Below are 55455 nucleotides of genomic sequence, written 5' to 3' on the forward strand. Positions count from 1 at the left end.
CCATTCGGGCTGGATCATCTCTCAATTCCTTGACCTTTGACTTAAAAGCCTGTGGGATCGGCTCTTCGGGAACTAGAAAATCCAAGTCAAGAAACGCATCTATTACCTCATCAGTAGCTATACGGACGATCTTTTCAGTACGCTCATCAAACTCTTGTAAATCTTCTGGTGTTCCCTTCATTTTGTTCCTATTAAGAATCCCGAAAGAAAGTTTACCCTCACTCCAAGCCTTTAAGCCCCACATAACAGATAGAAAGTCGCGAATACCTTTGAGTATCTGCTTTTGCGCGCCTTGGATTATCGCTTTGTAATCTGACTGGATTTGTTCGTATTTTGGAACTATCTCATTCAAAGCTTTTTCTACTAAATCGTAATCCTTTGCCAATGGTAATAACTTATCATTTTTAGCCTGAAGCATTACGTTATCAGATTGCAGGTCATTATTTTTTGTTGTAAGGGTTTGCTTTTCACTCCGAAGCTTTGGAAGATCCTCGTTCAATACACGGGTTTCCTCCTGCGCATCGGTAAATTCCTTCCTTGCAGATTCAAGAGCTTGATTTGCTTTTGTTAACCTCTCGTTGATTGTCTTTTCCTCTTCAAGAGCCTTAGAAGCATTATTTTTAGCAAGCTCGTATTCTTCCGTGAAGCGTAGGGTTTCAGCATTATAGAAACTAAACTCTCTTTCAATCTTGGGCTTTTTAGCATCTTCTTCAATCAGACGCATACGAGCATTGTTTTCTTCTGTCTTTTCAAGCTTCTTCGCTTCGACATTGTATTTTTCTAACATTTTATTAGAATGTTGATAAAACAAGGTTTGGAAATATTGAGCTTGGAGTTTCTTATTAAAATAATCATTCTCATCTCGTAGAAACTCTAATGGCTTGGCATTAGGATATTCTTCTTTGATTTTTTCAATGTTGTCGTTAACGAATTTCTTTTGAGCCACAAGCAGATCATACTTTCCAGTACGCTTGTTTTTTGCATCTACAAAGATATGGGGATGGTCGCCTTTCTCATCACCGTGAAAGATTATGAGCTTGATAGGATAGTCCGGGAAATTATTATTGTAGAACGATTGAATGTTCGATAAGAAATCGCCGGATGAGATATTTAAGTCGTCCCCTTCGGCATCCTTACGTTTTGGAAATTTAAAAAATGCTTCTTGTATAAAGACGTGATTTCTAGAAATTTCAGATTTATTTTCTATAACATTATTATGCAACTCAAAATATTTTTTTACCGTTTCAGTCTTCTGATTTTTACGAGCGAACTCAAATTGGGATAACTCATCGATCTCTTTTTCTACGTCAAAATATTTCGTTTCAGCAAGAATTTTTGAAAGGTAAAACTTTAGTGGATCGTCCTGACCAATGATCGAATTGAACCATTTATTTATTTTGGCTTTGTACTTGCTCAACGTTTCAAGGTTGTCAGTTTTTTGATCCTTGACAGCTTGTTCCAGTTTAATTTTTTCAACTAAGCTTTTCTGAATTTTTATTTTTTCTTCTTCAGTTAACGTATCCAGCTTAACAAGCTTATGACCAAGGCTTGGGCAATAAATCAAATTTTTATGAGTAAGGGTTTCGTCCCACTCCTGTTTTTTGGTCCACTTAATTTTATTTTCTTTGGTTGGTAATATTCTCAAAGAGTGCGCAACACTCTTCATCAGTTTGGCTGGACCATGCCCGCCACTTTTGAAATTTATTTGTCTGTAAAGCATCGTTATTGTTTTTTTTGAAGCCATTTATTTTCACCGTTTTTTGATTGTATGTTTTCCTTTTTTGATTGGGTTTGAAAAAAATGGTGAGCGATGAAGCGATATTTTTTGCAAAGCCATTCTTAGAGCCTGATTAAAAAACAATGAGCATTGCGATATTTTTTTATCAGGATCGTGTGATGATTTGCTTTTGCTGTGCTTTTGACTTTGCTTCTGCCTCCGGCTAGGACGAGTGAAACTTGGAACCTCATCTTTTGCGTAGCAAAAGTGTGGTGGAAAGTGTAGCGAGTTACTTAATACATCACATAATTAGAATACCATATTAAAATGGCTTAACCGTGCGTTAGCGAATATTAGATATCCGACCTGCCGACCACAAATTTATAACCGACAGCCTTCAATGATCTTTGGATAGATTCGAAGCTGTCATCAAGATTGAGATCAATGCTTTTGAGTCTTGCGATAGCCCTGATGCACTCCATTAGGGTTTCTTGAGTTCCATCTTCGATGACGATGTTCAAGAGTGCTTGAATGTCGGAATCATCGTTTAGATAATCTTCGATTTGAAATTTCTTCACAGACCGATCTCCAATAAGGTTTAGTCCTCTGAAAACAGAATTTTAAATTCTGGTTTTAGAGGACTGGGCGAAAAATCCATCGCTATTTTAAATGTGCGTTAATGCGTGCCGTGTAATTTTCTTTTTCAACATCAATCGTATCTATATAATTTTCGCCGTGAAAAATTTCTAGCGAAAAATATTTTTTCTTTACAGGCGTTATGATAAGCCTGACCTTTTGAGCGTGAAGAAAATTATTAATTCTGATCCGACCTTTCTCGGTTACCAGCAATCGGTAAATCTCAATTACCTTTAAATCAGATTTGCTCGCAATGTGCAGAGAATTAATTTTTACGCTCAGTTTATGTTCTTCTGATTTGAGCTTGTCGAGTTCAAGACTGACCTCATCAATTCGACTCATAATATATTTTTGAGCACTCTCCGAGGATTTTTCAAGTATCGAAAAATTATTTGCAAGAGCTTTTTCTTTGAGAATAATTTGCCCCAAAACTTCTTTATGCTCTTTTTCGAGAGCTTTTACATCGTCAGATTTAATGATGATTTTATGAAACGGTATTTGAGCGTGAAAAATTAAAAAAAGTTGTTCGACAAGTGCGTACCTGTGCCTAACGCCTTTGCCTAATTTAGCAAATTCACATTTTCCAATCATCGATGCGGAACAAACCAAATCAACGTATTGACTTTTTTGAGCGTGATAGCGAAACGTTGATCCGCATTTACAGAAAACCAAGCCGCGCAAAATATTCTTAAATTCTTCTGCCTTACGACCGGCAAGCCGAGGATCAAGACGTTCTTTGAGTTTTGCACTGATACGATGAAATTCCGCTTCACTAATAAGAGGTGGATAATAATTTTTTATCTCTTTGTTGAAGACAGTACGGTTTTCATTTTCGTCCAATTTCAACGATAAAAATGAACCATATAAAGCGTGGCTATGCAAAAACTTGCTTACGCTACTAGCACTGTATCTTTTCGGGTGATTCTCTTTGTTCAGTTCTTGCGCAATGAGTTGAAATCCAACATCAAAGCAAAGCTCTGTAGCTTTTTTAACTGCCGTAGCATTTTCATTCAAAACGAATTTGCCATCAACAAATGAGATCCAGAACGGGCAACGCTTGGTTATTATCCCGCCATTTTGACCTTTTTCAAGATTTCGGGCTTTGGCGTCTGTAATACGTTCTGATTTAGCCCTACTTTCATCATTAGCTCTTTCAAGGATATTTTGGATAAGACTAATATCTACGCTACTATCTTTTTTTCGTTTCGAGTAAAGACGATTGTCGAAAAGGGTATAAATAGCACAATCAGCTTGGATGATTGAGATAATTAGCTCTAATGCGTCATATCCGCCCATCCTGCTGATTCGATCGAATGATTCAACCAAGAGCAAGGCATTAGGTAAAATCTCTTTTGATTTGATACGTTCAACGAATTTCGCTAATTGCCCGGATTTGAGGTTTTTGCCTTTGAACGCTGATACGCCAAGGTCTTCGTACCTTTCAACCTGTCGAGCCTGTGGGTACTGGTCAAAAAATCGGTTGAGTTGTTCAAGCTGTCGGATCTCTCCAAAACCCAGTTTTTGGGCTTTCGACGAAAAACGTATGTAGCTGTACACGTTGATCGTTTCATCGCTCTGGAACACGTCAGAGAACGCCCTAGGCAATGGATTTGTGATGGTCATAGATACGCTCAAAGCCCCGTAGATGCTGGATTGTAGCTTTTCTACGAAAAAGACACATCATTGCCGTGATCGGCATGCTGGAGTTGACCCTCAAGCGGGCTGACCAGGGCCATCTCGACCGCCCGGCGATAGAAGTGGCCTACAACTCGGCCAAAGACCTGCTGGAATTGATCGGCGATATTCTGGACATCGCGCGCATCGAGTCCGGCCGTTTGAGCCTGGCGCCGGAACGCGTGAACCTGCGGGAAGTCATCGAATCGGTAGTGCGCGTGTTCGACGGCCTGGCACGGCAGAAAACCCTCAGCCTGCTGCTGGAGTTCAAGCCCGAGCAGGATGACACCGAGGTGCTGATCGACCCGTTACGCTTCAAACAGGTGCTGTCCAACCTGGTGAGCAATGCGATCAAGTTCACCGAGCGCGGGCGGGTGCACATCAAGGTGGACGTGCAACCCACCGATCAACCGCAGCAGGTCGAAATGAAACTGGTGGTCGAGGACACCGGCATCGGTATCAGTCGCGACGACCAACTGCGCCTGTTCGAGCCGTTTGCCCAGGCCGACAACTCCGGGCACCTGGCCAGAAGCGGCGCCGGCCTGGGGCTGGTGATCTGCCGAAGCCTGTGCGCGATGATGGGCGGGCAACTGAGCCTGAGCAGTGTGCCGATGGTGGGCACCCAAGTGCATGTCAACTTGACAATGCCGCGCCTGCAGCCGGTCCAGCCCGTGGGAGAACTCAAACCCGCGCCCCCGGCGCTTGCGCCGGTGCTCAACGTATTGGTGGTGGATGACCATCCCGCGAACCGCCTGCTGATGTGCCAGCAACTGGGTTACCTGGGGCATCAGTTCACCGCAGCCCAGCACGGTGCCGCCGGCTTCAAGGCATGGCGTCAGGAACGCTTCGACCTGGTCATCGCCGACTGCAACATGCCGATCATGAACGGCTACGAATTGACCCGTTCGATCCGTGAGTATGAACAGCGCGAACAGCTGCCGGCCTGCGTCGTGCTGGGCTTCACCGCCAATGCTCAGCCGGAAGAAAAACTGCGCTGCGCGCAAGCGGGCATGAACGACTGCCTGTTCAAGCCAATCAGCCTGACGGTGCTGGAGCGGCAACTGGCGCAGATCGGCCAGCAACCCGGCGGTGTGAGGCTCGACCTCAGCAGCCTGGAAGCGCTGACGGGCGGCGACCCACAGCTGAGTCGCCGCCTGCTCGAGGAATTGCTTAACAGCAGCCGTCATGACCGTCAGGAACTGACCGCCATGTTGGCGCAACAGGCATCGCCCCAGGCCATCATTGACCAGGCCCACAAGATCAAGGGAGCTGCGCGCATCGTGCAGGCCGCTGCGCTGGCCAACGAATGTGAAGCGCTGGAGCACGCCTGCGCGCAAGGTGAAGATCGGCCGAGGATCGAAACCGGCATCAAGACCCTGGAAAAATGCATGCTTGAATTGGAGAGGATGCTGCAGATGCGCCTTAATGAACTGGACGCCTTGCAATAGGCAGGGCGAGTGTTTTGCACTCTCCCTGCCGCCACCGGTCAGCAGTCGGTCAGACGCAGGAAGATCGCTGCCAGCTGTTCGATGCCCGCCTGGTCCTGCGCGGTAAAACGCGAGAGCGACGGGCTGTCCAGATCAAGGACGCCAATCAGTTGGCCGTCCTTGATCAGGGGCACCACCAGTTCGCTGTTGGAAGCGCTGTCACAGGCGATATGCCCAGGGAACGCGTGAACGTCCTCCACCCGCTGGGTTTGCCGCGATGCCGCCGCCGCGCCGCACACCCCACGACCGAACGGAATGCGCACGCAGGCAATCTGGCCCTGGAACGGGCCAAGCACCAGCTCTTCGTTGCGGTTGAGGTAGAAGCCGGCCCAGTTCAGGTCATCCAGCTGGTTGAACAGAAACGCAGAGAACTGCGCGCTGTTGGCGATGAAGTCGCGTTCATCGGCCAACAGCGACTCCAGTTGCGCACCCAGCATTGCATAGCCATCCAGGCCCGTGCCGGCCTGTTGCAAATCGATCATGGTTGACGCTCCAACAACTTGAGACCCACCCAGTAACGGGCGAATTGATACGCGCACCGGCCATTGCGGTTACCGCGCCCGGTGGCCCAACGTACGGCCAAAATATCCAGCGCTTCATCGCGCTGCCATTGCAAACCGGCCTTGCTGGCCAGTTCGCCAATCCAGTGCTCGACCACGTTCAGGAAATGCTCCTGAGAGAACGGGTAGAACGACAACCACAGGCCGAACCGGTCGGACAAGGCGATTTTATCTTCAACGGCCTCGCTGGGGTGCAGCTCGCCGTCCACGCGTTTCCAGTTGTCATTGTCGCTCTGATTTTCCGGCACCAGGTGACGACGGTTGGACGTGGCATACAACAGCACGTTTTCCGGCGCCTGCTCCAGCGAGCCGTCCAGCACACTCTTGAGCACGCGGTAGTCGCCCTCGCCGGCCTCGAACGACAAGTCGTCGCAGAACAGGATGAACCGCTGCGGCAGCTTGAGCAGTTGCTCGACCACGCGCGGCAAGTCGGCCAGGTGATCGCGCTCGATTTCAATCAGGCGCAAGCCGGCCTTGGCGTGCTGGGCGAGCAAGGCGCGCACCATTGACGATTTACCCGTGCCGCGCGAACCCCACAGCAGCGCGTGGTTGGCGGGCAGGCCTTCGAGAAACTGCTGGGTGTTGCGAGCCAGTTGTTCGCGTTGCTTGTCCACACCGATCAGGTCGCTAAGGCGCATGTCCAGGCTGACTTCCAGGGGCAGCAAAAAGCCGCTGCGGCCTTCGCGCTGCCAACGGGCGGCGAGGCACTGGTCCCAGTCGATGGCTTGGCGGGGCGCCGGCAACAACGGTTCCAGGCGTGCAAGTACCGCATCGGCACGCTCAAGAAAGGCATTCAATCGATTATCCACGACTATTCCTCTGGCAAGTTCTTGCAAAAGATGGCGTATTGGCAACCCTGCGGCACACCGCGACAGGGCTGCACCTGTAAAAAAATCAACGATTATGCCGAGCAAGCCAAAGCCGGTGGATGTTCAGCTATGCTTGCCGGGCGAAGGGAAACGTGAAGTGGTTCAACACCCGATGGATATCAAGTTCGCCCACCGCTTGTCTTATAAACAAGCTCGATTGACTGTGCTGGTCGGTTTCGTCTTGGGAACCTTGCTCAGTCTGATCCAAATCGGCATTGATTATGCCAGCGAAGACGCATCCATCAACCGTGAAATACGCTCGCTGATCGAAATCAGCCATAACCCCGCCTCCCGTATCGCCTACAACATCGACGCCGAACTCGCCCAGGAACTGACGCTGGGCCTGCTGCACTCACCGGCGATCACCCGTGCGCAATTGGTCGACAACAATGGCGTGGTGCTGGCCGACGTCGATCGCCCGCGTAAGGAAAGCACCTACCGGCCCATCAGCGATTTTCTGTTTGGCGCCAACCGCCAGTTTGAGGACCGGTTATTCCTGAGCCACATGCCTAATGATTCCTTGGGCGTGTTGCGCCTGGACGTCGACACTTACGCCTTCGGCAGCCGCTTCCTGCACCGCGCCGAGATCACACTGCTTAACGGTTTTGCCCGCAGCCTGCTGCTGACCGGCATCCTGTTGGGCCTGTTTTACGTGATGCTGACCCAACCGCTGGTGCGCATTATTCGCGCGCTGAGCACCAGCAAGCAGGCACATCTGGATTGCCCGCCAGGGCACGAAAACGACGAAATCGGCGTGCTGGTCAGTGTCGCCAACCAGCAATTCGAAAACATGGAGACCGAAATCCAGCAGCGCCGCCACGCCGAGGACCGACTCACCGAGTACCTGGGCCAGCTGGAAGATATCGTCTCCGCACGCACACTGGAGCTCAAGGCCAGCAACCAACGCCTGAGCCAGTCCAATGATGAGTTGGAGGCTGCGAAGATGACGGCGCTGGGCATGGCCCAGGCACGGGCGGCGTTCCTGGCCAACATGAGCCACGAGATTCGCACGCCGCTCAACGGCCTGCTGGGCATGATCGCCCTCTCGCTGGACAGCCCGTTGAATGCCGAGCAGCGTCAGCAACTGTCGATTGCCCATGACTCCGGCAAAGTGCTGGTGGAGTTGCTCAACGATATCCTCGACCTGTCCAAGTTTGATGCCGGCCAGCTGGAGCTGGAGCGTATCCCGTTCGATCTCAGCTCGCTGGTGGAAGACACCGCCAACCTGCTGTCGCAAAACGCAGCACCGAGCGTTGAACTGACCTGCTTGATCGACCCGCTGTTTCCCGCCCAAGTGATTGGCGACCCGACACGCGTGCGGCAAATCGTCAGCAACTTGCTCTCCAACGCCTTGAAGTTCACGCGCTTTGGCCGCGTCGACGTGCGCCTGAGCGCCAGTGAGGGCCGGGTGAAGATTGAAGTGTGCGATACCGGTATCGGCATCGCTCAGGATGCGCAGGTGAAGATATTCCAGCCGTTTACCCAGGCCGGCGCAGGCATCACCCGCCAGTTTGGTGGCACGGGGCTGGGGCTGGCGTTGACGCACAATCTGTGTGAAGCGATGAAGGGCCGGCTGAGCATCAGCTCGGAAGTCGGGTTTGGCAGCCAGTTCTGCGCCGACCTGCCACTGCCCACGCATTTGCCCGCCACTCGTTACGTGCCACTGGCAGGCGAAGTCATCGCCATCACCAGCGCGGGTAGCGGCCTGACAGAATTGCTCAGCACCCTGTTGCCTCACTGGGGGCTGGCGCCGCGCGTTTATTCTCAAGACGACGACCTGAGCGGGCAACACCCTGACCTGTTGATCACCGATTGCCCGGAGTGCCTGTTCCGCCTGCGCCCAGCCATCAAGGCGCCCATTCTGCTGGTCACCGCCTACGGCAACTTTATGCCCAGTGAGGAAGTGGCAGCCCTGGCGCCGCTGCAGCAACAGGCGCGCCCTTTGAGCCGCAACGCGCTGTATCAGATCCTGCAACGCAATTTGCGCAGCGACGCGCCACTGATCCTCGACCCGATCCAGATGGAAGCCGCGCCGTTTACGCACCGGGCGCGCATCCTGCTGGTGGAGGACAACCCGGTCAATCAACTGGTGGCCAAAGGCATGCTCAGCAAGCTCGGCTGCGAAGTGGTGGTGGCCGCGCACGGTGGCGAAGCGCTCAAGTTCCTTGAAGAACAGCGCTTTGACATGGTGCTGATGGACTGCAACATGCCGGTAATGAATGGCTACGAGGCCAGCCGGCAGATTCGCCGCAGCGGGCGCTGGCCCGATTTGCCCATTGTCGCCTTGACGGCCAACGCCCTCTCGGAAGAGCGCGAGCGTTGCCGGGCCGCGGGCATGGATGACTACCTGGCCAAACCGTTCCGCCGCGAAGAACTCAAGGCTCTGTTGGACCTGTGGGTGCCGCAGACGACAAGCCTTTGATCTGCGCCAGCAACTGGTCCAGGCCTTCGCGCAAAGCGTCGGCCTGGTTCAAGTCAATGCCGCTGTCACACAGTAAGCGGGTTTTCAGGCGGTGAGTCTGGTCGCGTAACTGCACACCGGTATGAGTCAGACCCAGGTGCACTTCCCGCTCATCCCGTGCGCTGCGTTGGCGGCTCACCAGGTCGAGCTGCTCAAGACGCTTGAGCAGCGGCGTCAATGTGCCCGAATCGAGCATCAGCCGCTCGCCCAACGCCTTGACGGTCGGCTGCGGCGCAGTTGCCTCGTGCCATTCCCACAGCACCAGCATGACCACGTACTGCGGATAGGTCAGGCCCAACTGGTCAAGCATCGGTTTATAGGCACGCGTCACCGCCCGTGAGGCAGCGTAGAGCTTGAAACACAGTTGGTCGTCCAGTGCCAGGGACACGGCGGATACATCGATCATTTGAGCAGGGCTTCAATCTCTTGGGTCAGGTCCTGGGGCTTGGTGGTCGGGGCAAAACGCTTGACCACCTGACCGTCACGACCGATCAGGAACTTGGTGAAATTCCACTTGATGCCCTTGGACCCCAGCAAGCCCGGCGCTTGTTTTTTAAGCTGCACGAACAGTGGGTGGGCCTCGCTGCCGTTGACGTCGATCTTCTTGAACAGCGGGAAACTGACACCGAAATTCAATTCGCAGAACTCGGAAATCGCGCCTTCGTTGCCGGGCTCCTGCTTGCCGAATTGGTTGCAGGGGAACCCCAGCACCACCAGGCCCTGGTCCTTGTACTGCTGCCAGAGTTGCTCGAGGCCTTTGTACTGCGGGGTGAAACCACATTTGCTGGCGGTGTTGACCACCAAAATGGCCTTGCCGGCGAAGTCGGCCAAGGTCTTTTGCTCACCTTTGATGGTGGTGCACGGGATGCTCAGCAGGTTGGTGCTCATGGCAGTGCCTCAAACGGGGGGAAGACCTGGAAAGATAGTAGGCAATTCAATTGTGTGCAATTTAATTGACCGCATTGATGAGGCCCTATTTGCTCACATCAATCCCGTCATCCACGCTCGATACAACAGTGGGAGCGGGCTTGCTCGCGAATGCGGTGTGTCAGCCAGCTCATTGGTCACTGACACACTGCATTCGCGAGCAAGCCCGCTCCCACATGTGGAGGGTGCTGCCTGCCCTAGCGCGGGACGAGATCCAGGCACACTGAGTTGATGCAGTACCGCAAACCCGTCGGCGGCGGACCATCCGGGAACACATGCCCCAGGTGCGCATCGCACTTGGCGCAGGTGACTTCGGTGCGGACCATGCCGTGGCTGACGTCGCGGATCTCGATCATCGCGCTGTCGGCAATCGGCGCATAGAAGCTCGGCCAGCCGCAACCGGAATCAAACTTGGTGCTGGAATCGAACAGCGGCTCATTGCAACAGATGCAGTGATACACACCGTCGGTCTTGGTTTCGTTGTATTTGCCGCTGAAAGGGCGCTCGGTGCCCTTGAGACGACACACCTGATACTGCGCGGGGTCGAGCATGTCCCGCCACTCATCCAGGGTTTTCTGCAACTTATCCATCAATCCACCTCTGCAACTGAAAAAGCCTGATCTGTATCTTTTCCACGGAACAGGCGGCACGTATGATTGCGCCTCTTCAAAACGCCAGTCTGGCACCCGCGCTACCGGCATTCAAACGTATTTATGGGTGCAGGCCTCGCAGGATTCGCAGTACGGTAGTGTCCACGCCGTCTGGATCGTTCATTTTCAGGATCACATCGCCATGCAGGTCAGCAAATCGAACAAGCTCGCCAACGTCTGCTACGACATTCGCGGCCCAGTGCTCAAGCACGCCAAACGCCTGGAAGAGGAAGGCCATCGCATCCTCAAGCTGAACATTGGCAACCCGGCGCCGTTTGGTTTCGAAGCGCCGGACGAAATCCTTCAGGACGTGATCCGCAACCTGCCGACCGCCCAGGGCTACAGCGATTCGAAAGGCTTGTTCAGCGCGCGTAAAGCCGTGATGCAGTACTACCAGCAGAAGCAGGTGGAAGGTGTCGGCATCGAAGACATCTACCTGGGCAACGGCGTGTCCGAGCTGATCGTGATGTCCATGCAGGCCTTGCTCAACAACGGCGACGAAGTGCTGGTGCCGGCGCCCGACTACCCGCTGTGGACCGCTGCCGTGACCCTGGCTGGCGGCCACCCGGTGCACTACCTGTGCGATGAAGGCGCCGACTGGTTCCCGGACCTGGCCGACATCAAGGCCAAGATCACGCCGAACACCAAGGCCCTGGTGATCATCAACCCGAACAACCCGACCGGCGCCGTGTACTCCAAGGAAGTGTTGCTGGGCATGCTCGAGCTGGCACGCCAGCACAACCTGGTGGTGTTCTCCGACGAGATCTACGACAAGATCCTCTACGACGACGCCGTGCACATCTGCACCGGCTCCCTGGCGCCGGACCTGCTGTGCCTGACCTTCAATGGCCTGTCCAAATCCTACCGCGTGGCGGGTTTCCGCTCCGGCTGGATCGCCATCTCCGGGCCCAAGCACAACGCCCAGAGCTACATCGAAGGCATCGACATGCTGGCCAATATGCGCCTGTGTGCCAACGTGCCGAGCCAGCATGCAATCCAGACCGCCCTCGGCGGCTACCAGAGTATCAACGACCTGGTGCTGCCCCAGGGCCGCCTGCTGGAGCAGCGCAACCGCACCTGGGAGCTGCTCAACGCGATCCCCGGCGTCAGCTGCGTGAAACCCATGGGCGCGCTGTATGCGTTCCCGCGGATCGACCCGAAAGTCTGCCCGATCCTCAATGACGAGAAATTCGTGCTCGACCTGCTGCTGTCGGAAAAGCTGCTGGTGGTACAGGGAACGGCGTTCAACTGGCCGTGGCCGGATCACTTCCGCGTGGTGACATTGCCGCGAGTGGATGACCTGGACATGGCCATTGGTCGCATCGGCAACTTCCTCAAGTCTTATCGCCAATAACGCACATGCCGCCGTACGACCGACATTCGGTCGTACGGCGAGTATCTGGCAACACTTCTCTACGCTGCGCGCCCTCCTCCCAGCCGCTGCACGCCACGGACCGGTCAGCCTCCTATAATTACGGGGTGCGAAGGCTTGAATGGGGTGATCGCGGTGAGCTTTTCGGCTCGGAAAATCCTTTCAAGGCTCTACATTCAGGCTGTAGGACACAGTTTGAAATAGTCGCTCGGTTGAATCGCCCCAGGCCGCACCTTATATACCCCGCAGTACGCGACATATTAAGCATGAGGAGAATTCTACAACCATGATGCGCATCCTGCTGTTCTTGGCCACTAACCTGGCGGTCGTGCTGATTGCCAGCATCACCCTGAGCCTATTCGGCTTCAACGGGTTCATGGCGGCCAACGGGGTTGATCTGAACCTCAATCAGCTGCTGGTCTTCTGTGCAGTCTTTGGTTTTGCCGGCTCGATCTTCTCGCTGTTCATCTCCAAATGGATGGCGAAGATGAGCACCAGCACCCAGGTCATCACCCAGCCACGCACCCGCCATGAGCAATGGTTGCTGCAGACCGTTGAGCAGTTGTCCCGCGAGGCTGGCATCAAGATGCCTGAAGTCGGGATCTTCCCGGCGTATGAGGCCAACGCCTTTGCCACCGGCTGGAACAAGAACGACGCCCTTGTTGCGGTGAGCCAGGGCATGCTCGAACGCTTCTCCTACGACGAAGTGAAGGCGGTACTGGCTCACGAGATCGGCCACGTGGCCAACGGCGACATGGTCACCCTGGCGCTGGTACAAGGCGTGGTGAACACCTTCGTGATGTTCTTCGCGCGAATCATCGGCAACTTCGTCGACAAGGTGATCTTCAAGAACGAAGAAGGCCGCGGCATTGCCTACTTCGTGGCGACCATCTTTGCCGAGGTGGTGCTGGGCTTCCTGGCCAGCGCGATCACCATGTGGTTCTCGCGCAAACGCGAGTTCCGCGCGGACGAAGCCGGTGCCCGCCTGGCCGGTACCGGGGCGATGATTGCAGCACTGCAACACTTGCGCTCCGAACAAGGCCTGCCAGTGCACATGCCGGACAGCCTGACGGCGTTTGGTATCAACGGTGGCATCAAGCAAGGTTTTGCACGCATGTTCATGAGCCACCCGCCGCTGGAAGAGCGGATCGACGCACTGCGTCGCCGGGGCTGATAGCTGCGCGGTAATACATAAAGGGGCGATCTGATCGCCCCTTTTTTTGTGGGTGCGTGCTGGGTACAGAGAAGATGGGCGCCGCTCTTACAGCGGGTCACTTCGCAAAAGCACCAAAGAAGCTGAACTTACCCACTGTGGGAGCGGGCTTGCTCGCGAAGGCGGTGGGTCAGTCAACTCATGTGTAGCTGACCCACCGCCTTCGCGAGCAAGCCCGTTCCCACATTGGGTTCTCAGTGCATCAGGTAGAAGTGCGTTGCTGTGCTGTTGATCTGCTTTTGCTTCCACCACTCAGGTCGGCTACCACGCCGCCGTGCTCTGCTTTTGACTTTGAGCTGACAGGCCCCGTCAACCACGCTGGCCGAACGCAGGCTTGAAACCGCGGCTAACCCGCCAGGACGCCGGGTTAGCCGTGTTGGGCCAGGGACGGCCCATCCCGGCGGCCCAATGATTCAAACGGAGCGAGGCACCAAGTGGTGGGGCGAAGACCTTTTGGTTACTTTTGGCTGGGCCGGCATTCCGGGCGTTTGCCAAAAGTGACCCGCCGTAAGAGCGCAACCGCCAGCGGCCGTGACCGCACCAACGGATATGCACTCAATCACCCGAAAGAAACCAGCCAGCGCAACAATCAACCCTTTGTAACCCGATAAATCCGCTCTTCCAGCCGCGTGACCCCGTCCTGCACAAACTTCCAACTCTCGCCCAGGATGTCCTGCTCTTCCAGCACCTGCACAGACCAATGCCCCCCCAGCAACAGCTTCACCTCTTCATCAGCGACGGCAAACGGCGGCCCGGCCTTTTGTGTCTGATCGTAGTCGAGGGTGATCAGCAAACCCTGACAGCCCGGACGCAACAAGGCGTTCAGATGCTCGGCGTACTGCGCCCGCATCAACGGCGGCAACGCGATCAGTGCTGCGCGATCGTAAAGCGCGGAGCAATCGGCCAGCGCTTCGGCGTCCAAGGCAAAGAAATCGCCGCACCACACCTCGATCAAGTCTGCCCGGTACACCTTGAACACGCCACGCTGACTGATCCTGGGCAACAGCCCTTGCTCACTGAAAAACGCCTCCACCGCCTGCTCGGACAGCTCCACACCCAACACGCGATACCCCAAGCTTGCCAGCCACATCAGATCCAGGCTTTTGCCGCACAACGGCACCAACACCTTTGCCCCTTCAGCCAAGGCCAGTTTTGGCCAGTGGCGCTGCAGGTAGGGGTTGACCTCGGGCAGATGAAAACCAATCTGGTTGCGTGCCCAACGCTCTTGCCAAAACTTAGGCTCCATGGAATCACCCTGAAAATTCGATCAAAAGGCGCTAAAACTTATATTAGATTTAGATCAATGATCTGATTGAAGATGGTCCCATATTAACGCTCAGGACCCCTTTTATGTTCCCCAGCCTGTTTATCTCCCACGGTTCGCCCATGCTCGCCCTGCAACCCGGTGCCAGCGGCCCGGCACTCAAGCGCCTGGCGGCCGAACTGCCACGGCCAACAGCCATTGTGGTGGTCTCGGCGCACTGGGAAAGCCAGGGCCTGCTCGTTACTGGCAGCGCCGCGCCCGAGACTTGGCACGATTTCGGCGGCTTCCCACGGGAATTGTTCGCCGTGCAGTACCCCGCACCCGGTGACCCGCAATTGGCAGCCCTGATAATCGAACTGCTCAAGGCTGATGGCCTGGAGGCGTGCATCGATGATCAGCGCCCGTTCGACCATGGCACCTGGGTGCCCCTGTCACTGATGTACCCGGCAGCCGATATCCCGGCGGTGCAGGTGTCGTTGCCCAGCCGCATGGGCCCTGCCCTGCAGACCCGAGTCGGGCATGCGCTGGCCGGCCTGCGCGAACAAGGTGTGCTATTGATCGGCTCTGGCAGCATCACCCATAACCTGGGCGAGCTGAACTGGCAGGCCGGGCCTGAGAGCATTGAGCCTTGGGCGCGCGATTTCCGCGACTGGGTAGTGGACAAACTCGCTGCCAACGACGAGGCGGCCTTGCACGACTATCGCCGCCAGGCGCCGCAAGCCGTGCGCAGCCATCCGAGTGAAGAGCACCTGTTGCCGCTGTATTTTGCGCGGGGCGCGGGTGGCGCATTCAGCGTGGCGCACCAGGGGTTCACCATGGGTGCGCTCGGGATGGACATCTACCGCTTCGGCTAACACAGATCTAAAGGTGGGAGCGGGCTTGCTCGCGAATGCAGGGTGTCAGTCACCGGGAATATTGACTGATCCACCGCATTCGCGAGCAAGCCCGCTTGTGACTTGATCGAGTACTGGTCCAAACCTGAAATCTAGGCAAAAAAAATCCCCGAACCAGTCGGGGATTTTTTTTGTGCGATCAATCAGCCCAAAGGCGGATCAATCTTCGCGGTAGCGACGCAGCTTCAGCTGCTTACCGGCAACGCGTGTGTCTTTGAGCTTGGCCAGCAGTTTTTCCAGACCGTCTTCCGGCAGCTCCACCAGGGAGAAGCTGTCACGCACCTGGATACGACCGATCGCTTCACGTGCCAGGCCACCCTCGTTGAGGATAGCGCCCAGCAGGTTCTTGGCCGCGATGCCATCACGCGCGCCCAGCGCGGTACGGCAGCGAGCACGGCCTTCAGCCAATGGAACCGGAGCACGACGCTCACGATCACCACGGTCTGGACGGTCGCCAGTACGCTCTGGACGATCACCGCGCGGAGCGTTGTTCGGCACCAGTGGACGTTCTTTTTCGATCGCAGCCAGGGTCAGGGCCTGACCGTTGGTAGCCTTGCGCAGCAGGGCTGCAGCCAGGGCACGCGGGGTGCAACCGATATCGGCGGTCAGGCGGTCCAGCAGATCGCCGTGGGTCGATTCAGCGTCAGCCACCAGCGGCGACAGGCTGTTGGTCAGTTTCTTGATGCGAGCATCGAGAACGGCCTGGGCATCCGGCAGGCGGACTTCGGCAACTTTCTGACCGGTTACACGCTCGATCACTTGCAGCATGCGGCGCTCACGCGGAGTCACCAGCAGCAGTGCACGACCTTCGCGACCGGCACGGCCGGTACGGCCGATACGGTGGACGTAGGACTCTGGGTCGTACGGCATGTCAACGTTGAACACGTGGGTGATACGTGGAACGTCGAGGCCACGGGCAGCAACGTCGGTCGCCACAACGATGTCCAGACGGCCATCCTTGAGGGAGTCGATCACGCGCTCACGCTGGTTCTGGGCGATGTCACCGTTCAGCGCAGCGGCTTTGTAGCCTTTGGCTTCCAGGGCACTGGCCAGGTCCAGGGTCGCTTGCTTGGTGCGCACGAACATGATCAGGGCGTCGAAGTCTTCGACTTCCAGCAGGCTCAATACAGCCGAGGTCTTCTGGTCAGCGTGAACCAACAGGTGAGCCTGTTCGATCGCGGTAACGGTCTGAGTCTTGGTCTGGATCTTCACGTGTTGCGGATCGCGCAAGTGGCGTTCGGCAATGGCACGGATCGACTGTGGCAGGGTGGCCGAGAACAATACGGTCTGACGGGTGGGTGGCAGCGCCTTGAAGATGACTTCCAGGTCATCCATGAAGCCCAGCTTCAACATTTCGTCAGCTTCGTCCAGAACCAGGTGGTTCACGGTCGACAGCACTTTTTCGTCACGACGCAGGTGGTCGCACAGACGGCCCGGAGTGGCGACAACGATCTGTGCGCCGTTACGGATTGCTTTAAGTTGTGGGCCCATAGGCGCGCCGCCGTAAACGGCCACAACGGTTACGCCTGGCATTTGCTTGGCGTAGGTTTCAAAAGCGGTTGCTACTTGCAGCGCCAACTCACGGGTTGGCGCCAGGATCAGGGCTTGCGGCTCGCGCTTGGCAGGATCGATGCAGTGCAGGATTGGCAGGGCGAACGCGGCGGTTTTACCGGTACCGGTTTGCGCTTGGCCAATCATGTCTTGGCCGGCCATGATGATCGGGATCGATTGCTGCTGAATAGCCGAAGGTTCTTCGTAGCCAGTCGCGATGACGGCAGCAAGAATGTTCGGGTTAAGATTAAAAGCGGCGAAGCCGCCGGTTTCCTGGGTCATGGGTCTGCCTCTAAGTGCATCCGCAAAGACCCATGCTCCAAAGCTGCGCATGCCGTGTTGAGACTCAAGAGTCGCCCTGGCTGCTTTGTCGGCGGGGATTTGCGAAAACGAATGAATGAAAAAGATTCGTCAAGGAAGAGTCCGCTGTGCGGACGTGCAGCCGAAGCTGACTTCGGGGAATTGCGCTACCTAAACGCGGCCCGGTTAAAGGCCGGCGCGCACTATACCGGAAATAGCTGAAAAAGGGAGCTTTTTTTATCGCAAAGCGCCGATAAACCGCGCTGCATCAAAGCCTTTGCGGATCGCCGCGCCAGGGTCTATTTTTCAAAGGCCCGGCCCTGTTGGTCATAACGCTTAAACGGTTCACCTGCCCATCAAGACCTTTGGTCTGAAACCCACCCAAGCCCTGAGGGCACACCCGATGAATCAAGCCAGCAGCAGTCGCGTCAGCCGTGAGTTACAGGGCCATGTCCTGCTGTTGGGTCTGGACCGAGTGGCCAAGCGCAATGCCTTTGATCTGGATCTGCTCAATGAGCTGAGCCTGGCCTATGGTGAATTTGATCGAAACGACGAGGCGCGAGTGGCCGTGGTGTTTGCCCACGGCGACCACTTCACCGCCGGGCTGGACCTGGCCAATGTCAGCGGCGTGATGTCCGGAGGCTGGCAACCGCCACTGGGTGGCTGCGATCCATGGGGTGTGTTCGCCGGGCCGCGGGTCAGCAAACCGGTGATCGTCGCGGCCCAGGGCTATTGCCTGACCATCGGCATCGAGTTGATGCTGGCAGCCGATATCAATATTTGCGCGAGCAACACGCGCTTTGCGCAAATGGAAGTCCAGCGTGGAATCTTTCCGTTCGGCGGCGCGACCTTACGTTTTCATCAGGTGGCCGGCTGGGGCAACGCCATGCGCTGGTTGCTCACTGGCGATGAATTTGATGCACACGAGGCGCTCAGGCTGGGCTTGGTGCAGGAAGTGATGGCCAGCGAAGACTTGCTGCCCCGCGCCATCGAACTTGCCAACCGCATCGCGCGCCAGGCGCCACTGGGCGTGCAGGCGACGCTGACGTCGGCCCGCCAGGCGCGCATGCAAGGTGAAGCGGTCGCGGCGGCAGGGTTGCAGCCGTTGGTGGAAAAGCTGCTGAACAGTGAAGATGCCAAAGAGGGCGTGCGGGCGATGGTTGAGAAGCGCCCGGGGGTGTTCAAGGGGATTTGAGTGGACAGTGTCGGCCTCATCGCGGGCAAGCCCGCTCCCACATTTGTACGCGTACATCCTTTGGAATGCGGTCGAATGTGGGAGCGGGCTTGCTCGCGATGAGGCCAGAACAGGCAACTACGTTGCCGGCCGAATAGCCTTGATCAACGCCTGCAACGAGTACCCCAACCGCGGCGCCAAAGCGTCGGCACGCGCCGTCAGCGCACCCAGGTCCAGTGCCTGATCCAGCTCCGAAGGCACCAGCAGAATCACATTGCCCTCCTTCACCGGCAGCTCCCAGTAATGCCGGTGATACAACCCGCGCAACAACGCCGCACCCAGTGGCTTGCCATCATCGGTTGCCCACTGGTTGATGACCAGCCAGCCGCCGGGGTTGAGTTTCTTCTGGCAGTTTTCCAGGAAGGTCCAGGCCAGGTGCCCCACGCCCGGGCCGACATCGGTGTAGAGGTCGACGAAAATCAGGTCGGCCGATTCGGCGCTATCGAGCAACTGCAGCGCGTCGCCGATGCGGATGTACAGGCGCGGATCGTCATCCAGCCCCAGGTACTCAATGGCTAGGCGCGGCACATCCGGGCGCAGCTCAATGGCCTCGACGTCTTCCAGCGGCAGGAACTTGAGGCACGCCTGGGTCAGCGTGCCGGCGCCCAGCCCGAGGAACAGCGCACTCTCCGGTTGCTCGTGGCACAACGCGCCAATCAGCATCGCGCGGGTGTAGTCGTACTCCAGCCAACTCGGGTCGGCGGTGAATACGCAGCTTTGCTCGATGGCGTCGCCAAACTCGAGAAAGCGGTAATCGGCCACTTCAAGCACGCGGATCATGCCGAAGTCATCATGGACTTCGGCCAGCAGGCGCTCGACACGCTCCTCGGTCATCACTACTCCTAAAGGGTTTACCGCACGGCAAAGGCGCGATTGTCGGCCAACCGGCGGCAACAGGTCACGCACTAATTGCTGATAACATTGGCGCCCCACCGTCAATCAACCAATCGAGTTCACGATGAGCCAACCCTGGAGCCCCGACAGCTGGCGCGCCCTGCCGATCCAGCAACAACCCCAGTACCCGGACGCTGCGCACTTGCTGCAAGTGGAGCAGAACCTGGCCAGCTACCCGCCGCTGGTGTTTGCCGGGGAAGCCCGCGAGTTGCGCCGTCAGTTTGCCGAAGTGACCCAGGGCCGCGCGTTCCTGCTGCAGGGCGGTGACTGCGCCGAAAGCTTTGCCGAGTTCTCTGCGGCAAAGATCCGCGACACCTTCAAGGTGCTGCTGCAGATGGCAATCGTGATGACCTTCGCCGCCGGCTGCCCGGTGGTGAAAGTCGGGCGCATGGCCGGCCAGTTCGCCAAGCCGCGCTCGGCCAACGATGAAACCATCGACGGCGTCACCCTGCCCGCTTACCGTGGCGACATCGTCAATGGCATCGGCTTTGACGAAAAAAGCCGCGTGCCGGACCCGGACCGTCTGCTGCAGTCTTACCACCAGTCCACCGCCACGCTGAATTTGCTGCGCGCGTTTGCCCAGGGCGGATTTGCCGACCTGCATCAAGTGCACAAGTGGAACCTGGACTTCATTGCCAACTCCGCACTGGCCGAAAAATACAGCCAGCTGGCCGACCGTATCGACGAAACCCTGGCCTTCATGCGCGCCTGCGGCATGGACAGCTCGCCGCAACTGCGCGAAACCAGCTTCTTCACCGCCCACGAAGCGCTGCTGCTCAACTACGAGCAAGCCTTCGTGCGCCGCGACAGCCTGACCAACGACTACTACGACTGCTCGGCGCACATGCTCTGGATCGGCGACCGCACCCGTCAGTTGGACGGCGCCCACGTCGAATTCCTGCGCGGGGTGAACAACCCGATTGGCGTGAAGGTCGGCCCGAGCATGAACCCCGACGACTTGATCCGCCTGATCGACATTCTTAACCCGGACAACGACCCCGGCCGCCTCAACCTGATCGCGCGCATGGGTGCCGGCAAGGTGGGCGACCACCTGCCCAACCTGATCCGCGCCGTGCAGCGCGAGGGCAAGCAGGTGCTGTGGAGCTCGGACCCGATGCATGGCAACACCATCAAGGCCAGCAGCGGCTACAAGACCCGCGACTTTGCGCAGATTCTGGGCGAGGTGAAAGAGTTCTTCCAGGTGCATCAAGCCGAAGGCTCGTATGCCGGCGGGATTCACATCGAAATGACCGGGCAGAACGTCACCGAATGCATCGGCGGCGCGCGGCCGATCACCGAAGATGGCTTGTCGGACCGCTATCACACCCACTGCGACCCGCGGATGAATGCCGATCAGTCGCTGGAATTGGCGTTTTTGATTGCCGAGACTTTGAAACAGGTCAAACGCTGAGACTTGGGCGAGCGGGCCTGTTGTGGCGAGCGGGCTTGCCCCGCGTTGGGCTGCGAAGCAGCCCCAAAACCAGCCACCCCACCCGCCCAGGCATACCGCAGCGGCCGTACTGGGGCGGCTTCGCCACCCAACGCGGGGCAAGCCCGCTCGCCACAGGCAGCCCGATTCAGCTCAAAAGCCTTCCACCCCTCAGGTTTGCAACATTGCCACTCTTAAGCGGGCGGCACTTGGCCGCTGGCAGTTGAGCTGGACCTGTTCCAGCCCCAGCCAATCAGCCATCTGCCGCAGGTTCAAGGCCAACGCCTGCATCCCCTCCTCGTCCAGCCCCGGCTCTTCTTCGTGCACTGCATGCACGGCGAGCCGCCCATGGGCGCGTTCGGCGCGCAGGTCGACACGCGCGGCGATCCGCTCATTGTGCAAAAACGGCAGCACGTAATAGCCGTACACCCGCTTGTCTTGCGGGGTATAGATCTCCAGACGGTAGCGAAAATCAAACAATCGCTCGGTGCGGCTGCGTTCCCAGATCAGCGAGTCGAACGGCGACAACAAGGCGCTGGCCGGTACCTTGCGCGGCACCTTCGGTTCCGGCAGGCAGTAGGCCGGTTGCTTCCAGCCCTGCACCTCACACATCCGCAATAGCCCATCCTCGACCAGCTCGGCCAACCGGCCACGGCTGTCGGCAGGGTCCAGGCGGAAATAATCGCGCAGATCTTTTTCTGTACCGACGCCCAAGGCAGTCGCGCTGTGCAGCAGCAGACCGCGCAGGGCCTCGGCCTCGCTCACCGTGGCCAGAAGGATGTCGGCAGGGATGACGCGCTCGGGCAAGTCATAGAGCCGCTCAAACCCACGCCGCCCCGCCACCGTGACCAACCCCGCGGCAAACAACCATTCCAGTGCGTGCTTTTCATCACTCCAATCCCACCACGGGCCGGCGCGTTCCTCACGGGTAGACAAGCTGCCAGCACCCACCGCGCCCTGTTGCTCGACGGTCTGCAGCACGCGCTGAACAGTGGCTTGCTGCTCGCGCCCGAACCGCGCCATTTGCGCATAAATCCCCTGGCCCTGCCTGGCCCGCTCCATGCGCCAGCGCATCAACGGGTACAGCGCCATGGGCAGCAACGAGGCCTCATGGCCCCAATACTCGAAGAGCGAGCGCCGCCGCCCCTGGCTCCAGGCAGCTTGTTCGAGGATCAGCGGGGAGTACTGGCCAAGGCGGGAAAACAGCGGCAGGTAATGCGAGCGCACCACGGCATTGACCGAATCGATCTGCAGCACACCCAAGCGCTCGATCAAACGATTGAGGTGCGTGGCCTTGATCAGTGCCGGCGCCTGGCGCCCGGAAAAACCCTGGGCCGCCAGCGCCATGCGTCGAGCGTGCTTGAGTGAAAAAGACAGGTCGGCGGGCATGAGTCTCTCCGTGTGGGCTCGCCGACTACCCTACTGCATTGCAGATTACTTTCGCAGCGGGTCTTGCCAGAAATGCAGGTGACTGTCCTGCTCCACATCGCCCCGATTGAGCCCGATATCCTTGAGCGCATCGTCGCTCAAACTCGCCAGCGCCTGACGCTCATGGTGCAGTGCCTGCCAACGGGCAACCCGCTGAAAAAATCCGGAAAACGGACGTTTCGTCATCAACACAAAACCTTTCTGACCTTTCATCTTCTCGCCCTCCAATGGGGATGACGAGAGTGTGTGCCTGGCACTATGATCAATCCAACGAATGTTTCTTATGTAATACATCTCGGAGATTGATCAATTGCCCGGCTACCCAAGCATCGATACCGAAGTGCTGCGCACCTTCGTCGCCATCGCCGATCAGGGCGGCTTTACCCGCGCCGGTGAACTGGTCAATCGCACACAGTCGGCGGTGAGCATGCAGATGAAGCGCCTCGAAGAAGACGTGCTGCAGCGCAAGCTGTTCGAGCGTGACGGTCGTCAGGTACGGCTGACGGCGGAAGGCCAGGTGTTGCTGGGTTATGCACGGCGCATCCTGAAGCTGCACAGTGAGGTGTTCAACACCCTGCGCGAACCTCACATGGTCGGGCTGGTGCGCATCGGCACACCGGACGATTACGTGATGCGTTTCCTGCCGGGGATTCTCAAACGGTTTTCCAAGGCCTACCCGCTGATCCAGATCGAAATGCACTGCGAGTCGTCAGCGGTGTTGATGCAGCGGCGCGACCTGGCGCTGACCGTGATCAGCCGCGAGCCCGGCAATGAAATCGGCGAATTGCTGCGCAGTGAGCGCATGGTCTGGGTGGCGGCGCCGTGCTTCTGCGTGGATGAGCACGAGACCCTGCCCCTGGCTATTTCCGGCGTCGACAGCTTTTGCACCCAATGGACCCGCGCCGCGCTGGATGCTGCCGGCATCGACTATCGCCTGGCGTACCACAGCTCCAACGTCGCGGCGATTCAAGCCGTGGTCGGCTCGGGACTGGCGGTGATGGTCAGCATGGAAGGCCTGGTGACCGACGACTTACGGATCCTGGGCAGCGATGAAGGCTTTCCGCCTCTGCCGTCGATGAGCCTGCGCCTGCTGCGCAACCCGGCGATGGCCTCGCCCATCACCGAATGCCTGGCCGAGTACATCCTCGAAGGCTTCAGACTTTAAACGTCAGCATCACCGCGCACACCGCCAGAAAGCCGCAGAACAGGCCGCGCAATACCCGTTCGGGCAGCGCGTGGGCGACTTTTACCCCCCAACTGATACTGAGCAAGCCACCGACCGCCAACGGCACGCCGATCATCCAATCCACCTCCTGATGCCAGGCGTAGGTGACCAGGGTCACGCTGGTGCTGGGCAGCGCCAACGCCAGCGACAGGCCTTGAGCGACCACTTGGGTGGTGCCAAAAAGGCTGGTCAGCACCGGCGTCGCCACCACTGCGCCACCCACGCCAAACAAACCGCCCATGGAACCCGAGGCGGCGCCGAGCACGCCGAGCCAAGGCCAGGAATAACGCATCTGCGCAGTCGGCGGCGCATTGCGAGTGAACATGCGCAGCAGGTTGTAAGCGGAGAGCGTCAGCAGAAATACAATAAAACCGATGCGCATCGCGCCGGCGTCCAAACCCACAGCCCAGATCGAACCCAGCCAGGCAAAGCAGAAACCCATGACGCCCAACGGCAACGCGTGGCGCAATTCGATACGGTTACGCTGGTGATAACGCCAAAGCGCCAGCATCACATTCGGCACCACCATCACTAGCGCAGTGCCTTGGGCGAGCTGTTGATCCAGCCCAAACAACACGCCCAACACCGGGATGGCAATCAGCCCGCCACCGATGCCGAACAGCCCGCCGACCGTGCCCAGGGCTGCGCCCAATACCAGGTACATCGCTAAATCCAACACCGCGCATCACTCCAAAAGCCCCAGGCGACGCATGCTACGCAGTCGCCTGTGGCGTGGAAACGCACAGCAACGCACAATGGCTGTGCCGAACTCGCATAAGCGCCTATTCATGAACCCCAATACCTTGACCGATCAACTGAGCCTGTTTCTTGATGTACTGGAAACCGGCAGTTTTTCCGCCGCCGCTCGCCGCCATCCGCTGACCCCTTCAGCAGTGGCTCGGCGCATTGACAGCCTGGAAAGCTCGGTCGGCAGCCGCTTGTTTCAGCGCAGCACCCATGCCGTGGTGCCAACCCCGGCAGGCCTGGCGTTTGCCGAACGGGCGCGACGGATTGTCAGCGAGTTGCAGCTGGCCCGGGCCGAGGCGGTGTCGTTGAGCCACGCGCCGGAGGGCCTGATCCGCGTGGACGCGCCGGCAGCCTTCGGCAGACGGCACTTGGCGCCGGTGATTGCCGACTTTCTGAACGTGTATCCGGGGCTGGATGTGCACCTGCATTTGATCGACAGCTTTGTCGACATGCAGGGCGCGCACTTGGGCAAGGTCGACCTGGTGCTGCGCGCCGGGCACATCGTCGACACCCGCTTGATCGCCACGCCATTGGCCAGCATCGTGCGCATCGCCTGCGCCAGCCCGGCTTACCTCAAAAGACGTGGCACGCCGACTCATCCTCGGGAGCTGAGCGAGCACGATGGCCTCGACTGGGACGGCCTGGCGCCGATGTTCGCCTGGCGCTTCGAGCTGGACGGGCGCCGCGCCACCTATCGCCCGCAACGCATCCGCCTGAGTGCCAATAATGCCGAAGCACTGCTGTGCGGCGCGCTCGCCGGGCTGGGCATCGCGCACTTGCCGACGTGGCTGGCCAGTGAATACCTGGTGCGCGGTGAGTTATTACCGCTGTTTTGCGAAAACGGCCTGCCCAGCCCGGAAACCACCGGCATTTACGCGCTGCGTCTGGAACAGCAGGCCAATGCACGCAGCCGCCTGCTGCTGGAATACCTCAAGTCCCGCTTCAGCCCAGTACCGCCCTGGGATCTGGCATTACAAAGCGGCCTGGTCTGACCCCACAGGCAGAATTATCTGGCGCATTAAAGGTTTGATCGCTAGATTCCAGCCCATATACGCTTTTTCGAGGCACTGTCATGCGCAAAAATCCCGCCCCCTGCGAATCCCTCATGCTGGATAACCAGCTGTGTTTCGCCCTGCACTCCACTTCATTGCTGATGACCAAGGTCTACAAGCCGCTGCTGCAAGCCCTCGGCCTGACCTATCCGCAGTACCTGGCGATGATGGTGCTGTGGGAAGAAGATGGCTTGACCGTCGGCGAAATCAGCACTCGCCTGCTGACCGATCCGGGTTCGCTGACGCCGCTGCTCAAGCGGCTGGAAGCCGAAGGCCTGCTCAGCCGGACCCGCAGCCGCGAAGATGAACGTGTGGTGGTGGTGGAATTGACCCCGGCAGGCCGCGCGTTGCAGGAAAAAGCCATGGGCATCCCGCAGTGCATCCTCGGCGCCAGCGGGTTACAGCTGGAGCAGTTGCGCAAGTTGCAAAGTGACTTGATTGCCTTGCGGGGCAATCTGCAAGACGCAATTTAAAGGCATTCACGCAGTAAAAAGGTGGGAGCTGGCTTGCCTGCGATCGCGGTACATCAGTCATGAATACAGTGGCCGACACTGGGCAATCGCAGGCAAGCCAGCTCCCACATTTGTTTGGGGTTGCCCCAGAAAATAATGTCCGGGAAATATTTTTGTGAATTTATCTTGCGCGCTAAACATTAGCGCTATACATTCGCCCCACCAACTACTTAGCGCACAAACATTTAGCGCTAAAAACCCAAGAGGACGACACCATGCAAACTCTCTATACCGCAGTAGCCACCGCCACCGGCGGCCGTGATGGTCGTGCTGTTTCCAGCGACAACATCCTCGACGTCAAACTCTCCACGCCCAAAGAGCTGGGCGGCGCTGGCGGCCAAGCCACCAACCCTGAACAGCTGTTCGCGGCCGGCTACTCGGCCTGCTTCATCGGCGCACTGAAGTTCGTCGCCAGTCAGACCAAACGCAAAATCCCGGATGACGCTTCGATTACGGCCCACGTCGGCATCGGTCAAATCCCCGGCGGTTTCGGCCTGGACATCGACCTGCACGTGAGCCTGCCGGGCCTGGCGCAGGATGACGCGCAAAGCCTGGTCGACGCGGCTCACCAAGTCTGCCCGTACTCCAACGCCACCCGCGGCAACGTCGATGTACGCCTGCACGTGACTGTCTGACACCCTTTGCCGCCACTGGAGAAGCACATGAACACAATGGGTAAAGCCCTCACCGGTACCCTGCTCGCGCTGTCGATCAACACCGCGTTCGCCGCCCCCGGCGACGTTGAGCACACCACCCAGGCCTTCCTGGATGTGCTCAACGCAGGCACCGGTCAGCCAATGGAACAGTTGACGCCCAAAGACGCGCGGGCCGTGCTGACCGGCGCCCAGGCAGGTGTGAAGTTGACGCTGCCCAGCGCCGATGTGAGTCAGAAAACCATTCAGGTTGATGGCAAGCCGCTGGACCTGACCATCGTGCGGCCAGCCGGGGTCAAAGGCGCATTGCCAGTGTTTATGTTCTTCCACGGTGGCGGCTGGGTGCTGGGCGATTACCCAACCCACGAGCGACTGGTGCGCGATCTGGTGGTGGGTTCCGGCGCAGTGGCGGTGTTCGTCAACTACACGCCTTCGCCGGAAGCGCATTACCCGGTGGCGATCAACCAGGCCTACGGCGCGACCCAATGGGTGGCCGAGCACGGCAAGGAGATCAATGTCGACGGCAAGCGCCTGGCGGTCGCAGGCAACAGCGTCGGCGGCAATATGGCGGCAGTCGTCAGCCTGATGGCCAAGGACAAAGGCACGCCGGCAATCAAGTTCCAACTGTTGCTGTGGCCGGTGACCGACGCCAACTTCGACACCGGTTCCTACAACCAATTTGCCGAGGGGCACTTCCTCACCCGAAACATGATGAAGTGGTTCTGGGACAACTACACCACCGACGCCAATCAGCGCGCGCAGATCTACGCGTCGCCGCTGCGGGCCACCACGGATCAACTCAAGGGCTTGCCGCCTGCGCTGATCCAGACCGCTGGCGCCGATGTGCTGCGTGACGAAGGTGAAGCCTACGCACGCAAGCTGGACCAGGCCGGTGTACCGGTGACCGCCGTGCGCTACAACGGCATGATCCACGACTACGGTTTACTCAACGTGGTCAGCCAGGTGCCGGAAGTCCGTTCAGCCTTGCTGCAGGCCTCGCAAGAGCTCAAGCAACACCTGAAGTAAACAGGCGCCCATGAAAAAGCCCGACTCAAGGTCGGGCTTTTTTTCGTATCGGTGGGGCCAGAATTACTTCTTGGCGCGACCTTTGTACGAACCACCTTCACGGGTGTCGATCTCGATCAGGTCGTCGATTTCGATGAAATCAGCCACTTGCAGCTCGGTACCGTTAGCCAGTTTGGCAGGCTTCATGACCTTGCCCGACGTGTCGCCGCGAGCGGAACCTTCGGTGTAGGCAACTTTACGCACGATAGTGGTCGGCAGCTCTACGGAAACCAGGCGGTCTTCGAAGAAGATCGCTTCGCAAACGTCTTCCATGCCTTCTTCCACGAACGGCAGAACAGCTTCGATATCTTCAGCGTTCAGCTCGTACATGGTGTAGTCGGTGGTGTCCATGAACGTGTAGGTGTCGCCGCTGATGAAGGACAGGGTCGCTTCTTTGCGGTCGAGGATCACGTCGTCCAGTTTGTCGTCGGCGCTGTAAACGATCTCGGTCTTGTAACCGGTCAGCAGGTTCTTCAGCTTGGTCTTCATGATTGCGCTGTTACGACCAGACTTGGTGAACTCAGCTTTCTGAACCAGCCAAGGGTCGTTTTCGAGACGGATCACTGTACCGGGTTTCAGTTCTTTACCAGTTTTCATTGCGTATATCCGAAATTTGGATGGGATTTACAAAAATCAAGGTCGCGTATCATATCCAACTTTCATAAAACTGTACCAGCGCCGTCGCAAGATCAGCCTGCAAGCCTTGTTCCAGACACCACGCCTGGGCGTTCTGACTCACCTCTGGCCAGTGCTCCAGCAGCATTTTCCACGGTTGTGCCATATCGCCATCAGCGTTCCAGGCTTGCCAAAGGGCAACCACCGCTGCCTTGGCGGCGGGCGACAAGGCCCCGGTGTACAGCTGCAGGAAGGCATCAAGCTTGTCCAGATGGATGTCTTCGTCCTGGCGATAGATGTGCCACAGCATCGGCCGCCCGGCCCATTGGGCGCGTACGAACGAGTCTTCGCCGCGCACGGCGTTGAAGTCGCAGCACCACAGCAGGCGGTCATATTGCTCCTGGCGTACGAACGGCAACACTTGCACCGTCAGGGCATCGCGCTGATGCACCGCCCCCACCGCAAGGCCTTCCACGCCGAGCCAGCGCTGCACATCGCCAAGGATGCGCCCTTCGGGCACCAACAGATGAGTGGCACGCCCGTCCGTCGCCAGCACGTCCAGCCAACGGGCGAGCCCGGCGTTTTCGTAGGCGAACAGCGACATCAAACGCGCGCCATCTGCCGGAAATACGCCCAGCGCTTGCAGGAATTGCCGCTGCGCGGCGCGATCTTCTTGAAAAGCCTGACGCTGCTCCAGCAAGCCGCCTTCGCGTAAGAGCCCGCCAGTGCCCGGCCGAAAGCCAGGAAAGAAGAAATACTTCTGCACGCCCTTGAACTTCACCGACGGCAGGCGATGGCACCCCACCACCCAGTCTTCAGCGCTGAGGTAGTCCAGGTTCATCCACAACGGCGTGCGGTCGCGCGCGGCCATGGCTTCCATGTACTCAGGTGGCAACTGGCAGGCAAAGGCTGCGATCACTACATCGGCGCAAGGCGTGTCGCGCCATTGTGCCGGCCAATGGCACACCTCTACGCCTTCCTGCCATTGCGGGTTCAGTTGCACATCAATCTCTGGGCACATGCGTTCAAAAGCACGCAAGTCATCGACCCACAAGCGCACGTCGCAGGCGTGCTCCACCACCAGTTGCCGGGCCAGGCGCCAGGTCACGCCAATGTCGCCGTAGTTGTCGACGACGCTGCAAAAAATATCCCAGCGGGCTTTCATTCCGGGCTCCAACACTCAAAGGCTCGATTGTCCGCATAAATGCGTCGATGCAGAAGGCTTGATCGCGATTATTCTGCACAGTGGCTGTGCGACAATCGCCGCCACGCCGCAAATGCCCGCCAGGAGGCCACTATGTCTGATCGTTCGTTGTCGCTGTTCAAGCTCAGTATCGCAGTGGCGTTCGGCCTGTGGCTGGGCTTTATTGCCATTGTGCTGACCACCTGGCTGGCGTCGCGCTACGTGTTCCCGCAAAGCCTGGCGCCGGTGGCTCAGGCCGTTCAGCAACTGGGCAAGCCCGCCACCGTTGTTGCGCCAGAACCGCCGAACCGTATGTTCGAGCAGTATCAGGAAAACCTTCGCAAGCAGGAACAACAGCAAACCCTGGACCAGGCGCGCAACAACGCGCGCAACCTGTCCAACCCCAAATGCCAGTTCTGGCTGCAACAGGACCAGAACGCGCCCAATGAAAAGAGCAAGGCGAATGTCCTGCAATTCTGCGATTGATGCCCATGAATAAGCACGCCGTCCTCCAGTTGATCCTGGAAAAACTCACCGTCGACCTCGACATTGCGCAGCGCGCCGCGCAGACCGCCTACGAGACCGCGACCCACGAAGAGAACATCGCCGAGAACAAGTACGACACGCTGGGGCTGGAAGCGTCTTACCTCGCGGCCGGGCAAGCCAAGCGCGTCGAAGAAATCAAGCAATCGCTCGCGCTGTGCCAGAACCTGCAGTTGCGTGCTTACGATGATCAACGCGGCATAGAAGTCGGTGCGCTGCTGGGTTTGGAAGACGAGAACGGTCGCCAGCAGTGGCTGTTTCTGGCGCCGGATGCGGCGGGCTTGAAGGTCGACGTGGTGGGGCAACCGGTGACCGTCATCACCCCACGCTCGCCGCTGGGCAAAAGCCTGCTGGGCAAGTTCGAAGGGGATGAGGTGGAGATTCTGGTGGCGGGCGCCCGGCAACACTTCACGGTTACCGAGGCCCGATAAGCCACTCAGTGGACGGGCAGTTCTACGCCGTCAAACAGCTCTTCCAGTTCTTGCTTGTTGTGGCACTGGATCGCCTTGGCCATGACTTCGCGGGTCAGGTGCGGCGCGAATTTCTCGATGAAATCGCACATGAAGCCACGCAGGAACGTGCCACGACGGAAACCGATCTTGGTCACGCTGGACTCGAACAGCTCGCTGGCGTCGAGCACCACCAGGTCTTTGTCGAGGTTGGTATCGACCGCCATCTTGGCCACGATACCCACGCCCAGGCCCAGTCGGACGTAAGTCTTGATCACGTCGGCGTCGGCTGCGGTAAACACTACTTTCGGCGTAAGGCCGCGATGGCTGAAGGCTTCGTCGAGCTTGGAGCGGCCGGTGAAACCGAATACGTACGTCACGATCGGGTATTCGGCCAAGGCTTCGAGGGTCAACTTCGGCAGCTTGGCCAATGGGTGGCCCTGGGGCACGACCACGCAACGGTTCCAGCGGTAGCACGGCATCATCACCAGGTCGCCGAACAGCTCGAGGGCTTCGGTGGCGATGGCGAAATCGACGGTGCCGTCAGCGGCCATCTCGGCGATCTGCATCGGCGAACCCTGGTGCATGTGCAGGGCGACGTCCGGGTATTGCTTGATGAAATCGCGGATCACCGGCGGCAAGGCATAACGCGCCTGGGTGTGCGTGGTGGCGATCGACAGGGTGCCTTTTTTCTCGTTGGAGAATTCCTGGGCGATCTGCTTGATGCTTTCGACTTTACGCAGGATCTCGCCGGCGGTGGTGATGATGCGCTCGCCGGCCGGGGTGACGCGGGTCAAGTGCTTGCCGCTGCGCGCGAACACTTCGACGCCCAGCTCGTCTTCGAGCAGGCGGATCTGCTTGCTGATACCGGGTTGCGAGGTGTAAAGGCTTTGAGCGGTAGCGGAAACGTTGAGGTCGTGGTGCGCCACTTCCCAGATGTAGCGCAGTTGTTGAAGCTTCATATGTGTCCCTCAAAGCAGATAGACGCCACGGGTATCAGCGACGGTATATAACTATATTAAAGGTTAGATGCATAAATCTAGAACTTTTTATCGTTTTTACCGATCAGGCATCGTCACTGCGTCGGCGCTGCAGCGATGGCACCATATAAACCGGCACTGTTGCCAACTGCAGCACCCTGGCGGCCGTGCGCCCAAGCGGCGTGGCAGCGGCCGTTGCGTGGCTGTGACTTCCTACGATCAACAAGTCGACGGAAAGTTTTTGCAGCTGGTCGAGAATGACCTCGCACGGGTCCCCCTGGATCACGCGCACCGAGCGAATCAATTTCAGGTCCTGCTCCCCTTCCCCGAGCTCCTCGCGAAAACTGTCCAGCACCCGCTGCTCGATGGTTGCCATCACCGTGGTCAGCCCCTGGCTCTGCCATTCGCTCAGGGCTTTCTCATCCAGGTAGCTTTGCAGCACCGATTCGGCGAACAGCCCGATCGGCTCGACCACATGAATCACATACAAATCCGCCTTGAACGTTCGGGCCAGTGCCAGCGCATGCTGCATGACATAGGGCGCATACAGACCGAGGTCCGTGGCGTACAGCATCGAACGAATCATAGAACCTCCTGGACGGCCAGGATGGCGGGGATTGAATGAGCTTAGCAGCGCCTGCGGGACTGGGGCTCAGCTCTCGGTGTGGATTTTCAACTCATTGCTGATGCCATGGGGCACATGCCCGGTGGCCACTACTTCCCTGGCCTTCTCGCAATGACCGGCCTGGTCATCGAAAAACACATCGGCGGCGAACGCCTCCAGAAACGCGGACTTCTCCAGGCCACCGAGGAACAACGACTCGTCCAGGCGGATATCCCATTCGCGCAGGGTGCGAATCACCCGCTCGTGGGACGGCGCCGAACGCGCGGTGACCAACGCTGTGCGAATCGGGCACGCCTCGTCTGCGAACTCGCTCTGCAACACGTTAAGCGCCGCCAGGAACCCCTTGAACGGACCACCGTGCAACGGCTGGCGCGCCGACTCGCGCTCGCTGGCCAGAAATGCCTCCAGCCCGCCTGACTGATAGACACGCTCGGACTCATCGGAAAACAGCACCGCATCACCGTCGAACGCAATCCGCAATTCTTCACTTGAGGCCCGATGCGGGCCGCCCGACAGAATTGTCGCCGCGGCAAAGCCGGCATCCAGTGCACTGCGCACATCGTCGGCATGGGTCGACAGAAACAGGTGGCAACCAAATGCGGCCAGGTAAGGATAGGGACTGCGCCCGCCGACGAACGCGGCGCGGGAAATATCCAGGCCGTAATGCTGGATCGAATTGAACACGCGCAAGCCGGTGTCGGCACTGTTGCGCGACACCAGCACCACTTCGACGCGGGCACGGCCCAGGCTGGCGTTGAGGCTCAAGAGCTTCTTGACCAAAGGGAAGGCGTCGCCGGGCTCGAGGGTTTCTTCCTCGTGCTCGATCTGGTACTTGCGATATGCCTCTACCCCTTCGGCCAGGTAGACCTTGTGACTGTCACTCAGGTCGAACAGTGCGCGCGACGAAATCGCCAGCACCAGTTTGTCGCCCAATCCCTTCGCCATGGTGTTTCCCCCAAATCAGCGGTTGTGCCGATCAATAAAACTCAAGGCCTGGTAAAGCGCCTGCATGCGTGGCAATTCGCAGCCTGCCGCTTTTGCCGCGGCCAATGGCCGGGCGTAGATCGCCGCCAATTCCAGCGGACGTTTGTGCACATGGTCGTGATACATGCTGGGCAGGTAGTCGTCCATGGTTTCGGTCATGGCGAACATCTGCTCGGCGTAACTGGCAGGGATTTCATGGCCGCAGGCGTGCGCGCCTTTGACCACCTCAGCCATCAATGCCTGGATCAATTCGCGGCTCGATTCATCGGCCATCAGCGCGGTGGTGCCAGTGCCCAGCAACACGGAGAGGCCGTTATACGGCACATTCCACACCAGCTTGTGCCAGCGGGCCTGGTGCACATTGGCCATGGCCTGGGACTCGATACCGGCCTGGTGAAACAGCGCGGCGCCCTCTTCGACAATCGCCCGCTGACGCGATTCATCGTTGGCCGCGGTGCCGCTGTGGTAACCAAGATTGACCCGGCCCAAGGCCTGATGCTCGACGACGCCCGGCGCAGAGCGGTGCACGCCGATGTAGCACAGGCCACCCAGCAAGTGCAGCGACGGCGGCAGGTGTTCGCGCAGGCTGTCCTCGACGTCGAGGCCATTTTGCAACAGCACCACCCTGGCGTCCGGGGCGGCGACCTGGGCGATGGTCGGCGCGAGGTCCACATTGCCGGTGGATTTGGTGCCCACCAGCAGCCAGTCGCACGCCGGCATATCCGCAGCGCGGACGTAGGCCTGCACCGGGTGCAGGTGCAACTTGCCATGCAGCGTACTGTTGAGGTGCAGGCCGTGCTCGCTGACCGCCGCGTATTCGCTGCGCAACAGGAAGTGCACGTCGAACCCGGCACGCGCCAGCATCACGCCGTAGAACCCACCGATAGCACCGGTGCCGATAATGCCAATGCGTGGTGACGGGGATGCAACTGCGGTCATGGCAAATCCTCTGGTGTGCGGGTGAGTGCTTGATTCACTGCCTCGGTAAGGTCGGCAAGTGCAAGACGGGTGTGTAACTGCCCAAGGAATTGACCCTCGCACACGAGGAACAAGGCGGGCAAATGAAAGATCTGATAGCGCTCGACCGCACCGCCGTTGTGCCCGGCATCCACCCAGCACACGCGGTCGACCGGCAAACGCCAGCCCGGCAGCTGCTGACGTGCCCAGCGGCAACTGGAACAACCGACACTGGTAAATACCACCAGCGAAATACCTGGCAATCCCAGCAGTTGCTGGTCAATATCCAGGTCGGTCAATTCCAGTTCCTTCACTATACTGCTGCCACCGCCGTCAACTGGACGGTGCTCGGAGTCCGTGTACATGGGTCGTTTTTTACCTCACCCTGATGATGTCGCTGTCGAGTTAATCCAACGCCCCGCTCCCGCCATTCCCCGCCAACGCCTGCACACTATCGGCCTGGGCGGCGTCGCCTGCAATTGCCCGCGTGCCTGGCGCCAGGGCACGGCGGTTGATCTGCGCATCCCTTCCCTGGGCGCCAGCGCCCGTTATCCGGGCTATGTAGCCTGGTGCCGCAAGCTCGAAAAAGGCTATCGCATCGGCATCTCTTTTACCGATGAGCACGCATTGTTCGGTGCGCGAATGGGCGAGCAAGTGTGCCAGATCGAACGCTACTGCCGCTTGCATGAAGACGCCGAGCCGACGCCTGCGCAACTCGAAGCCATGGCTCGCGAGTGGGTCTCGCGTCATGCCGGTGAGTTCTCCCGCGAGACTTTTGTGGCGCCGGCGCTGGATTAAAGCCGGTTTTGCCCATTGTCGCGGGCCCGTGTTACGCGCTAAGGTTCCTCCCCCCTGCATTCAAATCATGCTGTGCTCCGCCGCACGGGGATGGCTGGCGGCCGGCACCCGTGACCCTGACGAGTAACACGATGGCTGATTTACCGATCAACGACCTTAACGTCGAATCCAACGAGACCCTGATCACGCCCGATCAGCTCAAGCGCGAAATCCCTCTGAGCGACGCTGCCCTGCAGACCGTCACCAAGGGCCGCGAAGTCATCCGTGACATTCTCGACGGCACCGACCACCGCCTCTTCGTGGTGATCGGCCCTTGCTCGATCCACGACCTCAAGGCTGCCCACGAATACGCCGAGCGCCTCAAAGTGCTGGCGGCTGAAGTGTCCGACACCTTGTACCTGGTGATGCGCGTCTATTTCGAAAAACCGCGCACTACCGTCGGCTGGAAAGGTTTGATCAACGACCCGTACCTGGATGACTCGTTCAAGATTCAGGACGGCTTGCACATTGGTCGTCAATTGCTGCTGGACCTGGCTGAAATGGGCCTGCCCACTGCCACCGAAGCCCTCGACCCGATCTCCCCGCAGTACCTGCAGGACCTGATCAGCTGGTCGGCCATCGGCGCGCGCACCACCGAATCCCAGACTCACCGCGAAATGGCGTCCGGGCTGTCTTCGGCCGTCGGTTTCAAAAACGGCACCGATGGCGGCCTGACCGTCGCGATCAATGCGCTGCAATCGGTGTCCAGCCCGCACCGCTTCCTGGGGATCAACCAGGAAGGTGGCGTGTCCATCGTCACCACCAAGGGCAATGCCTACGGGCACGTGGTCCTGCGCGGCGGCAACGGCAAGCCCAACTATGATTCGGTCAGCGTTGCGCTGTGCGAGCAGGCGCTGAACAAGGCCAAGATCAAGCCGAACATCATGGTCGACTGCAGCCACGCCAACTCCAACAAGGACCCGGCCCTGCAGCCGCTGGTAATGGAAAACGTCGCCAACCAGATCCTCGAAGGCAACCAGTCGATTATCGGCCTGATGGTCGAGAGCCATCTGAACTGGGGTTGCCAGGCCATTCCAAAAGACCTGGCCGACTTGCAATACGGCGTGTCGATCACCGATGCCTGCATCGACTGGTCCGCCACCGAGACCACCCTGCGCAGCATGCACGCCAAGCTCAAGGACGTATTGCCAAAACGCAAACGCACTTGAAACGCTGAATTGCGCACACAAAAACGCCGGGCTTAGCCCGGCGTTTTTCGTGGTGCGATCGCTCAGTTACAGCTTCGCGGCATGGCGCTGGTGGCGCTCCATGTAGCGCTCTACATAAGAGCACGAGGGGATCACCGTGTAGCCGGCTTCTTCGGCGAACTTCAACGCTTCTTCGGTCAACGCCGCAGCAATGCCACGGCCCCGCAACGCGTTGGGCACGAAGGTGCGATAGATATCCAGGGTCTGTTTACCGAGGTCCATATAGGTCAGATAGGCACGATGACCGTCCACATTGGTCTCGAACTGATGACCTGCCTGGTCATGGTGGATGGACAACGCCTCGCTCATCACTACTCCTCGCGGGTCTTGGATTTTGACCCCTACCTTACCGATGTTTTTCCGGCGAAGGAACATCTACGCCACCCCGTGCCGGTTTCGACAACGAGAAAACCTATAGCGCTCACAACCAGCACGTAGGGAATAGTAGTCACCAATGCTGCAATAGCTCAAGGCGCACTCGTCATCCCTTGCCGCTGGCGGTTACAGAAAGGGCCTCGATCAATGAGTGATCGATAGCCTGAACATTGCCGGCAGTTGAATCTTGAGACGAACTGCCGCTCTTAAAGTCACCTCTACATACGCAAAAAGATGCACGAGGCGGTAACGGCCAACTGAAAAAAAGTGTCAACGTCGATATATAAATCTTTGCCTGTTTACCGGACCCGGCACATGCGGGCCGGACCTCTCAGCCTGGATCGAGTTCCCAGGGAAACGAAAAAATCTGGAGGGTTTTTATACAATCCTCCCAAAGATTAGCCAAAACAGATTCGGCGCAAGAATTTTTTTTGCTTCTTGCGCTACGTCAGTTTACTTACTACAAGTAATGAGTAGTATGTACGCCGGCTATCCGCTCACTCTGAGAAAGTAGCCATTTAATAGAAAGTCCTTGAAGGGGAACACGATGAACAACGTTCTGAAATTCTCTGCTCTGGCTCTGGCCGCAGTTCTGGCTACCGGTTGCAGCAGCGTCTCCAAAGAAACCGAAGCTCGTCTGACTGCAACTGAAGACGCAGCAGCTCGCTCCCAGGCTCGTGCAGACGAAGCCTACCGTAAAGCTGATGAAGCTCTGGCTGCTGCTCAAAAAGCACAACAGACTGCTGACGAAGCTAACGAGCGCGCTCTGCGCATGCTTGAAAAAGCAAGCCGCAAGTAATAATCCTTCGGGGTTGTTATCAAGCCGATCCATTCTTGGGTCGGCTTTTTATTGCCTGGGATTCGGCCCTGAAGCCCGCGCAATAAAAAGCCCGCCGCAGCGCAAGGCTGAGGCGGGCCTGGGATCGAGCAGGCTTACTGCTGCAGATCGACCGGCGTACTGGACGCCACTGGCGCATTGGCGCCCGGTACACCAATCTCCGTTGGCAGACCGTCTTCGGCCGCCACCACATCGCGCACCTGATCCCAGTTCACCCGCAGGTTATTGGCCAGGTCTTCGCGCTTGAGCAGGGCATTGATGACCGCCGTGTGCTTGTCGACCACGGACGGCGTGCCGTCATCGTTCAGCGGTGTATGCGCCTCAAGGTAGACCTTGCCGCCGCTGCTGCCGAACTTGTAGGCATCATTGATGATGCGCACCGATGTGCCGACCGGCACCATGTCGGCCATTTCCAGCACATTGTTGTTGAACATGCGGAAGCAGCCGTGGCTTGTACGCGTGCCGATACCAAATTTCATGTTGGAACCGTGAATCAAGTAACCCGGCGTGCCCAAGGTGAACTTGAACGGGCCCAGTGGGTTGTCCGGACCGGCAGGCACCACGTTAGGCAGCGGGTCACCATTGGCAGCGTGCTCGGCCTTGATCGACGCGGGCGGCGTCCAGGTCGGGTTGGGGATCTTGCCGGTGATGGTGGTGTGCGCGACCGGCGAACCCCAGCCTTCACGGCCGATGCCCAAGGGGAACGTGTAAACCACATTCTGGCCCTTGGGGTAATAGTAAAGCCGGTATTCCGCCAGGTTGATCACAATGCCTTCACGAGGACCCGGCGGCAGGATGAAACGCGTCGGCAGCACGATCTCGGTGCCCGCCCCCGGCAACCAGGCGTCGACGCCAGGGTTGGCCGCGACCATTTCCGAATAACCCAGGTCGTAGGTGGTGCCCAGGTCGGCAAAGGTGTCTTCGTACTTGGCCTTGATCACCTGAACCTGACCGACAATGTCTTCACCTGGCGGCGGCAAGGGCAACTGCAGCGCTGATGCCGAGCCGACTGCACAGAGCGCAGCGAGGGACAGGCAGCAGGAAACGACGGAAAGGCGCGACAACATCCGGAAAATCCTTCGCAGAACGACGGGTAGGAAAAAACTGATTGTACACGGGTGTCAGAGGGTAAGGCAGAGGGCCTGCGACCGTGCGCAAGCCTTTACAGCTCGAAACGCAGCTCCGGCCAGATCGGCGGTGTGCCACGCTTCTGCGATTCGAGGATGGCTCGGCACAGGGGGCACAGTCGCTGGTCTTGAAAGATCGAGCGGTCGACCGAGGACCAACGCGGTTGTGCGGGCAATAAAGTCCCGCAAAGCGTGCGATCGATCGAGCCGCCCAACTCCAATTGACGCGCGACCAGATGCACCCGAACTTCCTGGCAGGCGAACAGGTCCAGCTGCTCGTCAGGCTCGATCAGTTGGTAATTGAACAGGGACCAGGCAGGGCGCGACATCGGGGGCTCCAGATCGGGGGGGCGCCACCTTAGCCGAAAGCCTGCCGGTATAAAAGCGTCATAGCAGCGGTTTTAGCGTTGGCCAGACATTTTCCAGCAACTTGCCCTGGGCACCGACCGCCGGGTGCAGCTGATCGGCCTGCATCAACTCTGGATGACCACCCACACCCTCAAGGAAAAACGGCACCAGCGGGATACTTTTTTCCTTGGCCAAGGCGCCATACACTTCGGCAAACGCCGTGGTGTATTTGGGACCGTAGTTGGGCGGCAGCTGCATGCCCAGCAGCAGCACCTTGGCGCCGCCGGCCTTGGACTGGTCAATCATCGACGCAAGATTTTGTTTCAATTGCGCTGGCGGCTGGCCGCGCAGGCCATCGTTACCGCCCAGCTCGAGGATCACCAGGTCCGGCTTATGCTCTGCAAGCGCCGCCGGCAGCCGCGCGAGACCACCTGCGCTGGTGTCGCCGCTGATGGACGCATTGACCACCTTGTCGTCAAAACCTTCCTGCTTGAGCCGCTGCTCCAGCAAGGCCACCCACCCTTTGCTGGTATCCAGGCCGAAACCGGCACTGATACTATCGCCAACGATCAGGACTGTACCCGCCGCTGCGTTCTGGGCCATGCACATCAAGGCCAGGCCAGCACTCAAAAACCACATTCGCATCGGATTCTCCATGGGCGCAAGCATTCTCACCGCGCGGAACCTTAGCAAAGTGGTTCCCAGCGCGGAAGGTGAACTGACTATCCTGCACGAACTTAGCCTGGAACTGAACAAGGGCGATAGCCTGGCTATCGTCGGCAGCTCCGGCTCCGGCAAATCCACCCTCCTGGGCCTGTTGGCCGGCCTCGACCTGCCCAGCAGTGGCGAAGTCACACTGGCAGGCCAAGCCTTGAGCACCCTGGATGAAGACCAGCGCGCGCGCATCCGCGCCGAGCACGTCGGATTCGTGTTCCAGTCATTCCAGCTGCTCGACAGCCTCAACGCGCTGGAAAACGTCATGCTGCCGCTGGAACTCGACGGCCGCAAGGACGCCCGCGAGCGCGCCAGACACCTGCTCGAGCGCGTCGGATTGGGCCAGCGGCTGACCCACTCGCCGCGCCAGCTTTCCGGTGGCGAGCAACAACGGGTTGCCATCGCCCGAGCCTTCGCCGCCGAACCGGATGTGCTGTTTGCCGACGAACCCACCGGCAACCTCGACAGCCACACCGGCGAACGTATCAGCGACCTGCTGTTCGAGCTTAATAAAGAAAGCGGCACGACCCTGGTACTCGTCACCCATGACGAGCGCCTGGCCCACCGTTGCCGGCGCCTGATCCGCCTTGAAGCCGGCCTGATGGTCGCGCCCCTGGAGCCTTGATGGCACGTTTGCCGCTGTTGCGCCTGTTCAGCCTTGCCATGCGTCAATTGCTGCGCGATGCCCGCGCCGGCGAGTTGCGCGTATTGTTCTTTGCGCTGGTGGTGGCCGTGGCGGCCAGCACCGCCATCGGCTACTTCGGTGCACGCCTCAATGGCGCCATGCTGTTGCGTGCCACCGAGTTCCTCGGCGCCGACCTGGTACTCGAAGGCAGCTCGCCAGCCCGTCCCGAGCAAATCAAATCCGGGACCGAACTGGGCCTGGATCATGCTCGCATCGTTGAGTTCTCCAGCGTCATCGCCACGGATAATGGCATTCAGCTTTCCAGCATCAAGGCGGTCAACGAGCAGTACCCGCTGCGTGGCGAGCTCAAAAGTGCGGCTGAACCGTTCGGCACTGAAACCCCAGGCGGCGGGCCCAAGCCCGGTGAAGCCTGGGTGGAAGCAAGGCTGCTGACGGCGCTGGACCTGAAAGTCGGCGACAGCATCGATGTCGGCATGAAGACCCTGCGACTGACGCGCATACTGACTTACGAGCCAGACCGCGCTGGTAACTTCTACAGCCTTACACCCCGCGTCATGATCAACCTTGCCGACCTCGATGCCACCGGCGTGGTGCAGCCCGGCAGCCGCGTGAGTTACCGTGAACTGTGGCGCGCGCCTCAAGGCAGCACGGCGCTGCAAACCTATCGCGACCTGGTCAAGCCAGGCCTCGCCGCCAACCAGCGCCTGCAGGATTCGCGAGACGGCAACCAGCAAATCGGCGGCGCGCTGGGCAAGGCCGAGCGCTACCTGAACATGGCCAGCCTGGTGGCGGTCTTGCTGGCTGGCGTGGCGGTGGCGTTGTCGGCCAATCGCTTCGCCATCCGACGCTTCGATGCCAGTGCACTGTTGCGCTGCCTTGGGCTGTCGCGCCGCGAGGCGATGTTGCTGTTCACCCTGCAACTGAGCGTGCTGGGCGTGGCGGCAAGCCTGGCCGGCGCCCTGCTGGGCTGGCTGGCGCAGTTTGGTCTGTTCTATTTCCTGCACGACTTGCTGCCGGCGGACGTGCCGCCCGGCGGGCTGCTGCCGGCGGTCGCGGGCATCGGCACCGGGCTGGTCGCCCTCGCCGGCTTCGCCTTGCCGCCCCTGGCGGCGCTGGGGCGTGTGCCACCGCTGCGGGTTTTGCGCCGTGACCTGCTGCCGATCCCGTCCAGTACCTGGATGGTGTATGGTGCGGCGCTGTTTGCGCTCGGCCTGATTATGTGGCGCCTCAGCCTCGACCTGGTGCTGACCTTCGCCTTGCTGGGCGGCGGCGTGGTGGCTGCGCTGATCCTCGGGGGCTTGCTGCTGTTATTGCTGCAAAGCCTGCGGCGCTTGTTGGCCCGCGCCACGCTGCCCTGGCGTCTGGGCCTGGGGCAGTTGCTGCGTCATCCGTTGGCGGCGGCCGGGCAGTCGCTGGCGTTTGGTCTGATCCTGCTGTCCATGGGCTTGATCGCCCTGCTGCGTGGCGAGTTGCTGGACACCTGGCAAAACCAGTTGCCCAAGGATGCGCCCAACTATTTCGCCCTGAACATCCTGCCGGCCGACAAGGACGCCTTCAGCGCCCGACTCCTGGATGTGCAAGCGCAATCGGCGCCGTTGTACCCCGTGGTGCCGGGCCGGCTGATCAGCATCAATGGCGAACCGGTACAGGAAATTGTCAGCAAAGACTCGAGCGGCGACCGAGCGGTGCAGCGTGACTTGAGCCTGACATGGGCGGCCGACTTGCCACCGGGCAATGTGCTGACAGCCGGCTCCTGGTGGTCACAGCAACCGGGCGATGAGGTTCCCGGGGTTTCGGTGGAAGCCAAGGTGGCTGAAAGCCTGAAGCTCAAACTCAACGATCATCTGATCTTTACCGTCGGCGGAGAAAATCGTGAAGCGCGGGTCACCAGCCTGCGGACCATCAACTGGGATAACTTCCAGCCCAATTTTTTCATGATCTTCCAACCGGGCACCTTGAAGGACCTGCCCGCAACTTACTTGACCAGCTTCTACCTGGCGCCAGGCCATGATCAGCAGATCGTTGACCTGTCACGGGCGTTCCCGGCCGTCACCATTCTGCAGGTCGAGGCTTTGCTGGAGCAGTTACGCAGCATCCTCGCCCAAGTGACCCTGGCGGTGGAATACGTATTGTTGTTTGTACTGGCGGCCGGCATGGCGGTGCTGTTTTCCGGTTTGCAGGCCACCCTGGATGAGCGCATTCGCCAGGGGGCATTGCTGCGCGCACTGGGCGCAGAGCGCAAGTTGCTGGTCAAGGCACGCCGCATCGAGTTCGGCTTGCTCGGCGCAGTCAGCGGCCTGCTGGCAGCGCTGGGTACGGAGTTGGTGACAGGGGTGTTGTACCGCTACGCGTTCGACCTGGCCTGGCACCCTCACCCGTGGCTGTTACTGCTGCCGGTGATCGGTGCCGTACTGATCGGCGGTGCCGGCGTCTTCGGCACGCGTCGTGCGTTGAATGCCAGCCCACTGACGGTATTGCGCGAAGGTTGATACATTGATGGCCCGTACGCTATTCGGAATACGGGCCAGCAGCGTTTATTTCACATACTCGATACCGGTAATCCACCAGCACACCTCGCCGGTCGGGGTTTGCACGATGGCCTCATCGTCGACTTCCTTACGGAGCAACGCCCGGGCCATCGGTGAGTCGATGGAGATGTAGTCCATGCGCTCATAAATCTCGTCATAGCCAACAATACGAAAACGCTTGGTCTCGCCCTGCTCGTTTTCGATATCAACCCAGGCGCCGAAGAATACCTTGCCTTCCTGCTCAGGCATGTATTCCACCACGCGCATATCTTCCAGCCGCTTGCGCAAGTAGCGCACCCGCCGGTCAATTTCGCGCAGCAGCTTCTTGTTGTACTGGTAGTCCGCGTTTTCGCTGCGATCCCCCAGAGACGCCGCCCAGGTCACTTTACGCGTGGTGTCCGGACGTTTTTCACGCCACAGATAATCCAGCTCTTTTTTTAGCGCCTCATGACCTTCTTTGGTAATCAGCTTGGTACTCAAACGCTTGCATCCCCAGACAATGTCCAATGGTGCCGAAACGCCACAGCATCATGCCTTGGCGTCGACTGGCAGGGGGGATGATAAATGAACTATGAAAAGTAGCCAGATCAGCAAGCACATTGCTTCAACTCTAGCCTTCCAGGGTTTGATCCAGTTCAAGCAGCACACCCTGCAACCGCTGTCGCATACCTGACACCTGCGACATCGCCAGCGCCAGCTTCTGGGCTTTCTGGCTGACGTATGCTTGCTGCTCCTGCAATTGCGTCGCGTGCTGCTCCAGCTCACGATCCTTTTCATCCAGTTCGCCCTGCTTTTGTTGCAGCCGGGCCTGCCACTGCTCAAGCACTTTTTCTCGCTCAATGACCGCGTTTTTTTGTTGCGTCAGGTCCTGGGCGACCTTGGCAAGATTGGTCAGCGTGCTGTCCAGCTCAGGCATCAATGCATGTTCCATTTCAACGGGGCGCTGCACTGGCGCGGGTTCACTCGGTGCCAGTTGAGCCGGCTGCGCAACGGGCTCTGCCAGCGCTACCTTCTGCGCAGTTGCGACGGGGATATCCAACGCCTCAGCAACCACAGGCTCAAGCACCGGCGGCTCGACGGGCGTGGGTGGGCTTGAAGTTCTGGCGGGCGGGATCATTTGTGATGAGAAGCGAATGGACGGCACGATCAAGGAAGCACTTTCGATCGCAGGCAAGACAGGCGCAGACATGCCCAAGGTAATCACCTTCATTACCAATGCCTTCTTGATGATCATCGAATGATGATCCTCCGGTCTGGCCGGCGGTAATTTGCAGCCTTTCAAATCAATGAAATGGAAAGCGATCGAACTGTCGTTCACTGCGCTGGCTTTAGTGCCGGAGGCTGCCGCGGCCATCAGGATCTGCTTGAAGACTTGCATAGCCACTTGCAGGTCTTCCTTGGACTCGACACTGCCCAGAAAATGCCGGTCGAGTTTTTTCCGTAACGCGGCGATGTAAACCCTGGAGTTGCCCGGCTCAGTCTCTTCATCAAGGCTATAGACGAGAAAGTTGCAGTCGATCTGGGCAACAGCAAACCCGCAGAGCAGCGCACCGTTAACCGGCGCGTCCTGGCCACTGCGTTCTAGAACAAGAGTACGTAGAAGCATCATGATAATCAGGTCTCGTTACAAAAGAGCAAACCTTACATAAACGCCAGATAAAGAATCCGACCGTTAACCATTCTCGAAACAGCGCAATTGTTTCAGTAAGTTATCCGGCTTGACGTAGGACTTTTCTTATAACCTCGCCCGCGCGTTCCCAAGCGTATTGATTAAACGTAACCTTTTTAACGCTCAACTATCCACGACACGCACGTCCCATACGCTCAGCCAAACTTAATCGGTAAAAAAATGCTCGAGATAAGCAGCCTGACTAAGTACTTGGGCAAAAGTAAAGTCATCAACAACTTCTCATTGTTTGCTCAGCGCCAGGAATGTATTGGTCTGTTTGGGGAAGACGGCGCCGGCAAAACAACCTTGCTGAACTTGATCGCCGGCATCGCCAATCCCTCCTCCGGGTCCATCACCGTCCATGGGTTCAACACCCAGACCCATCCACTTCAAGCACGCAAAGTCCTCGGCTATCAGCTCCAGGCCGGGCTCAGCCATCAGACGATGTCCGTTAAAGGCTTTCTCAACTTCATTGCCGACGTTCGAGGGTTCACCGGCGCTGAAAAACGCAGCCGAGTGGATCGAGCAGCCATGCGCCTGGAATTGTCGCGTGTGCTCAACGTTCCTGTCGGTGCGCTTTGCGTAGGTTTGAAGCGCAAGGTAGCCATCGCGCAAGCCATCCTGCATACACCCAGCCTGCTTCTGCTGGATGAACCGACCGAGGGTCTGGCGCCGAATCAACGGATCAAATTCAGAACACTGGTCCAGTCCCTGACCGAAGAAATGGCGGTGATTATCGCCTCCCGGCATTGCGACGAGCTGGCCAGCCTGTGCACGCGAGCACTGGTTATCGCGCGCGGCCAGTTGGTGGCTGACACGCCGCTGCCCGAGTTTCAGCGCAAATCCCGACACTACCGGGCCGTCACCCTGGCCGCAGAAACCCCGCTGGATTTACTCGCACTGGCCGTCTTACCCGGCGTCGCCGGCATAGAAGAAGACCGGCATACACCCGGCACCGTGACCGTTCTGGCCCTGCCCGGTCACAGCATCTATCCCCATATCAACGCACTTATCGCCCATCGCGGCTGGAACATCACGTCATTGAAACTGGAAACAGGGCGCCTGAACGAAGTCGTTCGCCATTTGAGTCATGAGGTATCTCTTTGAAACTGCTGCCGGTGATTTTCAAGCGTCAACTCGTCAGCTATGCCCGTACGCCAGGCACGTACCTGAGTGTTGCTGCGTTTGTACTGCTGTGCGCGGCACTGGGGCTGAATACGAGCCCATGGCTCGAAGAAGGCGGTGCTGATTTACAGGTGTTTTTCCAGTTACACCCTTGGCTCTACCTGCTGCTGATTCCAAGCTTGTCAACGCAGCTGTGGTCGGACGAACATAACCCTGGCATGCGCAACATGATGAAAACGCTGCCCATCACGACCGTCGAACGGGTGTTGGGAAAATTTCTGGCCGCATGGGTCGTGTGTGGCATTGCCTTGGCCCTGACCTTCCCTTTGGTGGTTGTCGCCAACTACCTGGGCGCTGCGGACAACGCCGTTATCACCTCGCAATTTCTGGCGAGCGGGTTGCTCGCGGGAAGTTATCTATCGGTGGGATGCTTTATCTGCGCACTGACTCATCGGCGCATCGTTATTTTCCTACTTTCGCTCGGTTTGCTGCTTACAGTCAGCATGCTTTCTTCGGCACTGGATGCCCTTGAGCACCAGGCGCCTATTTGGGTGGTAGACAGTCTGATCGCGCTTGACCCGATCTTACGCTTCGGCACTCTCGACAACGGCAAACTGACACTCCATGACAGCCTGTACTTCGTCAGCATGATCCTTGCCTTTCTTGCGGCAACAGCAGTCACACTCAATTACAAAACCCGTTGAGAAGGAAAGCACCGCATGCGATCCGCTATTCGCACGGGTATGACACTTACGGTCATATCATTACTCTTTCTGGCCTTTAATCTGGTCTGGGTAAACAACCTTCCCGATATCCGTTGGGACTTTTCACAACACAAAATCCATACGTTGTCGCCGCAGGCCCGGCAACTGCTCGCCTCACTTGAGGAACCACTGGATTTGTATTACTTCAACTCACGCCATGACCCGCGAAAAAGCCAAGCGTTGAAACGCTATGGCGAACGGGTGGGAGACCTGCTTGAGGAGTTCGAAAAAGCCGCCAGGGGCAGGATTAGCTTGCACGTTATTGATCCGGGGCCTTATTCAGAAGAGGCCTATAAAGCGGGCCTGTTCGGGCTGGACGACACACACGGGTTTCTCGGTCTGATAGGTGTGCGTGCAGGCCAGGCTGCACAACGTATCGACGCATTCAGCCTGGATGACGAACCGATGCTCGAATATGAAATAAGCCACTTGATCTACACACTGGGGCACCCAGCGCCACCCGTTATTGGCGTGCTGACAGGGTTGGCGTTGAACGAGTCCGGCGGGCTGTTACTGGCGAAAATGCATCAGCACTTCACCCTCGAAAGCCTGGAAGCGAACATTCCCCAAGTGCCTGAATCGATCGGGACGCTGATGGTCGTCCACCCGCGCGCACTGCCAGAGCGAACCCTGTACGCGATCGAACAGTTTGTCCTCAGGGGCGGAAAACTGCTGATCTTTCTCGACCCACTGAGCGAGAGCATGTCAGACGCCGCGCCGGCAAATCCCATGCTGGACGGCCTGCTTGCCGCATGGGGCGTACAGATGCCGGCGGGCAAGCTGCTGGTGGATAATCTCTATGCCTCGTCGGCGTCCCCCGGCGCTGGCAAGCCGACCGTCTTCCATCCGGCCAGGTTGAGCCTGCCGCGCCAGGCGATGACGGCGGACGACGTCAGCGCGTGGAAACTGGATACGGTGATTGTCTCGAGCAGTGGCGCACTTTCTCGCATCAGGAAAAGCCGCACGCTGCTCACCCCGCTGCTGCAAAGCTCCACGCAGTCTGCGCTATTGGACGCTGCGCGCTTTGCATCAACCACCGCACTCGACTCACTGATCGAACAACCGTCTGCTGTCGGCCAACGCCAGGTGATAGCGGCTCGCCTCGGCGGCCCCGCCTATTCCGCATTTCCAGACGGTGTCGACGGGCAGTCTGCTGGTTTGCAAAAGGCCGCAGACATTCAGGTGGTGGTGGTCGCCGACACTGATTTACTCATGGACTCTGTCATCAGCTCTGCCGCCAACAGCAACGTTACGTTTATCTTGAATACCTTGGATAACCTGGCGGCTCCTGACGTTCTCGCGAGCATTCGACCCCGTGCAACGGCCAGCCAATCGCCCAACCCGCTTTCAGACATGCGCGAAGTCGCTGCACAGGCCTACGCCCAAAAGGCGGGGGAACTTGAACGACGGCTTGAGCGAACCGAGCACGAATGGCAACGCCTGAAACCGCCAGACACCGGCTTCGGCACCCAAGCGGTGAATACCAATGCCCAGCTGCAGGCACTGAACAAGGAACGCCTGCGACTGCCCATGGAGTTACAGGCGCTCAAGGTCGAGGCGTACGCATCGGTGCAGCAAGTGGAGCTAACTCTGAAACTGCTGCTGATCAGCGCCGTACCGCTGCTGTTGTGCCTTATCGCGTGGATGGTGTCGCTTTACAACCGGCGACGTCGATCGGCCGTGACCGCCATCCAGCTCTAAGCCTTCAACGACGAGCGATCAGTCCCTGGCGGGCAATGCGCGTCAGCTGACGGATGACTTCATCGGCATCAGCGGCGCTAGGCGCCTGAATTACCGCAAGGTCGAAACTGTTGGTGGCAAAGCGGGCCAGGGAGTCGCCATCTTCCACAAACTGGATCAGGAACGCCGTAGGCCGCCCGGTGCGACGCGGCCAGCCATCGAGGTAACGCAGCAGCGTAGGCTGGTGCTTGCCACCCAGGAGGATTTTCGGATTGCGCTGAGTCAGGTCCGCGGTGATCGGGGCCAGGCGTATGAGGGGGCGAAGTGCATTCATCGTGTCGTGTCTCTGCCTCAAAAGTCTGCGGGCAGGTGAGAGGCAACACCGAACCAGCGCTTTAGCGGTATTTCGAAGCCTGACTCTCGATGAGTGCATGCTTCTGTCGGGCTGTATCGAGCCCAGTGGCGCCCCGCAATTAGCTGTTTAAATCGGCGCATGAGCAGCATCCTAGAGAAGCCGGTGGGGCAGTGTCAAGAATCCCGAGCAACGAAAAAGCCCGCACAGGGCGGGCTTTTTCCGGGTTTTATCTGGGTATCAGCGGGCTATGGCGCGGTCGGCAGACAGTTTGCCCGCCCCTTCCAGCAGCACCGCCAAAGCGCCGCCGAGCAAGGCAAGGGCAAACTCATAACCGTTGTTGGCCATGAACAGACCGTTATGAATATGCACCGAGAAGATTGCCACCAGCGACAGGAAGGTCAGGCCCAAGGCCGCCGGGCGCGCCAGCAAACCGATGATCAATGCCAGGCCGGCGAAGAATTCCGTGCCGCCCGACAGCACCGCCATCAAGGTGCCGGGAGTCAGCCCAAGGCTTTCCATATACTGCGCAGTGCCCGCCAGGCCGTAGCCACCAAACCAGCCAAAGAGTTTTTGCGAACCATGGGCAGCGAAGATGATGCCAACAAAAATTCGCAGGATGGTCAGGCCATAACCAGCGCGAGTAGACAGGATACGGTTGATCAATGGGCTCATGGTGCTAATCCTTTTCCAGGTAGGGGGTGGTTGGCCGCTATATTAATCGGATAAGGCAATCATAAAAGCGCAAAAATCGCCTAATAATCATCTATAAATCCGATCATTTGCGTGAAGCAAGTTTTGGCACTGTCGGCTCCAGAGACTCTCGCTCTCGATCAAACGCCAGGTAGTACTTGTTCACGCTATTAACATAGCTGACGCCAGCCATGCCCACTTGCTCCATGGCAATACGCTCGACCTGGAAAAACCATTGATTGGGGTTCAGACCGCGGCGCCGAGCCTCGGCCCGCATGCCCTGCACCCGCTCCGGCCCCATGTTGTAAGCCGCCAGCACGAAGGCCATACGCTCGCGCTCGTTAAGCTTGGGGCTGGCGAAGAACTTGCGACGGATCATCGCCAGATACCGGGCGCCTGCTTGCACATTACTGTCCAGACTCTCGATATTGTTAACGCCCACCCGCTGCGCCGCCGAAGGTGTGATCTGCATCAGCCCGGTCGGGCCGCCACTGTTGCGCGCGCCGGGGTCCAGGGCCGACTCCTTGAACGCCAGCGCCGCCAGGTTCAACCAGTCCATGCCCTGCTCGCGGGCATGCTTTTGCAGGACCGGGCGCAGTTTTTCCAAGCGCTGGCGGTCAGCCCGAGCCAATGGATTGCGCACCTGATACAGGCGTCGGTAGATACGCTGGAACGCCACGTCCTGATCGGAAGGGGTTCGGTAGGTCTTGAGGAAACGGTCAATACTGGCCCGCAGCATTGAGGCATCCTGGCGAACAAACCAGTACTCATCGCCCGGCTCGCTGATAGCCACTTGCCGATCAAAGCGCAACTTGGGCAGGATTTTCGACCAACGTTCGGCAATGGGTTTCTCGACGATGGTGAGATGGAAAATCCCGGCCTGGACCATCTCCAATACATCTTCCACCGCCAAGGTCGGATCGACCCATTCCACCTTCACCGGCGGTCGCTTGTGCAGGGCCAGTTGCTGGTTGACCTGATTGATCGCATCCGCCGCTGCACTGCCGGTCGTCAGGGCCAGCGTGCGCCCGGACAACTGCTCCAGCTTGGTAAAGCGTCGCTCGCCCTTCACGCCAACCAGCCACAACGGTACATCACTGGCAATGGGGTCGCTGGTGCTGATCTTGTGCGCAGCCTTCACATCAAGCAATTCACCGGGAGCCACCAGGTCGCCTTCACCCCGGGCCAACGCGCCAAGCAGTTGGTCCTTGGCTTTTGGAATAATTTTGAGAGTGATTTCTTCCCCGTCACGGGCGTGGCCGTTCAGGTATTGCTCGAAGGCGCGCAGGCGATGGTATTCAACACCGATGGCCTGGCCCTGGACCTCACCGGAACTGTTACGGCTCTGATTGACCAGCACACGCAGCGTGCGACTGGAGCGAATCTGCGCCAGGTCGCGTACCTTGCCGGGCTTGGTCACTTCCAGCGGCCCATCCAGACGTGCGACCGCCGCCATGGGCAGCAGTAACGTCAGGCACAACATAAGCAACGCCGAGGGTCGGATCATCCGCTCTCCGGAAAGAATACTGGCCAGCACCCTCGCGAAAGGCGAAGGGCTGGAGGTCAGAAACAGAGCGCTTTATGCGCTGGCAAGGCGCGCAACGGTGGCATGGAGGACGGCGTACGACCGACCACAATGTCACTTGCGACGTTCAAAGACAGCTATAACTCGTTGTAGTTCTTCGTTTTTCTTATAAATCTACAGCTCTGATATGCTTTCCGGCCGCAGGCGGAGATAGCACCATGCAACTCATTGATATCGGCGTCAACCTGACCAACCCCAGTTTCGACGAGAGGCACCAGGCCGTTCTCGACCGTGCCTATGCCGCCGGCGTGCAGCAATTGGTGCTCACCGGCACCAGTATCGAGGGCAGCGAGCAGGCGTTGGAACTCTGCATAAAACTCGATGAAAGCGGCCAGCGCCTGTTCAGCACCGCCGGCATTCATCCCCACTGCGCCAGCGATTGGAACGGCGACAGCGCGCGGCAATTGCGGGGTGTGCTCAGCGAAAGCCGCGTGCGTGCAGTGGGCGAATGTGGGTTGGATTTCAACCGCGATTTTTCCCCGCGCCCACAACAGGAAAAAGTCCTCGAAGAACACCTGGCACTCGCCGTCGAGTTGAAACTGCCAGTGTTTCTTCACGAGCGCGACGCCAACCAGCGCTTGCTGGAGATCCTCAAGGATTACCGCGACCACCTGAGCGCTGCGGTGGTGCATTGCTTCACCGGCGAACAATCGGCGCTGTTCAGCTACCTCGACCTCGACTTGCATATCGGCATCACCGGCTGGATCTGCGACGAGCGCCGTGGGACGCATCTGCACCCGCTGGTCAGGGAAATCCCACGTGGCCGTCTGATGCTGGAAAGCGACGCGCCCTACCTGCTGCCGCGCACGTTGCGACCCAAGCCGAAAAACGGCCGCAATGAACCGGCCTACCTGCCAGAAGTGCTGCGCGAAGTCGCCCTGCACCGCAACGAAACCCTGGAAGACTTGGCTGCACACAGCACCGCCTGTTCGCGCGCATTTTTTGGTTTGCCTGAAGTGGATTAATGCGGCGCATTGACCCATGTCAAAACCGGCTTCCTGAGTAGCGGCACAATAATGGCACCTTGCCAATGCTGTTTCCGCTATCAGAGAAAACCTTCCATGGGTGCCTGGCTTAGCAATATCTCGCTGAAATACAAGTTCTGGGCCGTCAACGCGGTCGCCTTCATCACCACCTTGTTGCTCGTGCTCTACGCCGTGCAACTCGAGCAACAGGCGCGCAACGATGCCTCCCAGGCTACGGCACAGGCGCAGGCGCGGTTGTTGAGTGCCTGGCCCGCCGACAAGCCATTGCCCAAGGGCGAGCATTGGCTGACGTTTACCCGTGGACAAGTCCCACAGCTGGCCAATCAGGCTCTGTCAGCCCTGGGCAATGCCAGCGGTTGGGTCGAGCTTAATCACATGCCGTTGTTCGGTGAAAAACCGCTGATCGGCGCCGAGGTGATCGCGCGTGCCGACGGCCAGCAGGTCGCCGTGCTGGCCTACGGACGCAGCCTGAGCCAAGTGTTCGGCGAACGCTTCGCCAACTACGCGGTGGCGGTGTTGATTCTGATGCTGGCGATGCTCGGCGCCTCGCAACTGCTGATCCGCTTTCTGCTCAGCCAACTCAACACCCTCAAGGACGTGATGCTGCACGTCGAGAAAACCGGCGACCTGTCGGCCCGCGTACCCCTGGCCTGCAAGGACGAAGTCGGCCAGATGGCCAGCGCCTTCAACGCCATGCAAGCCGGCTACCAGCGGGTGGTCAGCACCGTGGCACGCACCGCGCAGCAATTGGATGATGGCGCCGCGCGCCTGGCCAGCAGTATGAACGAGGTGCAGCACGGCATGCTCGGCCAGCAAAGCGAAACCGATCAGGCCGCCACCGCGATCAATGAGATGACCGCCACCGTCTACCACATCGCCCAGCACGCCGGCGCCACTCGCGACCTGTCCCAAACCGCCGACACCCTCGCCGGCAGCGGCCAGGAAGTGGTCAGCCGGGTACAGCGTTCGATTGCCGGGCTTTCCACCGGCGTGCAACAGACTGCCGAGATGATTCAGAAGCTTGCCGAGGACAGCCAGAAAATCAACGGCGTGGTCGGCGTAATCCACAGCATCGCCGAACAGACCAACCTGCTCGCCCTCAACGCCGCCATCGAAGCCGCCCGCGCCGGCGAAATGGGCCGTGGTTTCGCCGTGGTCGCCGACGAAGTGCGCAACCTGGCCAAACGCGTGCAAAGCTCCACCGACGAAATCACTCGCATGGTCTCGGCGCTGCAGGCCGGCACCCGCGATGCGGTGGACTTCATGCAGGAAAGCTCGTTCAAGGCCGACGACTGCGTACAGCAAGCCCAGGAAGCCGGCGCGGCCCTCGCCGACATCACCGGCGCCGTGGCGCAGATGCGCGAAAGCAACACCCAGATCGCCGTGGCGGCCGAACAGCAAAGCCATGTCGCCGAAGAGATGAACCGCGCCGTGGTGAGCATTCGCGATGTGACCGAAAACACGGTGCAGCAGACCGTGGATTCAGCGACCACCAGCAATGAGCTGGCGACGCTGGCCGGGGAGTTGAGCAAAGCGATTGGGCAGTTGAAGCTATAGGACTTTTTAACCTGTAATCCGACTCCTACGATCGCCCTTGCGTTTACCCGAAATTTTGCCGAAACCTCCTAGCCTCCCCGGCGAATAGCGCCGACATATTTACCTGACGAACCTCTTCAAAGTCTCTCGCCTGACTATTCAGTGCGAGGGACCGCCGATGTATTTCTCAATGACTACCTGGGCTGAAAGGGCTGCCTTTTGAACCCGGCTATTGGCCGGCTGGCCTTGAGGCCCATGGACGTTAAATTGATAAACCCCGAAAAGGCAGCATACCCGGGGCGAAGGAACACTATCCATTTAGGAAGCAAAAATGAAGTATTGGAATGAATTAGACGGAAGTATATTTTTCGGAAAGATTTTTAGCCAACCGATAGCAATTGACAGGGTTGCTCTTTTCTCCATGAGGATTGATAACGACCAACCCTGTGTCGGCCTAGGGTTTGACATACCAGAATTTCCGGACCAGTTGCCGGAAAAGTGGAAGAACAAAGGATATAACACCTGCAGGACAGGATTAACTTGTCATAACATTAAAGAATTAAAAGTACAAAACATACCCGCCCACGAGGTATTCAAGGTGGAAATAAAAAAACACAATGACCATTTCGAGTTTCGCGCAACCAGCGAAAATGCCTCAATAGAATTCAAAGCCAGATTCATTTCACTTAGCGACCCTAATGTATACATAAACGGCCCAGATGACTACTATTTTAAATAACTAAAAAACCATGGAACCAAAACTAAAACTTATATATTTACCCATTTAAGGCTGGGAAACCAGGGTACTCATCTCCATTTAAGTACCATTGGAAAGACGCGCACAGGAAAACTACCGGGTGCGAATGACCACCATAATTCTGAGATTGAAAAATAAAGTTTGGAATCATTTCGATAGAAGTATTTTTAACAAGGTATTCTCCATACCGATTGCAACAGGAGAGATAGTCTTATTCTCTATAGATAGAGATAACGATAGACCTCATATAACTCTAGCATTGATATAGCTGAAATCCAGACAGACCAACCGACAATGGAACCTCGAAGGTTTCAACACGTGTCGCATTGATCTTAGCTATGGGGGACTTGGTGACATCACCATAAAGAATACCCCCCACATTCGACACGTTGAAAATAACAATGTGAAAGTATGAGGAGTCGTTGATTGAATTCAAAACGTGATATCCGTCTCTCTGCGGGGCCTCCGTCTACATAAATGCCCCTGATTCCGCCTGTTATTAAAGGGTGACACCAACATCAAAGCTATGAGGCCGATAGCCAGCCCCAATTCGCCACCCCGCCCTCCCCTACATAAACTCTGTCCAAGCTACTTCAACGGACAGAGGATTCACCATCATGGGCAAACGTCATCCTAACTTCCCCGCCTGGCAATGGCGCATTCACCCAGAAACCCATCAGCACCCGACCAACCTGGGGCTGCAATTAATTGCCGTACCCCTGCTGATCATCGGTTTTCTGTTGATGGCATCCGGCGTGTTCAGCCTGAGCCTGGCCAGTTTTGCCGTCGGCGTGATCGGCGTGTTGGCAGGCGTGGCGCTTCAGCGCCACGGTCGCAAACTGGAAGCGCAAGGCAGCCAGCGGTTCTGAGGTTCAGGCGAAGACCACCACGGTCTGGCGGCTGATGGCGATCAACTCGCCGGTCGGGCTCCAGAGTGCAGCCGCGGCATGCCCGTAGCCGTCGCGTGCGTGTTCGATGTTGACGTAATACTGGCACCAGTCGAGGGTGGTCAAGTCTTGCAGCGGCTGGACAAATTCAATGGTCCAGGTCAGCGTGCTGCCCGGCGCCGGCTGGGTCAGGTGCGGAAGCAAGGCCGGGGGCCATGCGTCGACCAGGGCGAGGATGTGCGACTCGGTCAGCGGCTCTTCCTTTACATCACCGCGCAGGCGCACCCAACCGCCCATGTCGCGCGATTTGTTACCGGTGAACGGCAACCCACCGACGCTCCAGCGCATGGCCAAGTGGCGCATGAACTCAGGGGTCACGCCCTTGATATAGGGCAGCTCCTGGCATTCATCCCAGTGTTTGAAACTAGGCGGCGCCTCGCTCGCGACATCTATCACTGACTCACGCGGCGCACCAAAGCTGGCCTGCACCAGCGTCGCCACTTCACCGTTCTGCACCACGCGGCCAAGCAACTGGCTGACCGCCTTGCCTTCGCGCAACACTTCGACTTGATAACTGGCCGGCACATCCGGCGCAACGGGGCCGACAAAGGTGATGGCCAAAGAGCGCAGGGGCCGGTCTGCCGGGACTTG

At 58.4% G+C, this 55455-nt stretch carries 55 protein-coding genes and 2 pseudogenes (2 of these 57 running past the window's edge); 26 read left to right on the forward strand and 31 right to left on the reverse strand.

The features are described 5' to 3' along the window. The 3 genes from AACW30_RS19415 to AACW30_RS19425 all read right to left on the reverse strand — a co-directional run. Positions 1–1744, reverse strand: partial view of a hypothetical protein gene (locus AACW30_RS19415; RefSeq protein WP_200623072.1) — the 5' portion only. It extends 179 nt beyond the left edge of the window; the window shows 1744 of its 1923 coding nt (coding positions 1–1744); it begins with the start codon at positions 1742–1744; its stop codon lies off the left edge, out of view. 326 nt (positions 1745–2070) lie between these two features. Then, positions 2071–2295 (reverse strand): hypothetical protein, encoded by a 225-nt coding sequence (locus AACW30_RS19420; protein ID WP_169877164.1) that lies wholly within the window; start codon positions 2293–2295, stop codon positions 2071–2073. 82 nt (positions 2296–2377) lie between these two features. Next, positions 2378–3976 carry a recombinase family protein gene (locus AACW30_RS19425; RefSeq protein ID WP_200623073.1) on the reverse strand — a complete coding sequence of 533 codons (1599 nt, stop codon included), beginning with the start codon at positions 3974–3976 and terminating at the stop codon, positions 2378–2380. A 62-nt stretch (positions 3977–4038) separates the two neighbouring features. Between AACW30_RS19425 and AACW30_RS19430 the strand changes: the two are divergent. After that, a pseudogene (locus tag AACW30_RS19430) lies at positions 4039–5475 on the forward strand (ATP-binding protein); the annotation flags it as partial. A 38-nt stretch (positions 5476–5513) separates the two neighbouring features. On the opposite strand, the gene AACW30_RS19435 reads toward AACW30_RS19430, so the two are convergent. Continuing rightward, the gene (locus AACW30_RS19435) at positions 5514–5996 is read right to left on the reverse strand and encodes a GAF domain-containing protein (RefSeq protein WP_200623074.1); all 483 of its coding nucleotides are present in this window, start codon (positions 5994–5996) and stop codon (positions 5514–5516) included. Further along, entirely contained in the window at positions 5993–6883 is an 891-nt protein-coding gene (locus AACW30_RS19440; RefSeq protein ID WP_106576807.1) for an ATP-binding protein, read from the reverse strand. Before AACW30_RS19440 ends, AACW30_RS19435 begins: the two co-directional genes overlap by 4 nt. Positions 6884–7055: 172 nt before the next feature. On the opposite strand from AACW30_RS19440, the gene AACW30_RS19445 reads away from it, so the two are divergent. Beyond that, positions 7056–9365 carry a hybrid sensor histidine kinase/response regulator gene (locus AACW30_RS19445; RefSeq protein WP_200623075.1) on the forward strand — a complete coding sequence of 770 codons (2310 nt, stop codon included), beginning with the start codon at positions 7056–7058 and terminating at the stop codon, positions 9363–9365. Here the strand turns inward: AACW30_RS19445 and AACW30_RS19450 are convergent. From AACW30_RS19450 to msrB, 3 genes are all read right to left on the reverse strand, one after another. After that, complete coding sequence (locus AACW30_RS19450; RefSeq protein ID WP_119739491.1) at positions 9319–9810, reverse strand: MarR family winged helix-turn-helix transcriptional regulator; 492 nt, start codon at positions 9808–9810, stop codon at positions 9319–9321. The two genes, AACW30_RS19445 and AACW30_RS19450, sit on opposite strands and share 47 nt — an antisense overlap. Next, positions 9807–10292 (reverse strand): glutathione peroxidase, encoded by a 486-nt coding sequence (locus tag AACW30_RS19455; protein WP_106576809.1) that lies wholly within the window; start codon positions 10290–10292, stop codon positions 9807–9809. The genes AACW30_RS19450 and AACW30_RS19455 overlap by 4 nt, the downstream gene beginning before the upstream one ends. Before the next feature lie 236 nt (positions 10293–10528). Continuing rightward, positions 10529–10921, reverse strand: a complete 393-nt coding sequence (msrB, locus tag AACW30_RS19460) for a peptide-methionine (R)-S-oxide reductase MsrB (RefSeq protein WP_106576810.1) — start codon at positions 10919–10921, stop codon at positions 10529–10531. A gap of 202 nt (positions 10922–11123) precedes the next feature. Here msrB and AACW30_RS19465 point away from each other — a divergent pair, with 202 nt between their 5' ends. Further along, positions 11124–12335: a pyridoxal phosphate-dependent aminotransferase gene (locus tag AACW30_RS19465; RefSeq protein WP_017136168.1), complete on the forward strand. Its 1212-nt coding sequence runs from the start codon at positions 11124–11126 to the stop codon at positions 12333–12335. A 304-nt stretch (positions 12336–12639) separates the two neighbouring features. Then, on the forward strand, positions 12640–13527 hold the full coding sequence (gene htpX, locus AACW30_RS19470) for a protease HtpX (protein ID WP_106576811.1): 888 nt from the start codon (positions 12640–12642) through the stop codon (positions 13525–13527). Between the two features lie 628 nt (positions 13528–14155). On the opposite strand, the gene AACW30_RS19475 is transcribed toward htpX, so the two are convergent. Then, positions 14156–14812, reverse strand: coding sequence for a thiopurine S-methyltransferase (locus tag AACW30_RS19475; RefSeq protein WP_200623082.1), 657 nt, complete (start codon positions 14810–14812; stop codon positions 14156–14158). 104 nt (positions 14813–14916) lie between these two features. Here AACW30_RS19475 and AACW30_RS19480 point away from each other — a divergent pair, with 104 nt between their 5' ends. Beyond that, the gene (locus AACW30_RS19480) at positions 14917–15684 is read left to right on the forward strand and encodes a DODA-type extradiol aromatic ring-opening family dioxygenase (RefSeq protein WP_200623084.1); all 768 of its coding nucleotides are present in this window, start codon (positions 14917–14919) and stop codon (positions 15682–15684) included. 198 nt (positions 15685–15882) lie between these two features. On the opposite strand, the gene AACW30_RS19485 is transcribed toward AACW30_RS19480, so the two are convergent. Next, positions 15883–17556, reverse strand: coding sequence for a DEAD/DEAH box helicase (locus tag AACW30_RS19485; RefSeq protein ID WP_017136163.1), 1674 nt, complete (start codon positions 17554–17556; stop codon positions 15883–15885). A gap of 421 nt (positions 17557–17977) precedes the next feature. Here AACW30_RS19485 and AACW30_RS19490 point away from each other — a divergent pair, with 421 nt between their 5' ends. Next, positions 17978–18769, forward strand: a complete 792-nt coding sequence (locus AACW30_RS19490; RefSeq protein ID WP_106576814.1) for a crotonase/enoyl-CoA hydratase family protein — start codon at positions 17978–17980, stop codon at positions 18767–18769. Between the two features lie 117 nt (positions 18770–18886). Here AACW30_RS19490 and AACW30_RS19495 read toward each other — a convergent pair whose 3' ends face one another. Then, positions 18887–19642 carry a spermidine synthase gene (locus tag AACW30_RS19495; protein WP_106576816.1) on the reverse strand — a complete coding sequence of 252 codons (756 nt, stop codon included), beginning with the start codon at positions 19640–19642 and terminating at the stop codon, positions 18887–18889. Positions 19643–19766: 124 nt separating this feature from the next. On the opposite strand from AACW30_RS19495, the gene AACW30_RS19500 reads away from it, so the two are divergent. Beyond that, positions 19767–21113, forward strand: coding sequence for a class II 3-deoxy-7-phosphoheptulonate synthase (locus AACW30_RS19500; RefSeq protein ID WP_078047560.1), 1347 nt, complete (start codon positions 19767–19769; stop codon positions 21111–21113). Positions 21114–21302: 189 nt separating this feature from the next. Here the strand turns inward: AACW30_RS19500 and AACW30_RS19505 are convergent, their stop codons facing one another. After that, positions 21303–22520: a winged helix-turn-helix domain-containing protein gene (locus AACW30_RS19505; protein WP_200623086.1), complete on the reverse strand. Its 1218-nt coding sequence runs from the start codon at positions 22518–22520 to the stop codon at positions 21303–21305. A 45-nt stretch (positions 22521–22565) separates the two neighbouring features. Further along, the gene (locus tag AACW30_RS19510) at positions 22566–22772 is read right to left on the reverse strand and encodes a DUF1127 domain-containing protein (protein WP_234452476.1); all 207 of its coding nucleotides are present in this window, start codon (positions 22770–22772) and stop codon (positions 22566–22568) included. A 97-nt stretch (positions 22773–22869) separates the two neighbouring features. Here AACW30_RS19510 and AACW30_RS19515 point away from each other — a divergent pair, with 97 nt between their 5' ends. Next, entirely contained in the window at positions 22870–23724 is an 855-nt protein-coding gene (locus tag AACW30_RS19515) for a LysR family transcriptional regulator (RefSeq protein WP_200623088.1), read from the forward strand. Here AACW30_RS19515 and AACW30_RS19520 read toward each other — a convergent pair. Beyond that, on the reverse strand, positions 23714–24463 hold the full coding sequence (locus tag AACW30_RS19520) for a sulfite exporter TauE/SafE family protein (RefSeq protein ID WP_200623090.1): 750 nt from the start codon (positions 24461–24463) through the stop codon (positions 23714–23716). The genes AACW30_RS19515 and AACW30_RS19520 overlap by 11 nt on opposite strands. Positions 24464–24572: 109 nt before the next feature. Here AACW30_RS19520 and AACW30_RS19525 point away from each other — a divergent pair, with 109 nt between their 5' ends. The 4 genes from AACW30_RS19525 to AACW30_RS19540 all read left to right on the forward strand — a co-directional run bounded on the left by AACW30_RS19525 (position 24573) and on the right by AACW30_RS19540 (position 27774). Further along, complete coding sequence (locus AACW30_RS19525) at positions 24573–25523, forward strand: LysR family transcriptional regulator (RefSeq protein WP_200623092.1); 951 nt, start codon at positions 24573–24575, stop codon at positions 25521–25523. 80 nt (positions 25524–25603) lie between these two features. Further along, complete coding sequence (locus tag AACW30_RS19530; RefSeq protein WP_119739485.1) at positions 25604–26056, forward strand: MarR family winged helix-turn-helix transcriptional regulator; 453 nt, start codon at positions 25604–25606, stop codon at positions 26054–26056. 254 nt (positions 26057–26310) lie between these two features. Beyond that, positions 26311–26730, forward strand: a complete 420-nt coding sequence (locus tag AACW30_RS19535) for an organic hydroperoxide resistance protein (protein WP_034126737.1) — start codon at positions 26311–26313, stop codon at positions 26728–26730. Between the two features lie 27 nt (positions 26731–26757). Next, positions 26758–27774, forward strand: a complete 1017-nt coding sequence (locus AACW30_RS19540) for an alpha/beta hydrolase (RefSeq protein WP_119739483.1) — start codon at positions 26758–26760, stop codon at positions 27772–27774. A gap of 63 nt (positions 27775–27837) precedes the next feature. On the opposite strand, the gene AACW30_RS19545 is transcribed toward AACW30_RS19540, so the two are convergent. Together AACW30_RS19545 and earP are read right to left on the reverse strand one after the other, a co-directional pair. Next, positions 27838–28410: an elongation factor P gene (locus tag AACW30_RS19545; RefSeq protein ID WP_003218698.1), complete on the reverse strand. Its 573-nt coding sequence runs from the start codon at positions 28408–28410 to the stop codon at positions 27838–27840. Between the two features lie 49 nt (positions 28411–28459). Next, a complete protein-coding gene (gene earP / locus AACW30_RS19550; protein WP_119739481.1) occupies positions 28460–29593 on the reverse strand; it encodes an elongation factor P maturation arginine rhamnosyltransferase EarP in 1134 nt (377 codons plus the stop codon). Between the two features lie 132 nt (positions 29594–29725). Here earP and AACW30_RS19555 point away from each other — a divergent pair, with 132 nt between their 5' ends. After that, the gene (locus tag AACW30_RS19555) at positions 29726–30097 is read left to right on the forward strand and encodes a hypothetical protein (protein ID WP_119739479.1); all 372 of its coding nucleotides are present in this window, start codon (positions 29726–29728) and stop codon (positions 30095–30097) included. A 5-nt stretch (positions 30098–30102) separates the two neighbouring features. Continuing rightward, positions 30103–30585, forward strand: a complete 483-nt coding sequence (locus AACW30_RS19560) for a GreA/GreB family elongation factor (RefSeq protein ID WP_200623094.1) — start codon at positions 30103–30105, stop codon at positions 30583–30585. A gap of 5 nt (positions 30586–30590) precedes the next feature. On the opposite strand, the gene cysB is transcribed toward AACW30_RS19560, so the two are convergent. The 5 genes from cysB to AACW30_RS19585 form a co-directional block, all read right to left on the reverse strand. Further along, positions 30591–31565, reverse strand: a complete 975-nt coding sequence (gene cysB / locus AACW30_RS19565; RefSeq protein ID WP_003189876.1) for an HTH-type transcriptional regulator CysB — start codon at positions 31563–31565, stop codon at positions 30591–30593. Between the two features lie 103 nt (positions 31566–31668). Beyond that, on the reverse strand, positions 31669–32169 hold the full coding sequence (locus tag AACW30_RS19570) for a universal stress protein (RefSeq protein WP_106576826.1): 501 nt from the start codon (positions 32167–32169) through the stop codon (positions 31669–31671). A gap of 66 nt (positions 32170–32235) precedes the next feature. Beyond that, a complete protein-coding gene (locus AACW30_RS19575) occupies positions 32236–33153 on the reverse strand; it encodes a 5'-nucleotidase (protein WP_200623096.1) in 918 nt (305 codons plus the stop codon). Positions 33154–33168: 15 nt separating this feature from the next. After that, entirely contained in the window at positions 33169–34131 is a 963-nt protein-coding gene (locus tag AACW30_RS19580; RefSeq protein ID WP_200623098.1) for a putative 2-dehydropantoate 2-reductase, read from the reverse strand. Further along, positions 34128–34514 carry a thioredoxin gene (locus tag AACW30_RS19585; protein ID WP_119739477.1) on the reverse strand — a complete coding sequence of 129 codons (387 nt, stop codon included), beginning with the start codon at positions 34512–34514 and terminating at the stop codon, positions 34128–34130. Before AACW30_RS19585 ends, AACW30_RS19580 begins: the two co-directional genes overlap by 4 nt. On the opposite strand from AACW30_RS19585, the gene AACW30_RS19590 reads away from it, so the two are divergent. Then, a complete protein-coding gene (locus AACW30_RS19590; RefSeq protein ID WP_106576830.1) occupies positions 34513–34947 on the forward strand; it encodes a PilZ domain-containing protein in 435 nt (144 codons plus the stop codon). The genes AACW30_RS19585 and AACW30_RS19590 overlap by 2 nt on opposite strands. A gap of 131 nt (positions 34948–35078) precedes the next feature. Continuing rightward, complete coding sequence (locus AACW30_RS19595; RefSeq protein ID WP_060753323.1) at positions 35079–36155, forward strand: 3-deoxy-7-phosphoheptulonate synthase; 1077 nt, start codon at positions 35079–35081, stop codon at positions 36153–36155. 66 nt (positions 36156–36221) lie between these two features. Here AACW30_RS19595 and AACW30_RS19600 read toward each other — a convergent pair whose 3' ends face one another. Then, on the reverse strand, positions 36222–36503 hold the full coding sequence (locus tag AACW30_RS19600) for a GNAT family N-acetyltransferase (RefSeq protein ID WP_003189869.1): 282 nt from the start codon (positions 36501–36503) through the stop codon (positions 36222–36224). Positions 36504–37116: 613 nt separating this feature from the next. Between AACW30_RS19600 and oprI the strand changes: the two genes are divergently transcribed. After that, on the forward strand, positions 37117–37368 hold the full coding sequence (gene oprI, locus AACW30_RS19605; protein WP_003172710.1) for an outer membrane lipoprotei OprI: 252 nt from the start codon (positions 37117–37119) through the stop codon (positions 37366–37368). 134 nt (positions 37369–37502) lie between these two features. On the opposite strand, the gene AACW30_RS19610 is transcribed toward oprI, so the two are convergent. From AACW30_RS19610 to AACW30_RS19620, 3 genes are all read right to left on the reverse strand, one after another. Further along, a complete protein-coding gene (locus AACW30_RS19610) occupies positions 37503–38474 on the reverse strand; it encodes a L,D-transpeptidase family protein (protein ID WP_106576831.1) in 972 nt (323 codons plus the stop codon). 95 nt (positions 38475–38569) lie between these two features. After that, positions 38570–38863, reverse strand: coding sequence for a hypothetical protein (locus AACW30_RS19615; protein WP_016972348.1), 294 nt, complete (start codon positions 38861–38863; stop codon positions 38570–38572). A gap of 58 nt (positions 38864–38921) precedes the next feature. Continuing rightward, a complete protein-coding gene (locus AACW30_RS19620) occupies positions 38922–39527 on the reverse strand; it encodes an arylesterase (RefSeq protein WP_164487917.1) in 606 nt (201 codons plus the stop codon). Positions 39528–39537: 10 nt separating this feature from the next. Between AACW30_RS19620 and AACW30_RS19625 the strand changes: the two genes are divergently transcribed. Both AACW30_RS19625 and AACW30_RS19630 read left to right on the forward strand, forming a co-directional pair. After that, positions 39538–40221: an ABC transporter ATP-binding protein gene (locus AACW30_RS19625; RefSeq protein WP_005786391.1), complete on the forward strand. Its 684-nt coding sequence runs from the start codon at positions 39538–39540 to the stop codon at positions 40219–40221. Next, positions 40221–42731 carry an ABC transporter permease gene (locus AACW30_RS19630; protein WP_200623100.1) on the forward strand — a complete coding sequence of 837 codons (2511 nt, stop codon included), beginning with the start codon at positions 40221–40223 and terminating at the stop codon, positions 42729–42731. Before AACW30_RS19625 ends, AACW30_RS19630 begins: the two co-directional genes overlap by 1 nt. Positions 42732–42776: 45 nt before the next feature. On the opposite strand, the gene greB is transcribed toward AACW30_RS19630, so the two are convergent. Continuing rightward, positions 42777–43250: a transcription elongation factor GreB gene (gene greB / locus AACW30_RS19635; protein WP_083360479.1), complete on the reverse strand. Its 474-nt coding sequence runs from the start codon at positions 43248–43250 to the stop codon at positions 42777–42779. A gap of 130 nt (positions 43251–43380) precedes the next feature. Further along, positions 43381–44379: a hypothetical protein gene (locus tag AACW30_RS19640; protein ID WP_200623102.1), complete on the reverse strand. Its 999-nt coding sequence runs from the start codon at positions 44377–44379 to the stop codon at positions 43381–43383. 240 nt (positions 44380–44619) lie between these two features. On the opposite strand from AACW30_RS19640, the gene AACW30_RS19645 reads away from it, so the two are divergent. Genes AACW30_RS19645 through AACW30_RS19655 form a run of 3 tightly spaced genes read left to right on the forward strand, consistent with a single transcriptional unit; the run spans position 44620 to position 48029 of the window. Then, positions 44620–45546: an ABC transporter ATP-binding protein gene (locus AACW30_RS19645; protein WP_124416807.1), complete on the forward strand. Its 927-nt coding sequence runs from the start codon at positions 44620–44622 to the stop codon at positions 45544–45546. Then, complete coding sequence (locus AACW30_RS19650) at positions 45543–46268, forward strand: ABC transporter permease (protein ID WP_106576836.1); 726 nt, start codon at positions 45543–45545, stop codon at positions 46266–46268. Before AACW30_RS19645 ends, AACW30_RS19650 begins: the two co-directional genes overlap by 4 nt. A gap of 15 nt (positions 46269–46283) precedes the next feature. Next, positions 46284–48029 carry a Gldg family protein gene (locus AACW30_RS19655; protein WP_200623104.1) on the forward strand — a complete coding sequence of 582 codons (1746 nt, stop codon included), beginning with the start codon at positions 46284–46286 and terminating at the stop codon, positions 48027–48029. A gap of 4 nt (positions 48030–48033) precedes the next feature. Here the strand turns inward: AACW30_RS19655 and AACW30_RS19660 are convergent, their stop codons facing one another. The 3 genes from AACW30_RS19660 to AACW30_RS19670 all read right to left on the reverse strand — a co-directional run bounded on the left by AACW30_RS19660 (position 48034) and on the right by AACW30_RS19670 (position 50560). Further along, complete coding sequence (locus AACW30_RS19660; protein WP_200623109.1) at positions 48034–48342, reverse strand: class I SAM-dependent methyltransferase; 309 nt, start codon at positions 48340–48342, stop codon at positions 48034–48036. A 258-nt stretch (positions 48343–48600) separates the two neighbouring features. Continuing rightward, positions 48601–49035 (reverse strand): DoxX family protein, encoded by a 435-nt coding sequence (locus AACW30_RS19665; protein WP_106576839.1) that lies wholly within the window; start codon positions 49033–49035, stop codon positions 48601–48603. A 103-nt stretch (positions 49036–49138) separates the two neighbouring features. Next, on the reverse strand, positions 49139–50560 hold the full coding sequence (locus AACW30_RS19670; protein WP_200623112.1) for a transglycosylase SLT domain-containing protein: 1422 nt from the start codon (positions 50558–50560) through the stop codon (positions 49139–49141). A 236-nt stretch (positions 50561–50796) separates the two neighbouring features. On the opposite strand from AACW30_RS19670, the gene AACW30_RS19675 reads away from it, so the two are divergent. From AACW30_RS19675 to AACW30_RS19690, 4 genes and pseudogenes are all read left to right on the forward strand, one after another. Next, complete coding sequence (locus AACW30_RS19675) at positions 50797–51603, forward strand: TatD family hydrolase (RefSeq protein ID WP_169368542.1); 807 nt, start codon at positions 50797–50799, stop codon at positions 51601–51603. Positions 51604–51699: 96 nt separating this feature from the next. Next, the gene (locus AACW30_RS19680; RefSeq protein ID WP_200623114.1) at positions 51700–53181 is read left to right on the forward strand and encodes a methyl-accepting chemotaxis protein; all 1482 of its coding nucleotides are present in this window, start codon (positions 51700–51702) and stop codon (positions 53179–53181) included. A gap of 310 nt (positions 53182–53491) precedes the next feature. Next, positions 53492–53899: an Imm50 family immunity protein gene (locus tag AACW30_RS19685; RefSeq protein WP_200623116.1), complete on the forward strand. Its 408-nt coding sequence runs from the start codon at positions 53492–53494 to the stop codon at positions 53897–53899. A gap of 635 nt (positions 53900–54534) precedes the next feature. Beyond that, a pseudogene (locus AACW30_RS19690) lies at positions 54535–54783 on the forward strand (terminase); the annotation flags it as partial. A gap of 6 nt (positions 54784–54789) precedes the next feature. Here AACW30_RS19690 and AACW30_RS19695 read toward each other — a convergent pair. Further along, positions 54790–55455 carry the 3' portion of an acyl-CoA thioesterase gene (locus tag AACW30_RS19695; protein ID WP_200623118.1) on the reverse strand. Its footprint extends 132 nt past the window's final position, so the window shows 666 of its 798 coding nt (coding positions 133–798); its start codon lies off the right edge, out of view; it ends in the stop codon at positions 54790–54792.

Source organism: Pseudomonas sp. MF6747 (genome assembly GCF_963890955.1).
Taxonomy (GTDB): Bacteria; Pseudomonadota; Gammaproteobacteria; order Pseudomonadales; family Pseudomonadaceae; genus Aquipseudomonas.

What these genes read in the sequence shown, in the direction of transcription:
- AACW30_RS19620 (WP_164487917.1), bottom strand. Translation starts at nt 39,527, where the DNA reads ATGCGAATGTGGTTTTTGAGTGCTGGCCTGGCCTTGATGTGCATGGCC.
- AACW30_RS19495 (WP_106576816.1), bottom strand. Translation starts at nt 19,642, where the DNA reads ATGACCGAGGAGCGTGTCGAGCGCCTGCTGGCCGAAGTCCATGATGAC.
- AACW30_RS19570 (WP_106576826.1), bottom strand. Translation starts at nt 32,169, where the DNA reads ATGATTCGTTCGATGCTGTACGCCACGGACCTCGGTCTGTATGCGCCC.
- AACW30_RS19435 (WP_200623074.1), bottom strand. Translation starts at nt 5,996, where the DNA reads ATGATCGATTTGCAACAGGCCGGCACGGGCCTGGATGGCTATGCAATG.
- AACW30_RS19580 (WP_200623098.1), bottom strand. Translation starts at nt 34,131, where the DNA reads ATGACCGCAGTTGCATCCCCGTCACCACGCATTGGCATTATCGGCACC.
- AACW30_RS19670 (WP_200623112.1), bottom strand. Translation starts at nt 50,560, where the DNA reads ATGATCCGACCCTCGGCGTTGCTTATGTTGTGCCTGACGTTACTGCTG.
- AACW30_RS19425 (WP_200623073.1), bottom strand. Translation starts at nt 3,976, where the DNA reads ATGACCATCACAAATCCATTGCCTAGGGCGTTCTCTGACGTGTTCCAG.
- AACW30_RS19685 (WP_200623116.1), top strand. Translation starts at nt 53,492, where the DNA reads ATGAAGTATTGGAATGAATTAGACGGAAGTATATTTTTCGGAAAGATT.
- AACW30_RS19575 (WP_200623096.1), bottom strand. Translation starts at nt 33,153, where the DNA reads ATGGCGAAGGGATTGGGCGACAAACTGGTGCTGGCGATTTCGTCGCGC.
- AACW30_RS19530 (WP_119739485.1), top strand. Translation starts at nt 25,604, where the DNA reads ATGCGCAAAAATCCCGCCCCCTGCGAATCCCTCATGCTGGATAACCAG.
- earP (WP_119739481.1), bottom strand. Translation starts at nt 29,593, where the DNA reads ATGAAAGCCCGCTGGGATATTTTTTGCAGCGTCGTCGACAACTACGGC.
- AACW30_RS19445 (WP_200623075.1), top strand. Translation starts at nt 7,056, where the DNA reads ATGGATATCAAGTTCGCCCACCGCTTGTCTTATAAACAAGCTCGATTG.
- AACW30_RS19590 (WP_106576830.1), top strand. Translation starts at nt 34,513, where the DNA reads ATGGGTCGTTTTTTACCTCACCCTGATGATGTCGCTGTCGAGTTAATC.
- AACW30_RS19480 (WP_200623084.1), top strand. Translation starts at nt 14,917, where the DNA reads ATGTTCCCCAGCCTGTTTATCTCCCACGGTTCGCCCATGCTCGCCCTG.
- AACW30_RS19545 (WP_003218698.1), bottom strand. Translation starts at nt 28,410, where the DNA reads ATGAAAACTGGTAAAGAACTGAAACCCGGTACAGTGATCCGTCTCGAA.
- AACW30_RS19500 (WP_078047560.1), top strand. Translation starts at nt 19,767, where the DNA reads ATGAGCCAACCCTGGAGCCCCGACAGCTGGCGCGCCCTGCCGATCCAG.
- AACW30_RS19665 (WP_106576839.1), bottom strand. Translation starts at nt 49,035, where the DNA reads ATGAGCCCATTGATCAACCGTATCCTGTCTACTCGCGCTGGTTATGGC.
- oprI (WP_003172710.1), top strand. Translation starts at nt 37,117, where the DNA reads ATGAACAACGTTCTGAAATTCTCTGCTCTGGCTCTGGCCGCAGTTCTG.
- AACW30_RS19535 (WP_034126737.1), top strand. Translation starts at nt 26,311, where the DNA reads ATGCAAACTCTCTATACCGCAGTAGCCACCGCCACCGGCGGCCGTGAT.
- AACW30_RS19540 (WP_119739483.1), top strand. Translation starts at nt 26,758, where the DNA reads ATGAACACAATGGGTAAAGCCCTCACCGGTACCCTGCTCGCGCTGTCG.
- AACW30_RS19455 (WP_106576809.1), bottom strand. Translation starts at nt 10,292, where the DNA reads ATGAGCACCAACCTGCTGAGCATCCCGTGCACCACCATCAAAGGTGAG.
- AACW30_RS19625 (WP_005786391.1), top strand. Translation starts at nt 39,538, where the DNA reads ATGGGCGCAAGCATTCTCACCGCGCGGAACCTTAGCAAAGTGGTTCCC.
- AACW30_RS19600 (WP_003189869.1), bottom strand. Translation starts at nt 36,503, where the DNA reads ATGAGCGAGGCGTTGTCCATCCACCATGACCAGGCAGGTCATCAGTTC.
- AACW30_RS19655 (WP_200623104.1), top strand. Translation starts at nt 46,284, where the DNA reads ATGCGATCCGCTATTCGCACGGGTATGACACTTACGGTCATATCATTA.
- AACW30_RS19490 (WP_106576814.1), top strand. Translation starts at nt 17,978, where the DNA reads ATGAATCAAGCCAGCAGCAGTCGCGTCAGCCGTGAGTTACAGGGCCAT.
- AACW30_RS19595 (WP_060753323.1), top strand. Translation starts at nt 35,079, where the DNA reads ATGGCTGATTTACCGATCAACGACCTTAACGTCGAATCCAACGAGACC.
- AACW30_RS19615 (WP_016972348.1), bottom strand. Translation starts at nt 38,863, where the DNA reads ATGTCGCGCCCTGCCTGGTCCCTGTTCAATTACCAACTGATCGAGCCT.
- AACW30_RS19675 (WP_169368542.1), top strand. Translation starts at nt 50,797, where the DNA reads ATGCAACTCATTGATATCGGCGTCAACCTGACCAACCCCAGTTTCGAC.
- AACW30_RS19555 (WP_119739479.1), top strand. Translation starts at nt 29,726, where the DNA reads ATGTCTGATCGTTCGTTGTCGCTGTTCAAGCTCAGTATCGCAGTGGCG.
- AACW30_RS19475 (WP_200623082.1), bottom strand. Translation starts at nt 14,812, where the DNA reads ATGGAGCCTAAGTTTTGGCAAGAGCGTTGGGCACGCAACCAGATTGGT.
- AACW30_RS19660 (WP_200623109.1), bottom strand. Translation starts at nt 48,342, where the DNA reads ATGAATGCACTTCGCCCCCTCATACGCCTGGCCCCGATCACCGCGGAC.
- AACW30_RS19505 (WP_200623086.1), bottom strand. Translation starts at nt 22,520, where the DNA reads ATGCCCGCCGACCTGTCTTTTTCACTCAAGCACGCTCGACGCATGGCG.
- AACW30_RS19645 (WP_124416807.1), top strand. Translation starts at nt 44,620, where the DNA reads ATGCTCGAGATAAGCAGCCTGACTAAGTACTTGGGCAAAAGTAAAGTC.
- htpX (WP_106576811.1), top strand. Translation starts at nt 12,640, where the DNA reads ATGATGCGCATCCTGCTGTTCTTGGCCACTAACCTGGCGGTCGTGCTG.
- AACW30_RS19485 (WP_017136163.1), bottom strand. Translation starts at nt 17,556, where the DNA reads ATGACCCAGGAAACCGGCGGCTTCGCCGCTTTTAATCTTAACCCGAAC.
- msrB (WP_106576810.1), bottom strand. Translation starts at nt 10,921, where the DNA reads ATGGATAAGTTGCAGAAAACCCTGGATGAGTGGCGGGACATGCTCGAC.
- AACW30_RS19610 (WP_106576831.1), bottom strand. Translation starts at nt 38,474, where the DNA reads ATGTTGTCGCGCCTTTCCGTCGTTTCCTGCTGCCTGTCCCTCGCTGCG.
- AACW30_RS19585 (WP_119739477.1), bottom strand. Translation starts at nt 34,514, where the DNA reads ATGTACACGGACTCCGAGCACCGTCCAGTTGACGGCGGTGGCAGCAGT.
- AACW30_RS19680 (WP_200623114.1), top strand. Translation starts at nt 51,700, where the DNA reads ATGGGTGCCTGGCTTAGCAATATCTCGCTGAAATACAAGTTCTGGGCC.
- AACW30_RS19525 (WP_200623092.1), top strand. Translation starts at nt 24,573, where the DNA reads ATGAACCCCAATACCTTGACCGATCAACTGAGCCTGTTTCTTGATGTA.
- AACW30_RS19560 (WP_200623094.1), top strand. Translation starts at nt 30,103, where the DNA reads ATGAATAAGCACGCCGTCCTCCAGTTGATCCTGGAAAAACTCACCGTC.
- AACW30_RS19450 (WP_119739491.1), bottom strand. Translation starts at nt 9,810, where the DNA reads ATGATCGATGTATCCGCCGTGTCCCTGGCACTGGACGACCAACTGTGT.
- AACW30_RS19630 (WP_200623100.1), top strand. Translation starts at nt 40,221, where the DNA reads ATGGCACGTTTGCCGCTGTTGCGCCTGTTCAGCCTTGCCATGCGTCAA.
- cysB (WP_003189876.1), bottom strand. Translation starts at nt 31,565, where the DNA reads ATGAAGCTTCAACAACTGCGCTACATCTGGGAAGTGGCGCACCACGAC.
- AACW30_RS19465 (WP_017136168.1), top strand. Translation starts at nt 11,124, where the DNA reads ATGCAGGTCAGCAAATCGAACAAGCTCGCCAACGTCTGCTACGACATT.
- AACW30_RS19640 (WP_200623102.1), bottom strand. Translation starts at nt 44,379, where the DNA reads ATGATGCTTCTACGTACTCTTGTTCTAGAACGCAGTGGCCAGGACGCG.
- AACW30_RS19510 (WP_234452476.1), bottom strand. Translation starts at nt 22,772, where the DNA reads ATGAAAGGTCAGAAAGGTTTTGTGTTGATGACGAAACGTCCGTTTTCC.